The sequence below is a fragment of the Paeniglutamicibacter quisquiliarum genome, assembly GCF_019084045.1.
GTDB lineage: Bacteria > Actinomycetota > Actinomycetes > Actinomycetales > Micrococcaceae > Paeniglutamicibacter > Paeniglutamicibacter quisquiliarum.
Genome location: NZ_JAHRED010000012.1, coordinates 56,312 through 103,979 on the forward strand (window position 1 = coordinate 56,312; position 47,668 = coordinate 103,979).

Genomic DNA, 47,668 nt, shown 5'->3' on the forward strand with positions numbered 1-47,668 from the left:
TGGTCGCACCCGTGGTGGTGGTTGCTGGACTACGCATATGCCGGGAAGCGGCAGGTCCTGTCGTTTATCCGCCGTCGAAGTCCCGAGTCGTACCGACAGGGCGATCCATCACTTCCGGCCATAGTCTTGCTGCCCGGGGTCTATGAGACCTGGTTCTTTCTTGACTCGGCGGCGCAACGGCTCAACAATGCCGGGTACCGCGTCTACACGGTCCCGGGATTGGGTTTGAACAGGCACCCGCTGCCCGAGTCCGCCCAGATCGTGCGGCAGCGCCTGAGTGAGCTTCGCCAGCAGGACGGGGTAAACCAGTGCCTGTTGCTGGCCCACAGCAAGGGCGGGTTGACCGGGAAGCTCGCAATGCTGGATGTGTTGCTGTCGACGGAGCCTGGGACGGAGGCTGATCCCTGCGGGGAGGCGCGAATCCTGGGTCTGGTGGCCATCGCAACGCCATTTGCGGGGTCGGTCTATGCCAAGTACCTGTTCCCACGCACGCTGCGCCACTTTTCACCAACGGACGCCGTCCTTTTGTCCCTGCAGGCGCAGCAGGCCGTCAACGACAGGATTGTTTCCATTTATCCGGAGTTCGACCCGCACATTCCCGCCGGCAGTGCGCTCGCCGGGGCAACGAACGTGAGGCTTCAGGTTGCCGGGCATTTCCGTACGCTGCGCGAACCTGTCGTGCTGGCTGCCGTCGACGAAGCCGTGCTCTTCCTGGCGCCCGATCACTGAGGGAAGGGCCCGCCGCCGAAACGAAAAGAGCCGCAATCTTTCGATTGCGGCTCTTTTCATGTGAGTGCGCCCAAAGGGATTCGAACCCCTGACCTTCTGTTCCGTAGACAGACGCTCTATCCAGCTGAGCTATGGGCGCATATTCTGCATCGATCCTGCCTCACGGCTTGACCTCGAATAACTATACATACCTTTGGCTTGCTGGTCGATTCACGTCATGGAATCGTGCGCGAACTCACGCGTCCGGCGGCACTGCGACTGCCCGTCCGGTGGCGACTTGCCGCCCGGCCGCAGCGGAAGCCCCCGTCGAGGATCGCGCCCGGATCGGAGCCGGGTCGTTTCCCCGATCCGGGGGCTGCGCGGCGCAATGCGTTGTATTGGAATCGGAATGGTCGGCGCAGCGTACGTCTTGGCAGGCGCTGAGCCGCCGTGCCGGTCGAAAGCATTCGCCGAGAGGGGTCGCATCATCGGGCAATGGTTCGATACGGCTTCCCGGGACGGCCCGTACCTCGTGGATGCTGCGCAGCATGCCCCGGGTAGAGCCGCTGAGTTGATCAAGGAGGAAAAACGGACCGGGCAGGCGGCAAGAGGATCCCGAAGAGGGCACCATTCGGATGGTTTCTGCCGCGGAGCATGTGAGGCTGCCCGTCGTTCACCCATGGTGCGGCCGCCTTCGAAGACGGGTCTACGGAGTAAAAAGAAGAGAAGCCACGATTTCTCGTGGCTTCTCTAGTTGGTGCGCCCAAAGGGATTCGAACCCCTGACCTTCTGTTCCGTAGACAGACGCTCTATCCAGCTGAGCTATGGGCGCATATTCTGTTTTTGGTACCAACCTCGCGGTTCGACCTCGAATAACTATACAGACGAATGCCGTTCGCGCAAAATCCCGGGGTCAGTATCGTGAACAGTCGCACCGTTGGCTTTCGTGAAGTATACCGGTCTACGTGACCTTCGTCACCTTAACCGTTTGGGGTGAAATGGGTGAAGCCCGAAATGCCGGGCTTTTCGGTGAAACTAAACCGGGAACGGCACTTTGGGGCGAGATGCGTCACAGGGGGCCGGGCTGGGCGGCCCCATAGCATCGACTTATTGCAAATTCAGCCCAATGGAGGGAATGGACATGAGCGAGAGCTCGGACCAGAAGGTCATCGATGCAGCACCGACAACGCATTCAAAGCTTGCCGCTTGGGTGCAGGAAATCGCGGAACTGACGAAGCCTGACCATGTCTATTGGGTGGATGGCACGCAGGAGGAGAACGATCGCCTGACCGCTGAACTGGTTGCCGGCGGCACGCTGCAGAAGCTCACCGATCCTTCGTTCCCGAATTCCTTCGCTGCCTTCTCGGATCCCAAGGACGTTGCCCGCGTCGAGGAACGCACCTTCATCTGCTCGGAAAACGAGAAGGACGCAGGCTTCACCAACAACTGGGAAAGCCCGGTCAAGATGAAGTCCATGCTCAAGGGGCTTTTCGACGGCGCCATGCGCGGTCGCACCATGTACGTGATCCCGTTCGTCATGGGCCCGCTGGATGCCGAGCAGCCGCAGTACGGCGTGGAGCTTACCGACTCCGCCTACGTGGTTGCCTCCATGCGCATCATGGCCCGCATCGGCAACGACGTGCTGCGCAAGATGGAAGCCGAGGACGCCTTCTTCGTTCCCGCCCTGCACTCGGTCGGCGCCCCGCTGGCCCCCGGCCAGGAGGACGTGGCCTGGCCGTGCAACGAGGACAAGTGGATCGTCCACTTCCCCGAGGAGCGTTCCATCTGGTCCTACGGCTCGGGCTACGGCGGAAACGCCCTGCTGGGCAAGAAGTGCTACGCGCTGCGCATCGCCTCGGTGATGGCCCGCGACGAGGGTTGGCTGGCCGAGCACATGCTCATCCTCAAGCTCACCAACCCGGAAGGCAAGAGCTACAACGTGGCCGCAGCCTTCCCGTCCGCCTGCGGCAAGACCAACCTGGCCCTGCTGGATCCGACCATTGACGGCTGGAAGGCAGAGACCCTGGGCGATGACATCAACTGGATGCGCATCGGCAAGGAAGGCGAGCTTCGCGGCGTCAACCCGGAATACGGCCTGTTCGGCGTCGCGCCGGGCACCGGCTGGTCCACCAACCCCAACGCCATGCGCGCCATCACCAAGGGCAACTCCATCTTCACCAACGTTGCACTGACCGATGAGGGCGGCGTGTGGTGGGAGGGCATGACCGACGAGGCACCGGCGCACCTGACCGACTGGCTGGGCAACGACTGGACCCCGGACTCCGGCCGTCCCGCCGCACACCCGAACTCCCGTTTCTGCACGCCGATCTCGCAGGTCGACATGCTGGCCCAGGAGTACTACAGCCCGGACGGCGTCGAAATCCACGCGATCCTCTTCGGCGGCCGCCGCAAGACCACCATCCCGCTGGTGACCCAGGCCCGCAGCTGGACCAACGGCATCTTCATGGGCTCGACCCTGTCCTCGGAAACCACGGCCGCAGCCGCCGGCGCCGTGGGCGTGGTGCGCCGCGACCCGATGGCCATGCTCCCGTTCATCGGCTACAACGCCGGCGACTACCTGAACCACTGGGACTCCATCGAGTCCAAGGCCAACCCGGAGCGCCTGCCCAAGATCTTCCTGGTCAACTGGTTCCGCCGCAACGCCGAGGGCGGCTTTGCCTGGCCCGGATTCGGGGACAACTCCCGCGTGCTGAAGTGGGCCATCGACCGCATCGAGGGCAAGGCCGACGCCGTCGAGACCCCGATCGGCTTCGTGCCGACCGGCGAGTCGGTCGACCTGACCGGACTGGACATGACCCCGGCCGATGTCGAGGCCGCAGTGGCCGTGGACAAGGGCGAGTGGGCCACCGAGCTGGCCAGCATCGAGGAATGGTACGCCAAGTTCGGCGAGGCCCTTCCGGCCTCGCTGCGCAACGAGCTTGACAGCCTGAAGGTGCGTTTGGAGGCCTAGGCCTCACTTCGCCGACAACGGTTGTGCAGGGCCCCGCTTTCATCGCTGGCCTCCCGATTCCGGGAAGGCCGGACTGGTGAGCGCGGGGCCCTTGCCGTTGGCCGACTCCGAGGTCGGGTCGCTGCCTCATCGCCAGTGGTGGGGCAGGCCTTTGGTCGACGGCATCGGCCAACAAGTGCGTGGCTGCTGGAACAATCCCCTAGGGGATGTGTCAGGATGAAAGCATGATTCTTGCGCGTTTGATCCTCGGGCTCTTGAGTTTGGCGCCCATGACCGGGTATGAACTGAAGAAGCACTTCGACTCGTCCATCAATCATTTCTGGAATGCCGACAAGGCGCAGATCTACCGCACACTGGCCCAACTGGTGAAGGACGGGCACGCCACCGTCACCACGATCGCCCAGCGGAACTATCCCGACCGCCAGGAACACCACATCACCGAACTGGGCCGGCGGGAGCTCGTCGAATGGCTGGGTGGCGACGTCACCGCCCACACCCCGCGCGAACCATTCCTGGCCCGGGTGTTCTTTGCCGCGGAACTCGACCGCGACTCGGTGCTGGAGCTGATCCAGGCCCGGCGCGAAGCAACGCAAGAGGTGTTGGACGACTACCTCTCCCAGCGTGAGGACATTGATATGAGAGCAGCAGCGGACCGTCGCAGCTTCCTGATGGCTGCAACCCTGGACAATGGAATCCGCCATGCGGCAGCCGAACTTGAATGGCTGGATGCAGTGACGGAGCACCTGCCATGAGCCAGCACCAGCACCCCTCCGACGGCGACGCCGGAGCCGACGAGGAATTCGTCGACCGCTCCCTGACGGACGATGCGACCCCGGCAGGCAAGCCGGGCAAGGCCCCCAGGGAAGAACAGCGGGTAGCGCCCGCGCCCCCGAAGCGCGGACCCCGTGACCGCAAGCCACGCCCCGAGCCGCATTCCAAGGCCAATCCTGCCGCGAAGGATGGATCGAAGCCCGACGCGGGAGCCGGAATTGCCCCTGAGGGTGCCGCGGCATCGAAGGCGCCCGCCGAAAAGGACGCCGAAACCACGCCGTCGACGTCTCCCGGCGAAGCACCCCGAACCGCTGCCGCGGAGAAACAGGGTCGTCCGGCCAAGGCGCCGAGACATCCCAAGCCAGCTGTCCCGCACACCCGTGCCGAGCCCAATGGCCCGGTGGCACCGGCCGCCGGGACGAAGCCGGCCCCATCCCTGGCCGCGGCGCCAAGGGATCCGGGAGGCTACCCGGAATTCCACGCGCCCACGCGCCCGCGCAAGGACGGCAAACCGGCCCAGACGATCGTGTTCCTGCACGGGGGAAATGTCGCGAACTGGACGTGGGACCCCCAGGTGCGCTCCTTTGGCGACTACGAGGTGCTCACCCCGCACCTTCCCGGATTCGGGGCCCGCGCCCAGGAGGACTGGGCTGGGCTCGACAGCGCCGCCGACGACGTGGCGGCGGTCATTGCCGACGAGGTCTCCAATGGCGGCGCCCACCTGGTGGGCCTTTCCCTGGGCGGCGTCATTGCGCTGCGCGTCCTGGCCAGGCACCCCGAGCTCGTGGAGTCCCTGATGATCTCCGGCGTCCCGGCCGCAGGCGTCTCGACCTCGATGCGCACCATGAGCCGGATGCAGCTGCGCCTGTTCGGCAGCGAATGGTACTGGCGCTTCCAGGCCGGCGCCTACGGCATGGTCGCCGACGAGAAGGAACTCTTCACCGAACACGGCACGCACCTGCGCGCGGACAACATGCGCGCCATCATGGACGAGGTGGACCCCGGCGGCGTCCCGGCCAAGCTTGGCAACTACAAGGGCCCGGCCCTGGTGATTGCCGGGAGCAAGGAGCCCAAACTGGTGGCCAAGTCCTTCCCTGCACTGGCCAGGGCGTTGCCGCAGGCCCAGTTCCGCACCGCCGTTGGCATGCACCACCAGTGGAACATCGAGGATCCGATCCTCTTCAACGCCACCGTGCGGGCCTGGGTCGAAAAGGGCACCCCACACCCGAGGCTGCAGGAGCCCGGGCAGTAACTCCCGGAAAGGGGTCTTTCGAGACCCGCAACGGGCAGTTCCCTGTCTTCGGACAGGGTTGCGCGAGGCGCCTGCGGCGTTGTTTTCCAGGTCACGCGGTCGGCGCGTTGCGGCGCAGCGAACCGGCGATGATGAACACGACTCCGGCTGCAAAGAGGGCGGCACCCGAAACCACGATGTACGTGTCCGCCGCCGTCATCCCGACGATCCTGCTGAAGGTTTCCCCGTCCAGCACGTGGCCCAGGTCCTCGAACTCCCGGAATCTGGCGAACAGGGAAATGGCCGTGACGACGACGGCGACCACCGAGGTGAGCAGGCAACCGAATCCCAGAACCAGATACAGGCGCTTTTTCTCGTTCATGAATGCCTCCAGGCCCACCACGGGGCGACCCGTGCCGGAATGCCATGTTGTTTCCAAGGCTAGCTGACGACGGGTCCGACAGAAAGAAGCGCGAGGCTCTCCACCGCCGGGCGGTGGAGAGCCTCGCGCCGTTCGCGATCCCGGGTCCTGCCGGTCCGGTTAAGCGGCAAGCCAGAGATCGGGTCCGAAGACCTCGTAGTGGATGTTCGTGGCAGGGATTCCGGCGTCGATGGCCTGTGAGCGGACCGCGCGCATGAAGGGCAGCGGGCCGCACAGGTACAGGCGGGCGTCCTTCGGCAGGTCCAGGCCGGCCAGCGACATGTAGCCCTCGGTCGCCTTGGTGTCCTCGTTCTTGGCGCTGATGTCCTCGAGCCACAGCTTCAGCTCGGCGTTGGGCAGCGCCCCAACCGATTCGCGCATCTGTTCCTTCAGTGCCCAGGCGTCCTCGGTTGCCTCGGCGTGGAGCACCAGGACCTGGCGGTCGGAGCCCGCGGCGGCCAAGGTGGCCAGCGCGGAGGCGCTCGGGGTGCAGCCGATTCCGGCTGTTGCCAGGACGATCGGGGCACCGGTCACGTCGATGACCAGGTCGCCGTAGGGGTTGGAAAGCTCCACGACGTCCCCGACCTTCAGGTGTCCATGCATGAACGGGGAGACCTCGCCGCCGCCGTCGAACTTGGTCGTGATGACGCGTTCGGTGGTGGAAGCTACGGAGTCGCTGAGCGTGTACTGGCGGCACTGGCGCAATCCGTCCAGCAGCGGGACGCGGACCGAGACGAACTGGCCCGCCTTGGCCACGGTCACCGGGGTGTCGTCGGCCGGGATGAAGCGGAAGGTGATGGAATCTGTGCCCGCGGCCGTCTTGGACACAAGCTTCCAGTCGGTCCAGACCTTGTCGTTGGCCTGCTTGGCGTAGAGGCCCTTCTCGATCTTGATCAGCGCATCGGCCATGAGCCAGTAGACCTCGGTCCAGGCCTCGGCGACCTCGGCGGTCACCGCGTCCCCCAGGTCTTCCGCAATGGCGGCGAAGAGGTGTTCGTACACGATCGGGTACTGCTCTTCAATGATGCCCAGCGAGGTGTGCTTGTGGGCAATACGGGAGAGGACGGCCTCGGGCAGGGTGCCCGGGTTGTTGACCAGGTGGGTGGCGAAGGCCGCGATGGAGCCGGCCAGCGCCTGCTGCTGCGCGCCGTTCTTCTGGTTGGCGCGGGAGAAGATCCCGTCGAGCAGTTCCGGGTGGGCGGCAAAGAGCCGGCCGTAGAACTTCGGGGTGATGTGTGAGATGCGCTCGCCAATGATTGGCAGCGTGGCTTCGATGACCGGACGGGACTTCTCGGAAAGCATCGGGTGGCTCCTGACGAAGGGGGAACGTTATCTTGCATGGAATATGCAAGATTGATAATTCAGTTCTACATGGCGTAGAAGTTGGTTGCAAATCCGCCGACCGGGTTCGCGGATGCCGGTGTCCTTGAGAGACGTACGGTCGCGGTCCCCGGCAGGTCGCAGGTGTTACGGAAGAACCGGGAAGGGCAGCGGCGAGCTGCCGGAAGCCGGGGCCAGGTCCTTCACGCTCAAGAGGTCAAGCTCCGCATAGAACGCCTCGCGGGCCCGTCGCAGGGCGCCGCGCAGCCTGCATGCGGCGAGCAACGGGCAGGGTGCCCCGGCCTCGGAGACACAGTCGACCACATCCTCGCGGCCGTCGAGGTCGCGCATCAGGGTGCCCACGCGAAGCCGCAAACCCTGGTCGGTGATTTGCGAACCGCCGTAGCGTCCGCGCGCCACGTCAAGGGCGCCGCGGTTGCGAAGCTCCACAATGGCCTTCGCGACGTGGTTGTAGGGCACGCCAATTTGCTCGGCGATGTCCTTTGTGGTGACCTGTTGGTCGCGACGGGAGCCGAGAAACATCAAGGTGCGCAGGCACACGTCTGCGAAGGCGCTGAGTCTCACGTGTTCCATTCTCGCAGGTCACGGGCAACGGCGCCGCGGACTGTGCCGAGGTGCACAGGGGGAAACGCCGGCCGAACACCAAGGTTCCCTGGCTGCGTGCCCAAAGACCTGTGGCCCGGAACCCGATGTACCGGGTACCGGGCCACGGGCCGGAAGCAATCCGGGGCTAGGCCCAGACCTGGATCTGGCCGCCCTCGGCGCTGGGCTCGGAGAACTCCCAGATCCCGGTTTCCGGGTCCGGCGCGGTGTACGGCTGCACAATGGCGATCGAGGCGCCGTCGCGGTGTTCGGCCAGCACGTGGACGGCATCCATGCCGTCGTCCAGCAGGGTGACATCCGAAACGAAGGCGACGGCGTTGAAGGAGTCGCGCTGGTCGGCCAGCAGCTGGACCAGGTCCTTCATCATGATTTCGGCGTCGATGTCGGCTTCCGGATCGTCCAGGTCCTCTGTGGGCTGGACGGCCAGCAGGCGCAACTCGGGCTCGGCGTTTTCTTCCGTGGCGGGCTCAACGGCGATGGCGAAGGGAAGGAAAACGCCCTGCTCCTCCAGCTGCTCGCGGGCCACGCCCAGGGCGGTGCCCAGGACCTTGTTCAGCTCTGCCTGGGCAGCGTCGTCGAGTTCGGTGATCTTGTTTTCTGGGGTGCTCATGCGTTGCTCCTGACGATCGAGAGGACCTGGTTGCGGATGGATTCCATGGTCGCGGTGTCTTTTGCTTCCCCGTTGTAGCGCAGGAAGGGTTCGGTGTTGGAAGGACGGAGGTTAAACCAGTATGACCCGTCGCGGGCGGTGACGGTGGTGCCGTCCATGTGGCCGACATCCACGGGGGCGTCGGCGAAATCGGCGAGCACGCGGGCCACTGCTCCCGCCTTGTCCTGGACCTCGGAGTTGATCTCCCCGGAGGAGACATACGGCTCGTACTCGGCGGCGAACTCGCTCAGCGGCGTGTCCTGGCGGCCCAGGGCCGCCAGCACGTGCATCGCCGCCAGCATGCCGGTGTCCGCGTTGTAGAAGTCGCGGAAGTAGTAGTGCGCCGAGTGCTCCCCGCCGAAGACCGCGCCCTGCTCGGCCATGACGGCCTTGATGAAGGAGTGCCCCACGCGGGTGACCACCGGGCGGCCGCCGGCCGCGGTGACGGCCTCGGGTACGGCACGGGAGGTGATCAGGTTGTGGATGACCACCGGGGAGTCCTCGCCCGCGGCCTGCGCGCGCGCGATCTCGCGCACCGCCACCAGCGCAGTGATCGCCGAGGGGGAGACCGGCTCGCCCTTTTCGTCGATCACGAAGCAGCGGTCGGCATCGCCGTCGAAGGCCAGCCCGATGTCGGCGCCGTGCTTCACGACGGCGGCCTGCAGGTCACGCAGGTTCTCCGGCTCCAGCGGGTTGGCCGGGTGGTTGGGGAACGTGCCGTCGAGCTCGAAGTACATCTCGATGATTTCCAGTGGCAGCCCGGGCAGCAGGGCATCGCCCAGCACCGCGGGGGTGGTGAGTCCGCCCATGCCGTTGGCGGCATCCACGACGACCTTCAGCGGGCGGATGCCCGTCAGGTCCACCAGCCCGCGCAGGTAGTCGGCATAGTCGGCCAGCACGTCGATCTCACTGACGGTGCCCTCGGGGGCCTCGGTGGACACCGGAAGGCCCTCGTCGAGGTAGCTTTGGGCCAGATCGCGGATGTCAAAGAGGCCGGTGTCCGAAGACACCGGCACCGCACCGGCCTTGGCCATCTTGATGCCGTTGTAGGCGGCGGGATTGTGGCTGGCGGTGAACACCACCCCGGCGCTGTTCAGCGACCCGGCCGCGAAATAGAGCTCGTCGGTGGAAATCAGCCCCAGCAACTTCGGGTTGGCGCCGCGGTAGGCGGCCCCGCGCGCGAAGGCCGCGGCAAACTCGGGGGAGGAGGGGCGCATGTCCCCGCCCACCAGGACGTCCTGGCCGGCCAGGCCCAACACGTCGACGAATGCGGCGCCAATGGCCTCGACCGCCTCGGCGGAAATGGTGGCCCCGACGATGCCGCGCACGTCATAGGCCTTGAAGGACTCAGAAAGATCGATTTCCACACTCACACCCATGAGCTTATCCGGTTGGTGTGGCGGGGCGCGGATTTGGGCCGTCGAAGGTGAGTAGTTGCATAGGGCGCCAACACCGCTGGTGCGGGCAAGTGTCGGTGGACACTGGAATACTGGGGCCATGGACGCCTACACACCCAGCATCGATTCGGACTTGCGCTCCGCTGCCACCTCCATCCTGCGTTCCCTGGTTGGCCGGGACGATGCGCAGTTCCACGATGGCCAGTTCGAGGCCATCGAGGCCCTGGTGGCCGGGGGCCGCCGCGCCCTGGTGGTGCAGCGCACCGGCTGGGGAAAGTCCGCCGTGTACTTCGTGGCCTCGCTGTTGCTGCGTGCCCGCGGCGCCGGACCGACGCTGATCGTCTCCCCGCTGCTGGCACTGATGCGCGACCAGGTTGCCGCCGCCTCGCGTGCCGGGGTGCGCGCCGAGGCCATCAACTCCGCCAACGCCCTGGACTGGCAGACCATTGCCCAGAAGCTCGACAACGACGAGCTGGACGTGCTGCTGGTGTCCCCGGAGCGGCTGAACAACCCCGTCTTTCGCGACACCCAGCTGCCGGCACTGGTGGCCCGGATGGGGCTGTTGGTCATCGACGAGGCGCACTGCATCTCCGACTGGGGCCATGACTTCCGCCCCGACTACCGCCGCATCAAGGACCTCATCCACGCCCTTCCCGGCAGCGTCCCGGTGCTGGCGACCACCGCGACCGCCAACGAGAGGGTTGTCCACGACGTGCAGGAGCAGCTGGCCGTGGGCGGCGCCGAGGTCTTCACGCTGCGCGGTTCCCTGGCCCGCGAGTCGCTGCGCCTGGGCGTGTTGCGGCTGGCCTCGCCGCGCTCGCAATTCGCCTGGCTGCTCACGCACCTGAACGACTTCCACGGTTCGGGCATCATCTATACGCTGACCGTTTCGGCGGCCGAGGACATCACCCGGCTGCTGGCCGAGGCCGGGCACAAGGTGCTGGCCTACTCCGGGCGCACCGACACCGAGGAACGCCACCGCGCCGAAACAGCGCTGAAGAACAACGAGGTCAAGGCGCTGGTGGCCACCAGCGCGCTAGGCATGGGCTTTGACAAGCCGGACCTGGGATTCGTCATCCACGTCGGGGCGCCCAGCTCCCCGGTCGCCTACTACCAACAGGTGGGCCGTGCCGGCCGCGGCAGCATCAACGCCGACGTGCTCCTGCTGCCCGGCCCGGAGGACAGGGAAATCTGGCGCTACTTCGCCACCAGTTCCATGCCCGACGAGCAAAAGGCGCACGCGGTCCTGGAGGAGCTTGGCGCCACCCAGGGGCCCCTCTCGGTGCCCGCGCTCGAGGCCCGCGTGAACATCAAGCGCACCCCGCTGGAGTTGCTGCTCAAGGTGCTGGCCGTCGATGGTGCAGTGGAAAGGGTCTCCGGCGGATGGATCCGTTCGGGCGCCCAGTGGTTCTACGACGCCGAGCGCTACACCCGCGTGGCCGCGGCCCGCGTGGCCGAGCAAAACGCCATGCTTGACTACGAGAACCTGAAGACCTGCCGCATGGAATTCCTCTCCCGGGCACTCGATGACCCGGCGGCCGCGCCGTGCGGTCGGTGCGACAACTGCGCCGGCGTGTGGTTCAGCGACGAAATCCAGGAAACGGCCAAGGACTCGGCGCAAACCGCGTTGGGCCGCGTCGGTGCGCTGGTCGAGGCACGCCGCATGTACCCCGGCGGCATGGAAAAGCTTGGCGTTCCGCTCAAGGGCAAGATCAAGCCCGAGCTCCAGGCCGAGGACGGCCGTGCGCTGGCCCGCTTGACGGACCTGGGCTGGGGAGGTCGGTTGCGTGCACTGCTGGAAAATTCGGACGAGCCGGACGCACCCATTGCACAGGCCATGCTGGATGCCTGCGTCAAGGTCCTCAGCGAGTGGAAATGGTCAACCCGGCCGGTCGCCGTGGTGTCGATGCCCTCGCGGACCCGCCCGCAATTGGTGGGGTCGTTTGCCCACGGCATTTCAACCATCGGACGGCTGCCGTACCTGGGGCAGCTCGAGTACCGGGACCACGGTCCGCGCGGCGGCTCCGGCGGAAACTCGGCCTTCCGGCTCGCGGCGGTCTGGGACCAATTCGTGGTTCCGGCCGAAATGGCCGAGAAATTGGCGGGCGCCCCCGGTCCGGTCCTGCTGCTCGATGACTTGGCCGATAGCCGGTGGTCGATGACCGAAGCGGCCAGGATCCTGCGCGAGGCCGGCACCCCCGGGGTGCTGCCCTTTGTGCTCGGCATGGCGGGCTGATCCGGGCTCCGGGTGGTGGGCCGCATCTGGCCAATGCGTGCGCCTGGAACCGCTGGTGTCCTGCTATTCCTTCGCGGCCGGCCAAGTGCCAAAATGGGGCGAGCGCTGTTCCCATTCTGGCGCTCAACGTCATCCAGGGAAGAAGAAGTCATGGCTGAATTCATGGACGTACACAACCACATGAAGGGTTTGTCTGCGGCCGATCTGCAGGCTGCACACGCGGCCGATCTTGCCATACAGGGCGAGGAAAACGTGGAGTTCAAGAAGGCGTGGGCTGACCCGGAGAGCGGAAAGGTGTTCTGCCTCTCCGAAGGCCCTTCGAAAGAAGCCGTTCAGCGGGTCCACGAGCGCGCCGGCCATCTGGCCGACGAGATCTACGAGGTTCCGCTGGTCGTTTGAGTCCTGTACCCGAGGCAACGGTGGCTCGGGGCATGGGCACGCCAAGGGGGGAAACGGGTCGCCCTGCCGTCGAATTCCGACGGCAGGGCGACCCGTTCGCATCGCTGGGTACACCCAGCGCCTGCCCGGTTCCGCGGATGTCGGGCGTCCGGGGCAGCAGGAATCCCGGAGGGGGCCAACGGATTCCTCGGCCATAATCTGGCCATCGCCAAGTTCCGCCGCGCGCCTGAAGGGGCCGTAGGCTAGAGACATGGAAATTCTGCTTTGGGTCGTCGTCCCGCTGCTCATTCTCGGACTTGCGTGGATCGGGCTAAAGAAGCTGCGCATCAAGAACTCGGCCGAGGTTTCTGCCGCGATCACCCCCGAATCGGCGCAATTGGCCGCCGGGCGACTGACCGCCGAAGGGCACCGTGCCGTCTACAGGTCCCTGGCCACAGGGGATTTCATGGCCGCGGTGCAGAACTACAAGGCGATGACCGGCGACGGATACAAGGCCAGCATCATCGCCGTCCGGAGCCTGGAACGATTCCCCCAGGTCCGCCAGGAGCCCACGACCGGCCCCACCATTTCCCAGCAACTCGAGGCCGAACGCCGTGCGGCCAGGGCCGAGGAACCAGCGGCCCCCGAAGCGCTGGAGCCCGACGGGGCGACCGGAATTCCCGGCCCGCCCGATCCCGTCGCGCGCGCCGGGGAAGACCCGTCGAAGAAGGTGCAGGCCGGCCCCCAAACCCCCGATGACCCCTGGGTGGTGCCCAGCGAGTGGGCGGAGGAATTCGGCAGCGAATCGGAACGGACCTCCACGCAATTCAAGGTCGCCTACCTGGTGGACGGGGAATCCCGTGAATTCGCCAGCGAGGACCTGCCGCCGGCCGAATACGACCAGTTCCTGTCGTTGGTGCGCGACGAGGACCTGCCCGGGGCAGCGGAACTCATTGCCAAGCACTCTGGCCTGGAGCACGCCGAGATCCTTCGCATGCTGCGGGCTTCCCCGCTGGGTGGCGGCAAGACACCAACCGCAAACATTGCCGATTTCAGCTTCGAGGGACAAGGTCCTGACGGTGAGGTGAAATTCAGCGTCAACGATCTCGGGGAGCCCGAACGCACCGAGCTGCTCGAGCACCTGCGCATGGGTGAACTCGACGCGGCAACGACCATTGTAGTCCGCCACACCGGCCTGCCCGACGAAATGGTGCGCACGCTGCTCAACGCGTTCGGAGACGGGGACAAATAGGCGCCTGCGGCACGGAGGCCTGACACGACTCCAGCCGCCCGCATGTCGGTACCCGCCCGGGACCGGCTGCGGGCGGTTTCTCGCTGTTTGCGGCATCGCCCGCCACCCGCGGCCCAAGACGAAAAAACCCCTACCGAAGTAGGGGTTTTTCAGCGGACACGGGGAGATTTGAACTCCCGGTCGAGTTTAACCCCGACACTTCATTAGCAGTGAAGCCCATTCGGCCGCTCTGGCACGTGTCCGTTTCGCTGTTTCCAGCTCCCCTAGACTACCCAAAGCAGGCGCGGCACACAAAACGAGCGTGAACGGCCCGCAACAACCGCGCGGGAAAGGCGGCCCGCTGCCACCAAACAGCCTCGCGGCGCGATAGCGTAGGCCGCATGACAAGGGCTTCCAAACTGGTCACGCTGGCTGACCTTGACTACTCCTCCGCCGACAAAAGCCGTGTTTCGGTGGCTGCCCGGCTCGGCCTGCTTCTGGAAGACGGAAGCAGCGTCCTGCTGCTCGATAACCGCGGGTGGTCCACGAGCCAGCGCTGGTCGGACGCATCGGTGGACGACATCGAGGAAACCGCCTTCGGCGTCGTGGGACCGGATGCCCCGGCGGAGGACCAAGACGATGAAGAGATGGCCACGGAGTATTGGGAATCACTGAGCGAGATCCTGGAGCAACGGGATCTCGACATCGGCCCGGCCGAACTCCGCGAGCTGCCCCACGAAGTCCGGCTGAGCCAGCGCCTGCTCAAACGCATCGATGCCGCCATCCAGGACCTGAATGGCAGAGATCGCGGATTGTGAATCAGCGGGCGACGTGCCGCCAGAGGAACTCGTAGCTGGTTGCGAGCATGGTGGCCGAGGCCTTGTTGTCGCTGGCGCCGGCATGGCCGCCGTCCAGCGACTCGTGGTACCGAACAGAGTCGACGCCCATCTCCATCATCTTCGCTGCCATCTTCCGGGCCTGCACCGGACCGACCCTGTCATCGGACGTCGCGCTCCAGATCAGGGAGGCCGGGTACTGGACGCCCTCGGGCAGCGGATCGTCGAGCCGGTGGTAGGGGGAGAAGGTCCGCACGAATTCCCAGTCCGCGGGTACGTCCGGGTCGCCGTATTCGGCGATCCACGAATGCCCGGCGGCCAGCCGGGTGTACCGGCGCATGTCCAGCAGGGGGACGCCGCAGGAAATCGCCCCAAACAGCTCCGGGTAGCCGGTGATCATGTTGCCCATGAGCAGCCCGCCGTTTGACCGACCCGTGGCGGCCAGGTGTTCGCGCGAGGTCACTCCCCGGGCGATGAGGTCACGGGCAACGGCCGCGAAGTCCTCGTAGGCGCGGTGCCGGTTCTCACGCAAGGCGGCGCGGTGCCACCGCGGCCCGTACTCGCCGCCGCCGCGGATGTTCGCCACCACGTAGCTGCCGCGACGTCCCTCCGCCGTGCGGCGAACCAGCCAGCCGGGACCCAGGGCGCCAAGATAGCCCGGTGTCAGGCTCGTCTGGAATCCGCCATAGCCATTGACCAGCACGGGGTTCCTTCCATCCAGCGCCAGTCCGCGCGGGGACACCTGGAAGTACGGGACCCGGGTGCCGTCATCGGAAACGGCGAAGTGCTGGGAAACCTCGAAGTCAGCGGCGTCAAAGCGGGCAGGGGCACTCTTGACGACCTTGGGGACAGCGGCACCTGCCGGGTCCTTGCCGGCGCCGACAGTGCCGCGGGCCAGGGTGGTGGGCGTGAGGAATCCGGTGAGCGTCAGCCAGAAGTCGTCGCCGCAAGCGGGATCCTCGTCGTCGACCGCGGAGATGCTGAAACTGTGCAGCGGGGATTCGAGATCCAAGGAACGCAGCGCAAAGTCCTTCGCAGGATCGCAAACGAGTATCCGGGAGGAAACGTCCTGCAGGACATTGAGGAGAATGTGGTGGGCGGTGAAGTCGATTGACTGGAGGGATGTGGAAGCCGAGGGAACAAAGATCTCACGCAACACGGCAGTGCCGGCCATGAACTCTTCAAGATCGGCCAGGACGAGGGAGCCCGGAATGTGCGTGGCCCCGTCGCGGGTCCAGGTCGTCTGCGGGGAGAACAACACCCATCCGCGGTGCAGCGAGACGCCCACGTCGGTGGGAACCTCGAGATGCACCCATTGGTCGCCGCATCGCAGGTAGGTCTTGGAGTTGTAGAAGTCGATGACGTCGTGGGCGACATCGCGTTCAAAGCCGGGGGTCGAATCGTGCGAGACATAGGCCAGGACGTGTGATTCGTCGATGGCGAAGACTTCCTCGGCCTCGGCCAGCTCCTGTCCACGGGCCAGCCGGCGCACGGTGCGCGCGTAGGAGGACAGCGTGAGTGATCCCTCGCCGACGTCGGTGGCGACAAACAGCGTGTCCGCATCCGCCCAGGAAACATTCGTCTTGGCCACGGGCAGGTCGAAGCCGCCAGGGACAAACGCGCGGGAGGGCACGTCGAATTCCCGCACCCGCACCTGGTCCCCGCCGTCGGGTGACAACTTGACCAGGGCACGCGCATATTCGGCGCCCGGAGCCGGACGCAGCATCTGCGCCCCGGAGAAGACCCAGTCAATTCCCTCGGCCTCCGCCAGGGCATCCACGTCCAGCAGGATTTCCCAGGCGGGGTCCTCCTGCCGGTAGGACTCCCAGTCGGTGCGCCGCCACAACCCCTTGGGATGCCGCGTATCTCGCCAGAAGTTGTAATAGTGGTCTCCGCGCTTGGTGACCATCGGGATCCTGTCTGCGGCATCCAGGACCTTGAGGATTTCTGATTGGGTCGCGGCAAAATCGTCGTCGAAGAGCTCGGCCTCGGTGCGGGCATTTTGCCCGAGCACCCATTCCATGGCCCGCTGGGAATCGAGCTCCTCCAGCCACAGGAACGGATCCTCGGGAGTCCCGGCGGCCGCGGTGCCCAACGTGTGCATCGGGGCTGAGGCATCCGCAGGGTGACTTTCCGTGACAGCCGCTTCGACGGCGACGGGGGCGTTTAGATCGATCTCACGAGGGTAAATAGAGCTCATGGGCACAGTCTTTCATGCGGTACGAAAAGTGGCGCCGACGTCGAGCAAAGATCCAGCGACCGGGCAGACTAGGCTGAAACCGTGAGTGAGAAGCAGAATCCCGGTCGGGAACCGTACGTCATAGCAGTTGTGGGTGCAGGGCCGAGGGGAACCTCGATTCTTGAACGCCTGGCCTCCGAATTGGCGGGCGCCAGAATCAGCTCGCGCCAGGTTACTGTCGTGGTTTTTGACGTCCATGATCCCGGTGCAGGGCATGTCTGGTCCACGGCACAATCCCGGCATTTCCTCATGAACACCCCGGCCGGTTTCCCGACCGTGGCCCCCGAGCGCACGCATCCGGATGAACCGGGGCTGAGCTTTGACCAATGGCGTGCAGCCGGCGGCGACGGCGCGGTGCTCAGCAGCGTGGAACGGGTGGAACTCGAGCACATGGACCGGGGCTCGTATCCGCCGCGCGCCCTCTACGGTCGCTACCTGCGTCACGTGTTCGACCGGTCGATTGCCGCCTTGCGGTCGCATCCGGCCGTCGCCGAGGTACGTTTCGAGCGTGCCGAGATCACCGGGCTGCACCGCGGGGAGGCCGACTACCTGCTGCAGGGGCACCCGGTCGATGAGGCCCGCCCCCACCCGCGACGGTCCGGCGCGGGCTTTGAATTGCGCGCCGACGCGGTGGTGTTGGCGCTGGGACATGTCCCGGCGCGGCTGAACCCCGTGCAGGAGGCCATGGCCCAGGCCGCGGATGACGCCGGCCTGCTCTACCAAGGCCCCAACGTCCCCGGAGATGTTGCCTGGGACAAGGTCCCGGGAGGGGAGAGCGTCTTGGTGCGCGGACTGGGCCTGAACTTCTTTGACGTGATGATCGCCCTGACCGTGGGACGCGGCGGGCAGTTCAATGAAATCAACGGCGGGCCCGGACGGGCCCTGGAATATTGGCCCACGGGGCGCGAACCGCGGATCGTTGCTGCCTCCCGGCGCGGCACGCCCTACCGCGCGAAATCCTGCATCGAGGAATTCATCCCGGACTCGGTCCACCTGCGTTACCTGGATGGCGAGCTGATCGTGCAGAAAGTCGCCGAGGCGCGGGTCCTGAACCCGGAAGCAGCGGTGCGCTTTGACGCCCATGTGTGGCCGCTGCTTCACCGCGACGTCCTGTTGGCGTACTACCGTGCCGCCGCGCTCCGCCACCCCTCCCGCTTCGAGGTGGACCCGGACGAATTCGTCGGCCTGCTCACCGATGCCCTCGACGCCGAACACCAGGCAGGATCCCAGGTGTGGCTGCAGGACGCCCGCCGGCTCGTCGAGGAACTCGCCCCGGCCTTGGGATTCCTGGATGTTCCGGGGCTGGGCCATCCCTTTGCCGAGAGGGGGTTCTCCTCGCAAAAGGAATACCAGAAGGCCGTCATGGAATATCTGGAATACGACGCAATTTCCTCGGTGGAAGGGGAGAAGGACCCGTTGAAGATGGCCATCGCCACCCTCAACGCCGGGCGCATGATCGTCAAGGACATGATCGCCGAGGGCCTGATCTCCGACGAATCGCGACTGCTGGAGGTGCAGGGCTGGTTCGAACCCCTGGTGGAGGGGCTGGCTTCAGGCCCGCCCCTGCAGCGCATCGAGGAACTTGCGGCCCTGGCGCGGGCCAACGTCGTGGAGTTCATCGGCCCGGACCCGGAATTCGAGATCGATCTGCCCACCGGGATGTTCACCGCGTCCTCGCCGTGGATCGACGCTCCGGCGTACACCACGCGCACGCTGATCGAGGCGATGATGCCGGCCAACCGCGTGCTGCAAACAGATTCCCCGCTGCTGCGGCAAATGCTGGACGACGGGCTGGCGGCGCCGTTCACCATGCACAACGACCAGGGCGAACCGATTCCCGGCCAGGGCCTGGCTGTCGTGGGCGATCCGTACCGCATGGTTGATGCCAAGGGGCTGGCGCACCGCGCCATCTTCGTGCTCGGGCTGCAGCTTTCATCCGCCCAATGGGGGACGGCGATCGCGGCCCAGGCCGGGGCGCCGCTCGACGGAGCGGCGCGGACCATCGGCGACGCCCAGGACATTGCCCGGGAACTGCTTCGCCTCAGCCAGGTCAAGGACCTGGACCAGACGCGCTGAGACCGATTCGCTGAAACGAAGGCGGAGGGAAGGTGCGGGCACGAAGGCCCGCACCTTCCACCGGGCCGCAGCTAGCCGCGCTGCACTCCCACCAGCTTCAGGGATGCCCCGCAGCAGTCGGTGATCGCGGCAACCCGTCCGAATTCCGAATCCTGCGGGTCCTCGGTCACGCTGCCGCCGTTGGCCACGGCCGTGGCGCAGGCCGCGTCCACGTCATCCACGCCCCAATAGGTGATCCAGGACCCGGGGACCTCGGCGGGCAGGAATCCTGAGGCATCCATCAACCCCGCCTTGGCAGCGTCGCCCTGTCCGTAGGTGGTGTACCTGAATTCCGGGGAATCGGACATCACGTGCGTGTCCCAGCCGAAGGCCTTGGCGTAGAACTCCACCGCCGCCTGGTAGTCCTTGGAATGCAGCTCGTGCCACGCAGGCGTTCCATGCTCCGAATCGGCGCCGAATCCCTGGTGCTCCTGCGGCTGCCACACGCCGAATGCGGCGCCTCCGGCGTCAAGGAAAATGCCCATGTGCCCGTATGGCGCCACATGCATCGGCGGCATCAGGACCTGGCCGCCGGCGCCCTGGATGCTGGCCTGGGTGGCCGTGATGTCGTCGCTTTTCAGGTACAGCGACCAGATGTTCGGAATGCCCCCGAACTCCGGCTGGTAGGGGGAGAGTCCCGCGACGAGGCGGCCCTGCCGGGTGGCACTGAGGTACCCGCCGTATTCCTCGGCGACCGGTTCCTCGAACTCCCAGTCGAAGAGTGCTGCGTAGAACTTCTTGCTGGCTTCGATGTCGGTGGTCATGATGTCGGTCCAGACCGGGTTTCCGGCGGGAGTGCTTTCGCGCAGTGGCATGTCGAACGCTTCCAATCTTGGGGTTGCCGTTGGTTCGGGTCCGGGAATCGTGCCAGCCCGGTTGCTAGGAATCCTACGTGCACCACCGGCACCTGGCCATGGCCTGCAGGTTAACGGAAAGGAGGCGGTTCCCGTAGCCACGGGAACCGCCTCCTTGCACTGAGCGGATGGTAAGAGATTTGAACTCTTGGTACGGGGTTACCGCACACTGGTTTTCAAGACCAGCTCCTTAGGCCGCTCGGACAACCATCCAGACCCAAAAAGTATACGCCAGCCGCGGCGTGCCGCCGGACAGCCACGCCCCGGCGGTCACAAACCGGGGTCGGGATTTCCCGGGGGTTAGAGTTGCCCCAACAAGGAAGGCCGCGGGTGCCGAGGCCCTGAAGCACGGGCCTCCGGGCCGAGCCCGCGAGCGAAGCGAACGATGTCGGGAGACGACCATGACGATGATGCGTGCCATTGAATACCGGGGTTCAGGCGGTCCCGAGGTGCTGACCGAGGCCGAACGGCCCATGCCGGTCCCCGGGCCGGGGGAGGTGCTCATCAAGGTGGCGGCCTTCGGGCTGAACCGCGCCGACGTGCAACAGCGCCGGGGTGTCTACCCGCCGCCACCGGGTGCCAGTGACATCCCGGGGCTGGAGGTGTCGGGCACCGTCGAAGCATTGGGCGAGGGCGCCGTCGGCATCACCGTGGGACAGCGGGTCTGCGCCCTGCTGGCCGGCGGCGGGTACGCCCAGTATGTTGCCGTTCCGGCGGGGCTGGTCCTCGAGGTCCCCGAGACCGTGGACCTTCTCGATGCGGCAGGCTTCATGGAAGTCGCCTGCACCGTGGTGTCCAACCTCTTCCTGGAAGCCGGTCTGGCCCGCGGCGACGCCGTGCTGCTGCACGGAGGGGCCGGAGGCATCGGGTCGATGGCCATCCAGTTGGCGGCGGCGGCCGGTGCCAAGGTCCTGGTGACAGCCTCCAGCGAGGAAAAGATCGCCCACTGCCTGGCCCTCGGGGCCGCCGCGGGCATCAACTACCGCGATGAGGACTTTGCCGAGCGCACCCGGGAGCTCACCGACGGCGCCGGGGCCGACGTGATTCTTGACGTCGTGGGCGCCAAATACCTGGAGTCGAATGTGCGCGCGCTGGCCCAGGACGGGACCCTGGTGGTCATCGGCCTGCAGGGAGGCGCCAAGGCCGAGCTGAACCTCGGCGCGTTGATGGCCAAGCGTGCCAGGGTCGTGGGCACCACCCTGCGCGCCCGGCCGCTGGAGCAAAAGGCGGAAATAGTCGCGGCGGTGAAGGAACATGCCCTGCCGATGCTGGCCGACGGCAGGCTTGACCTGTCAATCGACCGGCGTTTTCCCTTCACAGAGGCCCGTTCGGCGCATGAATACTTCGATTCGGGGAATCACACGGGGAAAATCATCGTAAAGATCTGAATCTGTTTTTCCCAAGGGCTACGGTGTATCACAAGGGGCAGTGTCGCGGACCACAAAGGTTCGCGGCACGCGCCCGCAGGATCACTCGCATTGTCCGATCCATCAGTCACTTGAGAGGAAAACATGAGCACGTCCCAACATTCTGCTCCAGGGCTTCCCCCGGCAGGCGTAGACCCGCAAGTTGCGGATGCCGAGGAACGCAAATGGACTCCGGCCAAGATTGCCCTGTGGGTGGCGATTTCGCTGCTTGGCGGGGTGGCTTGGGCCATCCTGGCATTTTCCCGCGGGGAGACCATCAACGCCATCTGGTTCGTCTTCGCGGCGGTGTGCACCTACCTGGTGGCCTACCGCTTCTACTCCAAGTTCATTGAGCGCAAGATCGCCAAGCCCAATGACTTCCGGGCGACCCCGGCCGAGTACAACAACAACGGCAAGGACTACATGCCGACCGACCGCCGGGTGCTCTTCGGGCACCACTTCGCGGCGATCGCCGGCGCCGGCCCGCTGGTGGGCCCGATCCTCGCGGCCCAGATGGGTTACCTTCCGGGCACCATCTGGATCATCATCGGCGTGGTCTTGGCCGGAGCGGTCCAGGACTACCTGGTCATGTTCTTCTCCATGCGCCGCGGGGGACGCTCGCTGGGCCAGATGGCCCGCGAGGAACTGGGCGTCATTGGCGGCACCGCCGCACTGATCGCGACGCTGGCCATCATGGTCATCATCGTCGCCATCCTGGCCCTCGTGGTGGTCAATGCGTTGGGCGAGTCCGCCTGGGGCGTGTACTCGGTGGGCCTGACCATCCCCATCGCCCTGTTCATGGGTGTCTACCTGCGCTTCATCCGCCCGGGCAAGGTCATGGAAATTTCCCTGATCGGCTTCGTGCTGCTGATGTTTGCCATCATTTCCGGCCGCTGGGTTGCCGAGTCCGCGTGGGGCGCCGAGCTCTTCCACCTGGACCGCACCACCCTGGCCTGGTTCATCATCGTCTACGGCTTCATCGCCGCGGTGCTCCCGGTGTGGCTGCTGCTGGCCCCGCGCGACTACCTCTCCACGTTCATGAAGATCGGCGTCATCGGCCTGCTGGCCGTGGCCATCATCGTGGTCCGCCCGGAGATCAGCGTCCCGGCGATTTCCGAGTTCGCGGGCTCCGACAAGGGGCCCGTGGTTGCCGGGCACCTCTTCCCGTTCCTCTTCGTCACCATTGCCTGCGGCGCCCTCTCCGGGTTCCACGCGCTGATCTCCTCGGGAACCACCCCGAAGATGGTGGAGAAGGAAAGGCAGACCCGCTTCCTGGGTTACGGCGGCATGCTCATGGAATCCTTCGTGGCCATCATGGCGCTGGTTGCGGCGATCTCCATCGACCGCGGCATCTACTTCGCGATGAACTCCTCGGCTGCGGCCACCGGCGGCACCGTGGAAGGGGCAGTGGCGTTCGTGAACTCGCTGGGCCTGACCGGGGTGAACCTGACCCCGAGCATGCTCACGGACCTGGCGGCGGGCGTGGGCGAGGAATCCGTGGTCTCCCGCACCGGCGGCGCCCCGACCCTGGCCGTGGGCATTGCGCACATCATGAACCAGTGGTTCGGCGGGCCGGCGATGATGGCCTTCTGGTACCACTTCGCCATCATGTTCGAGGCACTGTTCATCCTCACCGCGGTGGACGCGGGAACGCGTGTGGCCCGCTTCATGCTGCAGGACACCATCGGCAACTTCATCCCGAGGTTCAAGGACACCTCCTGGCGTCCCGGCGCCTGGGTCTGCACGGCCATCATGGTCGCGGCCTGGGGGTACATCCTGATCCTCGGCGTCACCGACCCGCTGGGCGGGATCAACACCTTCTTCCCGCTCTTCGGCATCTCCAACCAGTTGCTGGCTGCCATCGCGCTGGCCGTGGTCATGACCATCGTGGCCAAGCGCGGGAACTTCAAGTACCTGTGGATCGTGGTGCTTCCGCTGGCCTTCGCCACGGTGGTCACCGTGTACGCCTCGTTCCTGAAGATCTTCTCCCCGGTCCCGGCCGTGGGCTACTTCGCCCAGCACAACGCGTTCAAGGGCGCCCTGGAACGCGGGGAAACCACGTTCGGAACCGCGAAGAACGTCGAGGCCATGGAGGCCGTGGTGCGCAACACCGGCGTCCAGGGCTGGCTCTCGGTGATCTTCCTGCTGCTTTCGCTGATCGTGATCGTTGCAGCCATCATCGCCACCATCCGGGCCTACCCGAACGGCGGCGGGGCCGACACGGAGGACCCGGAGATCCCTTCGAGGATCTACGCACCGGCCGGCCTGGTTTCTTCCCCGGCGGAGAAGGAGCTGGAGAAGGCCTGGAAGCAGGTTCCCCCGGAACACCAGATGGCACGCGGGGGACACTGACCATGGACACCGCGGGACGAACCCCGCCGGTCGGAGGCACCTCGGTGATGGCGCGCGGACTGTCCGCAACGGGCAACATCGCCCGGGGAATCGTGCGCTACCTCGAGGGGGTGCTGGGGGCGGACAAATACCGGGTGTACCTGGAACACCAGGCCCGCACCCATCCGGGCGTCGCTCCCATGGGTGAACGGGAGTTCTGGCGCGACTACACCGACTGGCAGGAGAAGAACCCTCAGGGTCGGTGCTGCTGACCATCAGCATTGCGCACGCAAGCGCAGAGGGGGCCGGGGGCCGGTGGACACTGTCCGCCGGCCCCCTGCTGTTGGCGCGGGTCGCCCGAAGTCGCCCGGGAACCGTCTCGCCGGCCGCGGTCCCCGGCCGGCGGGGTACCCACAGGGAAATCTTCCTGCCGGACCGGGGGATCGCATGGCAAGATGGAGCCATGAGCGAGCACAGTGAACAGATCCCCGATCCCAACGCTGCATCGAACATCCCTGCGCCCGATGAATCGGCCTGGCCCTTCCAGGCAACGGCCGGGGCGGGAACGCGTCCGGAAACCCCGTCCACGGGTCCTGTCGATCAGCCCGCCGCACCGGGGGCCTCCCGCGGTGCACCTGACGGGCACGCTCCCGGCAGGGAGGCCGTGCATGTGGGGAGCATCGGCGAGCCTGCCAAGCTCATGCGCATTGGCGGGATGATCAAGCAACTGCTCGAGGAGGTGCGTACCGCACCGTTGGACGAGGAGGCCCGCACCCGGATGGCCGACATCCACGAACGCTCCGTCCATGAGCTGGAGACCGGGCTGTCGCCGGAACTTGCCGAGGAACTCCACCGCATCCGGTTGCCCTTCGCCGACGGCGAGACGCCCTCGGAGGCCGAGCTTCGCGTGGCGCAGGCCCAGCTGGTCGGCTGGCTCGAAGGCGTCTTCCATGGACTGCAGGCGGCGATGGCCGCCCAGCAGCTGGCCAACCAGCAGCTTGCCCAGCGCGTTGCCATGCGCCAGCTTCCACCGGGCACCCAGGTGGCCCCCGGGATCGTCATCAACGAGGCGGGCGAGCCCGAACGCATGACCCAGGGCGGCCCGGGCACGCCTCCGGGTCCCGAGCGACCGACGCAGGGTCCGGGGGCCGACGGCGACGGCGGGTTTGGGCAGTACCTCTAGACTGGAATTGGCAACACGGGTAGCGATTTGTTCCTCGGGCATCTTGATCCACCGGGGGACATCATGGCAATAACAAAGGCAAACACGTAGATGGGGCTGTTCTCCTCCGTTCGCGGCGCACGCCGCGACAACAAGGAACTCGGCGATGGCGTCTGGCGCCGTGCCTATGACAGGTTCGGGCGCTCGCTGGATCGGGTGCACCAGGTCCTCGAGGGCATCGAGGACGACGACCTGCACAATGCCCTGATCCTCATCGCCAACCACCTGGCCGAGCTCCAGGCACGGGTGCGCGTTGTGTGCGTCGCCGCCCAGGCCAAGTCCCCGAGCACCGGCGAGGACGTCCCGCACGATCTTTACGCCGTGCACCGCTTGCTCTCCAAGGCCGCCAACGACCTGGCCACCACCGCCCAGGTCGCCGCCATGGCCCGCCTCGACGGGGAACGCTGGGGCTATGCGTCGGCGGGGCTGGAGAACGTTGCCATGCGTGCGGACCTGGTGGCCGACGGCATCGGCGCGGCCGAGGCCGAGATGGCCAAGCACTAGGGGCCGGGGCCGCGGTGCCTTCCGGTTTCGCCCAGCGCTGATCATTCCCGCCGCCGGCAATTCCAGTCAATGCACGGTGGCAGGATGGGAAACATGACGAATCTTGTATCCCCAGATCTCACTTTCCACGACGGCAACACCATTCCCCAGCTTGGCTACGGGGTCTGGAAGGTCGAAGACGACGTGGCAACCGACGTGGTCCAGCAGGCCTTCGCCGCCGGATACCGCCACATCGACACCGCCCGCATCTACGGCAACGAGGAGGGCGTCGGCCGCGCCATTGCAGCCACCGACGTGCCCCGCGAGGACATGTTCATCACCACCAAGGTCTGGAACGCCGACCAGGGCTTCGACTCGACCCTGGCCGCCTTCGACGCCTCCCTGGAGCGCCTGGGCCTGGATTACCTCGACCTGTACCTGATCCACTGGCTGCAGCCCAAGCAGGGCAAGTACGTGGACACCTGGAAGGCACTCATCGAGCTGCAGAAGACCGGCCGCGTGAAGTCCATCGGCGTCTGCAACTTCACCGTCGAGGCGCTCGCCGAGCTCGAGGATGCCACCGGCGTGCTGCCGGTGATCAACCAGGTCGAGACCCACCCGTACTTCCCGCAGGCCGAACTGCGCGAATTCGAGGCCTCCAAGGGCATCCTGCACCAGTCGTGGTCGCCCCTGGGCCAGGGCAACGAACTGCTCAACGACCCGGCACTGTTGGCCATCGCCGAAAAGCACAACGCGTCCGTCGCCCAGGTCGTCATCGCCTGGCACCTTGCCCTGGGCAACGTGGTCATCCCGAAGTCGGTGACCCCCTCGCGCATCGTGGAGAACCTGGCCGGCCTTGGGGTGTCCCTGGACGCCGAGGACCTGGCCGCCATCAACGCCCTGGACAAGGGCGCGGAAGGCCGCATCGCGGCCGACCCGGCAGTCAGCGACTTCGCCTAGTCAGCCTACGGCTGCCCGGCAACGGATGAGCGCCAAGACAAGTGTGTGTGGGGACCCGGCAGCGGGTCCCCACACGCGCTTAAGGGGTACTCCGGTCCCGGCGGCCCGGGGCGCGGCGCCCCGTGGATTTGGGGTAAAAAATCGCCAAATTCCCAGGAAATTTCTTGTTGCGCGGACGATGGAGTGATGCTAAAAAATTAATACCCGCAGCCACACGGGGCAGCGGGATCGGCAAACGACAAAGCTGTGAAGGAGAGAACAATGTTGATGCGCTCAGATCCGTTTCGTGAACTCGACAAGCTCGCCCAGCAGGTTTTGGGGACAACGGCCAGGCCGGCAGCCATGAGCATGGACGCCTGGCGTGAAGGTGACAAGTTCCGGATCGAGTTTGACCTCCCGGGGGTAAGCCCCGATTCGATCGACCTGGATGTCGAAAACAACGTCGTGACCATCAAGGCCGAACGTGATGCACTGGGCGACGAGGTCGAAATCCTTGCCGCCGAACGCCCCCGGGGAGTGTTCAGCCGCCAGCTGGTGCTGGGGGAGAACCTCGATACGGAGAACATCGACGCCAGCTACGACGCGGGTGTGCTGACCCTGCAGATTCCGGTCGCCGAACAGGCGAAGGCACGCAAGATCGCCATTACCAGCAAGGAGTCCGACCGCCAGTCCATCGGCGCCTGAGGTCCCGGAGATGGGTCACCTGACGGGGACGGCCCGCTCCCGGCATCAGTAAATGCGGGTGTTGGCCACATGGCACACCGCGGCGCCTCCGGCGCATTGTCGGGCCGGGGCTGGCGTCGTCCCCTTCGAAGATGGTCCCGTTCCCCGGCAGGGGACGGGACCATCTTCAGCATCCCCGTTAAGGCCCGCGCCCGACCCCGGCGCGATGATACGAAAGGCATTCCCGTGGAATCCCGCAACCCCTATGCGGTGCTTCGCCTGGATCCGCAGGCCAGCGCCGCGGAGATCTCCCGTGCCTACCGGGCCCAGATGCGGCTGCACCATCCCGACACCAGGCCGGGGCCAGATGGCCCGGAGCAGGAAGCGCTGGAGCGTTCCCGGCTGCAGTCGGTGATGGACGCCTATGCGGTCCTGGGCAACGCCGCCGCCCGGTCCGACTACGATCGCGAACACCCAGCAGCCCGCCGGACCGCGGGGCCTGCGGGGGCCAGGCGGGTTTCCCGCACGACCCGGCCCGAGGTGGTGGCGGGGCCCTTGGTCTGGACCCTGCCCCCGGAAAGGAGGAAGCCGTGAATTCCTGGCATCGCTACGATGCGCCGCTGCTGCCCGAGTTCCTTGAGCGTTTTGAGGCGCGTTGGGGGCAGGGGACGGCACCGTTCCTGGATCCCGAGATCCATGAACTGCCCGTTCCCCGTGCGCAATGGGTCAACGCGGATACGGGGGCCGCCCTGGCCGTGGTGCCGATGTGGACCGTGGACGAGCGGCGCCGCTGTTTCGCCGTGCTCTACCTGCCGCCCGTGAGCGGGATCTGGCTCTTGCGCCCCGGAATCACCGACTACGTCGAGTCCCGGGACGAGGAGGAACTGAGGCTTCGCAACGACGCGTTCAAGAAGGCGGTGGACCACGCCAGGGCGTTCATCCACGGCGCCGGGCCGTAGCCCGCCACGACCGCACCGGGCGGTCCGGACGGAATCGAACGCACGAGGGCCCGCCACCTGACGGTGACGGGCCCTCGTGTCGAAGAAACGAGCCTCCTGCCAGAATCGAACTGGCGACCTTTTCATTACGAGTGAAACGCTCTACCAACTGAGCTAAGGAGGCACCGTGGCGCGCGAGCACCACAAGTGAACACTTTATAGGAACCTGTCCTCGGCGGTCAAAACGACTCGATGGGAACGTGCCTCAGCAGGTCAATCCGTCGGCCGGGACGGTGCCCTCGAGGAAATAGGATTCCACGGCGTCGGCGATGCAGCCGTTGGAGCGCCCGTACGCGGTGTGCCCATGGCCCTCAAAGGTCACCAGCGAGGCCGATGCCAGCTGCTCGGCCAGCGCCTGGCTCCACTCGTACGGGGTGGCGGGGTCGCCGGTGGTGCCGATGACCACGATGGGCGCGGCGCCCTCGGCGGTCAACTTTCCCGGCTTACCCGTGGCGGGGTACTTCCAGTCCTGGCAACCCACGGCTCCATAGGCCAGGTACTTGCCGATGGTCGGGGCGGCCTGGACCAGGTCGCGGGCGCCTGCACGCATTGCGGGGACGTTGGCGTCCATCGGGTAGTCCAGGCAGTTGACGGCGGTGAATGCCGCGGTGCCGTTGCCGGTGTAGCTGCCGTCCGCCTCGCGGCCGGCGGTCAGGTCGGCGAAGTACTGGATGTCGTCCACGTTCCCCGCGGCCACGTTGCGCAGTGCCTCGGTGAGCATGGGCCAGGTGGAATTGTCGTAGAGCGGGACGATGAATCCGTTGACGAAGTCGATGATGGGCACGCTGCGCCCGTCGCTGCCGACCAGGGGCTCGGCCTCCACCTCGGCGAAAATCCCGCGCAGCTGCCCCAGGGCGTCCTCCAGCTCGCCGGTGAACGGGCAGTCGCCCGAGTCCAGGCAGTCCTGCATGTAGGCGCGGATCTCGTTCTCGAACCCGATGGCCTGGCCCATGGTGATCTCTTCGTTTTCCAGCGTGGGGTCAAGGGCCCCGTCCAGCACCATGCGGCCGACGTTGCCGGGGAAGAGCTGGGCGTAGTTGGCTCCCAGCGACGTGCCGTAGGAATAGCCCAGGTAGTTCAGCTTCGCGTCCCCGAGCACCGCGCGCATCACGTCCAGGTCGCGTGCGGCGGACACGGTGTCGACAAAGCCCAGGGCGGCGCCGGTCCGCTCGGCACACAGCGCCGCATACTCGGCGCTCGCCCGGCGCATTTCCTGAAGCCCCGCATCCGTGCCGGGGTCGAACTGCTCGGCGCGGCCGGCGTCCTGTTCGGCCGGATCCTCGCAGGTAACCGGCGTCGAGGAACCGACCCCGCGCGGGTCAAAGCCAACGACGTCAAAGCCGCGCTGCAGTTCCTGGCCGAACATGCTCGGGACCGCTTCGCGGACGGTTTCCAGCCCGGAGGCCCCCGGTCCGCCGGGGTTCACCAGCAGGGAGCCGGCGGCGTCCTTGTCCCCGGGGCGCTTGTTCAGGGCCAGGGCCATGGTGTCCCCGGACGGGTTGGCGTAGTCCATGGGAACGCTCAGCTCGGTGCACAGCAACGCCCCTCCGCAGGAGGTCCAGTCCAGGTCCTGCGTGTAAAACCTTTCCAGGCCCGCAGGGATGGAGGTCCGGGGCGCGGCGGCGTCGGGCGCGGTGGTCGCCGGTGCCGATTCGAGGACCGGGGCCGTGGCAGCGGAGCAGGAACCCAGCAGCAAGGCAACGGCTCCCAGCGTGGCAATCACGGACAGGCGGCGGCGGGATGCTCTCATGCGGACTTCAGGCTCCTGGGGGGACGCAATGCGGCTGACGGTGGAAAAGATCGGGGGAATGCAGGCTATTTGGCCGGGCGCAGCGTGACCATCATGGCCTCGATGGCCAGCAGCGGGGCCACATTGGCGCCGATGCGCGCCCGCGCCTCGGCGATCGCATCGATCTTCGCGATCGTGGCCTCGGGCCGCGAGGCATGGGCGTAGGCATGCAGGGGATCGGACAGGTAGTCGTTGACCAGCTCGGTGGAGGCGTGAAGCTGCAGCATCAGCACATCGCGGAAGAACGTGGTCATGTCGATGAGCGAACGGTCCAGCGCGTCGTGGGTGGCACGCCGGGCACGACGCTTGGCGTTTTCCTCCAGCGCCTTGAACGCGCTGCGCTGCTGCGGCGGCACCGGGGCGTCGGCCTCCAGCCCCAGCGCGGTGCGCAGGGCGGTGGCCTCGGACTCGGCGCGTTCCGTCGAGGACGCGGTGGCCTCCGCGGTGGAAAGCTCCACCAGCTCGGCCGCGGCCATGACCGCGTCCGAGACGCTGCGAATGCGCAGCGGCAGGCGCACCGTGGTGTCGCGGCGGCGGCGCGCGTCCGGGTCCCGGGCCAGGCGCCGGGCGATGCCGATGTGCGACTGGGAGATGCGCGCGGCAAACTCGGCCTGTTCCGCGGAGAGCCCGTCGCGGCGTACCAACAGCGCCGCCACCGACTCGCGGGTGGGAACGGCCAGGGACACCGAGCGGCAGCGCGAGCGGATCGTCACCAGCACGTCGGCCGGCGAGGGGGCGCAGAGGATCCAGATGGTGTGCGGGGGAGGCTCCTCGATGGACTTGAGCAGCACGTTGGTGGTGCGCTCGGTCATCCGGTCCGCGTCCTCCACGATGATCACCCGCCAGGGCGCGGTGGAGGGCCGGTCCTGGGCCTTGGTGATCAGTGTCCGGACGTCCTCGATCTGGTAGTTGACCTTCTCGGTGGCAATCAGCGCGACATCCGGGTGCGTGCCGGCAAGCACCGTCACGCAGGCCTTGCAGCTTCCGCAGCCGCGCACCGCCGCATCGGTCCGTTGGCACTGAAGGGCGGCGGCAAAGGCGCGCGCCGCGTTGGATCGGCCGGAGCCCGGGGGGCCGGTGAACAGCCACGCGTGGGCGGGGTTGCCCTCGGCGACCGCGCGGCGCAACGCGGCGATGGCCTTGTCCTGACCCGGCAGGTCGTCCCAGACATCCACCGCTAGGCCCCCGGCCGCTCGGGCAGCGCGGCGACGGACTCGGCGATGGAGGAAGCCAGCTCCCCGACCCCGGTGGCGGCGTCCAGGACCAGGTAGCGGGCCGGTTCGCGTTCGGCGAAGTGCACGAAGGCGTCGCGGATGCGCGAGTGGAACTCGTCGGGTTCGGACTCGAGGCGGTCCTCGGCCACCGGCCGGCCGTCGGCGCCGACGGTGCGGCGGGAGCGGCGGGAGCGGCCGTCGGCCGGGGTCACGTCCAGCAGCACCGTCAGGTCCGGCCGCAGCCCGCCGGTGGCAAAATCGTTGATGGCACGCACGGCGTCCTCGCCCAGCGCCCGGCCGATGCCCTGGTAGGCCAGCGACGAATCGACGTAGCGGTCACAGACGACCATGGTGCCCGCGGCCAGGGCGGGGCGGATGACCTGTTCGACGTGGGCGGCGCGGGCCGCGGCATACATCAGGGCCTCGGTGCGCGCATCGACGGTGCCCTGCCCGTGGTCAAGGACCAGGGAGCGCAGCTTCTCGCCGATCGGGGTTCCGCCGGGCTCGCGGGTGTGCAGCACGGTGTGCCCGTTTTTGCGCAGGGCCCGGACCAACAGGTCGGCCTGCGTGGACTTTCCTGCCCCGTCACCGCCCTCGAAGACGATGAAGCGGCCTGCGTTGACGGGGTTTGGCTGCGCGTTGCTCACGCCTTCTAGCCTATCCGCACCGGGCCGCCGCAGGCTCATCGGGTGCGCGCCGGCGCGCGTCATCGGCTGGGGCGCGGGCCTGGCCAGGGAGTAACCTAAAAATCATGACCAGCCCAGAATCCGCGCCGTGGGCCCCGGACACCGTTGTGGTGTCCGCCGGACGCCCGCCGCATGCAGTTGACCAGCCCGTGAACCCGCCCATCGTGCTCTCCTCCACCTTCCATTCGCTGGGGGCGCCGGGCGCCGGGGAGAAGGTCTACGGGCGCTTCACCAACCCGACCTGGGACCCGCTGGAAGAAACCATCGCGCAACTCGAGGACTGCGAACTCCCGGCCCTGGCCTACGCCTCGGGCATGGCAGCGGTTGCCGCGGCCCTCTCGCTGCTGCCGGTCGGCGGCACCATCGTGATGCCGTCGCACGCCTACAACGGCTCGCTCTCGCTGGTCGCCGAGCTCGAGGGCACCCTGGGACTCACGGTGCGGCGCGTGGATTTGGCCGACACCGACGCTGCCGTCGCCGCCTTCGCGGGGGCGGACATGGCCTGGCTGGAATCGCCCACCAACCCGATGCTCGAGGTCGCGGACCTGCCGGTGCTGCTGGCCGCCGCCCGCGCGGCCGGGGTGCTCACGGTGGTGGACAACACCTTCTCCACGCCGCTGCGCCAGCGCCCGCTGCAGCAGGGCGCGGACGTGGTGGTGCACTCGGCCACCAAGTACATGGGCGGCCACTCCGACGTGGTCCTCGGGGCCGTGGTCACCCGGGACCCGCAGCTGCATGCCCGCCTGCACTCCATGCGGACGCTGCACGGGGCGATTCCCGGACCGTTCGAGGCCTGGCTGACGCTGCGCGGCATCCGGACCATGGCCCTGCGGCTGGATCGGGCCGAGGCCAACGCCATGGAACTCGCCAGGCGCCTGTCTGAGCACCCGGCGGTCTCCCGCGTGCGCTACCCGGGGCTGCCGACCGATCCCGGGCACCGGCGTGCCGCTGCCCAGCTGGACGGCTTCGGCGCCATCGTTGCCATCGAGGTCGCCGGCGGGGCGGAAGCCGCCGATGCGATGCTCGCTGCCCTGAGGCTGTGGACCCCGGCCACCTCCCTGGGCGGGGTGGAATCCCTGGCCGAGCGGCGCCGGCGCCACCCGGGCGAACCGGGCACGGTGCCGGAGAACCTGGTACGGCTGAGCGTCGGCATCGAAAATGTCGAGGACTTGCACGCCGACCTGGCCGCGGCGCTGGCCCAACGCGGCTAAGCTGAATCACATGGTCTACGCCCACCTCTTTGAGAACTATCTCCTGCTCGCGCTCGGCGTCGTGGCTGCCGTGCTGGCCCTCATGGCGCTCATTGACGCCGTGCGGCACCCGGCCGCCAACTACCTGCGTGAGAACAAGCGCACCAAGACCTTCTGGATGGGCATGACCGCTGCCGCGACCCTGGTCTGCGTGCTCTCGGTGCTCTCCGGGGGCGGCGGCGGAATCTTCCAGCTCATTGGCGCCTGCATTGCGTGCGTGTACCTGGCCGACGTCAAGCCGGCGGTTTCCGGCAAGGGCGGCTACTCCTACTAGGCGGCATCCGGCGCAGGTGTGCCGGCCCCGCTCCCGGATCGCGGTTCCCCGTCCCTACCCTCGCCTGCGAGGGCGGAGCACGGGGGCCGCGATTCCTGTTTGCCGCGGGGGAGCCCCGCCCCGTGCCTAGGCGCGGCGGACCGCGTCGGCAGCCAGCTCGATGACCTCAAGCCGTTCGGCGGGCCCGGCCAGCAGCAGGACGCGCTCGGCCGCGACGCCCTCCAGGATCCCGAGCAGCTGCCCGGGGGAGAGGGGCCCGCCAGGTTCGCCGTGGCGCCGCAGCACCGTGACGACGGCTCCGGTGTGTGCGCGGATCGCCGCGGCTAGCTCGTCGGCATCGGCCCCGGCCACCAGCACCACCTCCCCGGGCCCGCGCCCGGCCGCCGGCAGCGCCGGTTCCGCCGCCGTGCGGGCGTGCCGCCAGAGCGCAAAGTGGTATCCGGCCACCAGCCCGGTGGCCACCAACAGGCCCAACGGCGCGCGGACGCGTTCGAGCAACCCGTCGCCGCCGGCCTCGCCCAGCATGAACTCGAAGACGCGGAAGCCGATGACCAGCAGCGTCACCAGGGCGATGACCGCGCTGGCGCCGAAGACCAGCACCAGGTAGATCCGCCTGCCCTGCGGATCCGCCGGCCGCGTCGGGTGCCAGGTGAACCACCACAGCGGCCCGCCGATGGCCAGCGAGCTCAGGCCGGCCAGCAGCAGCTCGGTGGGGTCGGTGCCGCCCAGCCGGGTGGTGGCCGTGGCCAGGGCCGCGTTGACGACGACGCCCAGGCCGGAGGCCGCGGCGGCCAGCGCAATCCCGGACACGGCGAGCCCGGCGGCCGCGGGCACCGGTTCGGGCCGGGTCCCGGCTACCCGCGCGTGGTACAGCCACGACAGCGTGCCCAGCAGCGCGGCGGCCAGTGCCTCGGGCGCGGGATCCAGCAGCACCGGCACCGGGTCGGTCCGCTCCAGGGCCAGGCGCAGCAGCACGTAGAGCAGGACCCCGGCGCCGCCCAGGGCCACCATCGCGGACCCGGCGACGCCCAGGGCGACCAGGCCCACCGCGGCCAGGCGGGTGCGCAGCTCGCGGGTGCCTTCGCGGACCCAGTGCCACCACCAGACCAAGATCCCGCCGGCGGTCCACACCAGCAAGCCCAGGGCGGCGCGCCACCAGGGGGCGCCAACGGCCGCCAGCTCCCCGTCGGTCCCCGTCGCCTGCTCGAAGAGCACCGCCAGCACCCCGATGGCGGCACCCAGGCCGATCACCAGCCCCACGGCGGTGCCCAGCACGTGCGGAACCTTCGCCAGCGCCACCGGGCCGCGGCCGCGGTGGTGCAGGATCCACCGATGCCACACCCAGACCCCCGTCCACACCAGCCCGTGGCCCAGCGAGGACCGCCAGGAACCGGTGTCCCCGCCCGCCGCGGCGGCCAGTGCCCCGATGCCCAGCGAAACAGCGGTGAGCAGGGAGGCCAGGTACATGGCCGAGACGTATATGCCCCAGGCCGTGGCGCGGCGCTCGGCGGGGTCGGCCAGCAGGCGCCAGGAGGCCAGATACGCCACGGCACCCAGCGGCCCGCCGACCAGGGCCAGGGCCAGGGACAGGGCCAGCGACGAGGTATCGCCGGAGGCGATCGTCCCGGACGCGGCGAACAACCTGCCCAGCAGCCCGCCCACGCCGGAGGCGGCGAGGGCGATGAGGACGAAGAGCAGCAGATAGAGGATGAGGCGGCGCAGCGTGCCCAGGGCCGGGGCAGTGGCGCGGCTTCCGCCGGCGTCCGGGGCGCTCATGGCGCGGTCTCCCCGTCCGGGCAGACGAGCAGGGGCCACGGGGCGCTGGAGATCAGCCACCTGCCCCCGGTGCGGGACAGGTCGAAGGATTCCTCGCTGGCGTACTCGGGACTGCCGAAGGGCCCGCCGACATTGGTGTAGGAAATGGAGACCACGACGTCGGCGGTGGTTTCGCGCTGGGTCGTTGACACCAGCGCAACCCGGATGTTCCGTTCGGGGGCGACCGACTCGAACCCCTTGCACCGGGCGTCCTGTCCGGGATCCAGGAAGGCGGCGGCAGCGGCCTCGTCGCCGCCGATGACGGCGGTGACATAACCCTGGACCACTCCTTCGGGGGTGGATGCATCGAGCGGTTTCGGCGTGCCCCGGGTAAGCACCACGACCAATGACACCAGCACGAGTGCGGCAATGACGACTAGCAGCAGGACCAATGCCCTTGCGGGCCGTCCTTCACCTTTGACCATGGAACAAGTATGGGGCCGAACCCCCCGGTTTTCACCCGGTCCGGCCGCGGAAAATCCCGGGCTGGCTAGTTTAGTTCCGCCGGGGCCAGGGCCCCGCTGCGCGGGGCCACGGCTGCCCACTTCACGGTCATTTCGCCCATGCGCCAGCGCGAGGCGGAATCGCAGATGGGCCAGCCGGATTCGCGCAGCGCCCGGCACATGGCCACGAAGCGCTGCTTGTTGCCGAAGGTGGCCAGCGGGGCGGCGGAAAGCCACGCGGCATCGGCCGCGGCCAGGAACTCGTGGATGCGTTCGCCGGCGATGTTGCGGTGGATCAGGGCCTTGGGCAGGCGTTCGGCGACATCGGAGGGGCGGGTGAAGGCGCCAAAGCGCAGGGAAATGCTCAGGGTCTGCGGGCCGTCCTTGGTCACCGCGACCCAGGAACTGCGCCGGCCGATCTCGTCGCACGTTCCCTCGATCAGCACGCCGTGCTCGGTCAGCCGCCCGGCCATGGTCTTCCAGATGCCCGGCACGTCGGCCTCGTCGTACTGCCGCAACACGTTGAAGGCGCGGATCACGGTGGCCTTCGACGCAATGGGGATCTCGAACCCGCCCAGCAGGAAGTCGAGGCCTTCCAACTGCAGGGCGGTGCCGCGGGCCACGCGTTCGGGTTCGATCTCGATGCCGACGACGCGTGCCAGGGGGGAGATGGAGCGGACGCGGTCAAAGAACTCGACGGCGGTGGCCGGCGATGCCCCGTAGCCCAGGTCCACCGCAATGGGCGGTGCACCGGTGGTTCCGGGGCGCAGGCGCCAGGCCTGGGGCCCGGTCATCCAGCGGTCCACGCGGCGCATGCGGTTGGGATTGGTCGTCCCGCGGGTCGTATTGCCCAGCGGGCGACCGGTCAGCGACCGTCCGCCGAGCCGAGTCGCTTTCTGAACCATTGCTTTAAGACTAAAGTGTCGCACGCCCCGCCCCGCGCGTGTCACGGAATAAAGTAAGGCACTTCACGCGTCCTAGAATGGGATCCATGACTTACACCCTGATCCTGCTGCGCCACGGGCAAAGCGAGTGGAACGAAAAGAACCTGTTCACCGGTTGGTACGACGTCACGCTCACCGAGCAGGGCCGTGCCGAGGCAACCCGCGGCGGCAAGCTGCTCACCGAGGCCAGGCTGGCCCCGGCGGTGCTGCACACCTCGCTGCTCAAGCGCGCCATCATCACCGCCAATCTGGCCCTGGAGGCCGCGGACCTGAGCTGGATCCCGGTCAAGCGAAGCTGGCGCCTGAACGAACGCCACTACGGCGCGCTGCAGGGCAAGGACAAGGCAGCGACCCTGGCCGAATACGGCGAGGAGCAGTTCATGGAGTGGCGCCGGTCCTACGACACCCCGCCGCCGGCCCTGGCCGACGACTCGGAGTTCAGCCAGATCAACGATCCGCGCTACGCCAACCTGGGCGACGACGCACCGCGCACCGAGTGCCTCAAGGACGTCCTGGATCGCATGCTTCCGTACTGGGAAGACGAGATCAAGCCGGACCTGGCCGCGCACAAGACCGTTTTGGTCACCGCACACGGCAACTCGCTGCGTGCCCTGGTCAAGCACCTTGACCACATCAGCGACGAGGACATCGCCGGCCTCAACATCCCCACCGGCATCCCGCTGGTCTACGAGCTGAACGAGGACTTCACCCCGGTCACCCGCGGCGGACAGTACCTGGACGCGGACGCCGCGGCCGACGCCATCAAGGCCGTGGCCAACCAGGGCCGCTAGCCCGCCACGGCGCCCGCATCCCCTCGGCGGGGACAAACGGGGCCGCGTTCCCACGCCCCACCGGGCCCGGGAACGCGGCCCCGTTTTGCGTGGTGCCCACCAATCGCAGCGGCGGATCCGGTGCCGGGTGGACCGGGGATCCCACTGTGTTCCTTGCCATCGAAATGCGGTGGTCAAGAGCGTCCGGAGCATGCGACTGGTCACAAAACGCGCGCGGGGGGCGTAAATGGCGGAATTGGGACTTGCGCACACGGGTTCATGCTGTACTGTGTCGTCTCGACGTACCCCTGAATCACGTAAGGATTGCATTTCGTGGCAACTGATTATGACGAGGTCCGGCCCGACGTAGCCGAGGCCCGTAAGGCCTCCCTTGAAGCGGTCAAGTCCGCAAACGCTCCAGACGCACGCAGCGTGTCCCGGGACTTGGACGAGGAAGACACCTCTGACGGTGTCGAACTGGCAGGTGCCGACCTGTCGAACGAGGAACTGACCGTCACGGTCGTTCCGCAGAAGGAAGACGAGTTCCTTTGCGGCTCCTGCTTCCTGATCCGCCACCGCACGCTGCTGGCGCGCGAGGCCAACGGCGTGGCGTACTGCCGCGACTGCGAAGGCTAGGGCACACCGCGCCCCACCAGCGCCTGAAACGACTGCCGCTGCATCATTGCCCCCAAACCGTGCGCCCGCACGAGGGGGACGGATGTGGCGGTTTGGCGTTTAACCGGGACCGATGCACTTGCAAAAACGCGATGGGCCCGCCGTGTGGCGGGCCCATCGCGCGTGGGGGACACCGGCGGAAAGCCGGTGCCGCATAAGCCGTGCGGACTAGAAGACGCTGATGTCCGGATCCCACTCGCCGGTCACCAGGTAGGAGACCTTGCGGGCCACCGATACCCCGTGGTCGCCAAAGCGCTCCAGGTAGCGGCTGGTCAGCGTGACATCTGCGGTCGTCGGCCCGGAATGTGCCCACTCGGGTGCGGCGACGGCCTTGAAGATGGAGGAATGCAGTTCATCGATCTTGGCGTTGAGCTCGATGATCTCGCGGGCGATGGCCAGGTCGCGGGTGTCCAGCAGCTCGCCGAGCTTGCCGGCGATCGCGATGTCGAGCTCCGCCATGGCCTTGAAGGTGGGGGCGATGGACTCGGGGACCACCTGCTGCGGGAAGCGCAGCCGGGCCAGCTGGGCCACGTGGCGGGCCAGGTCTCCCATGCGCTCCAGCGAGGCGCTCATGCGCAGCGAGCCGACGATCATGCGCAGGTCCGAGGCCACGGGGCCCTGGAGCGCCAGCACGTCGATGGCGCGCTCGTCCAGCTGGTTCTGCAGGAAGTCGATCTTGGCGTCCTCGGCAATGACTTCCTGGGCCAACTCGATATCCGCATTCGCAAACGACTCGTAGGCGCGCTCCATCGCCGTGGCCACCAACCGGGACATCTCGATGAGTTCTTCTCCGATTTGCTGCAGATCGGCCTGGAAAACCTTACGCACGCGGGCGTCCTTTCACTACGATTTGTCACCGTGTCCGGCACGGACGACGGAACTGTTCATGTCCATTGTTACAGCACCAGGTGAATCGGCCGGGGAAACGAGGTGAACGTTTCGTGAATGAGTCGCGTCATTGGCCGGTTTGGCGCGGGCGGGCGGTCGATCCCCGGTTAGGCTAGGAGGCGTGAATGATGTCTTGCTATCCCTCGTTGCGGGCCTCGTCGGGTTGGCCCTTGGCATTGTGGGCATCATGGCGTACCGCGGTTCGATGCGCTCCCGCGGCGGCCTCCCCGTGGTCGGCGAACCGATGCTGCCCGAGGGCTCCGCCGAAGTGCTGTCGGTCATTGGCCGCGCCTTTGTCATCCTTGATGAGGTCGACGGGGTGGTGCGCGCCAATCCCGCCTCCTATGCCTATGGGCTGGTGCGCGGACACACGCTCATCCACGAGGAACTGCGCACGCTGGCCCGCAAGGTCCGCGCCGACGGGGTGATTGCCGAGCGCGAATTCGAGCTCCCGCGCGGCACCATGGGCGCAGCGAGCGTGATCATCCACGTGCGGGTCGCCCCGCTGGGCGAGGAATACATCCTGCTGCTGGCCGATGACCGCACCGAGATCACCCGCACCGCCGCGGTCCGCAACGACTTCGTGGCCAACGTGTCCCACGAGCTGAAGACCCCCGTCGGGGCGATCTCCCTGCTGGCCGAGGCCATTGACGGCGCCGCCGACGACGAAACCGCAGTGCGCCGCTTCACCTCGCGGCTGCACAAGGAATCGGCCCGCCTGGCGGCGCTCGTCCAGGACATCATCGAGCTCTCCCGGCTGCAGGGCACCGACGTGGTGTTGATGGGCGAGAACATCGACCTCAACGAGGTCCTGGCCGAGGCGGTTGACCGCAACAAGCTGCCGGCAGAGGAAAAGCGCATCAAGATCTCCGTGGGCGGCACCGTTGAGCAGCCGGTCTTCGGAGACCGCGACCTGCTGATGACGGCGCTGCGCAACCTCATCGACAATGCCATCCGCTATTCGCCCGAGGACACCACCGTTGGCGTGGGGCTGCGCCAGCGAGACGGGCTGATCCAGATCTCCGTGACCGACCAGGGCCCCGGCATCGCCCCGGAGGAGCAGGAACGGATCTTTGAACGCTTCTACCGCATTGATGCGGCGCGCTCCCGCCACACCGGGGGCACGGGCCTGGGCCTGAGCATCGTCAAGCATGTGGTGGCCAACCACGGCGGCGAGATCACGCTGTGGTCCCAGCCCGGACAGGGCTCGACCTTTACGGTGCGCCTGCCGATGCTCGAAGAATCCAGCGAACAAGACAAGTCGCTTCCCGCGTGGAACGATCCCAAACACAACACGGCCCACGCGCCTGGCGCGCTGCCGGAAGGAGGACGGGGATGACCCGTATTTTGCTGGTTGAGGACGAGGAGTCCCTTTCGGATCCGCTGACGTACCTGCTGGAAAAGGAGGGCTTCGAGGTCCGCGTGGCCGACAACGGGTTGGACGCCGTCACCGAGTTCGAGCGCCACGGCGCCGACCTGGTGCTGCTTGACCTGATGCTTCCGGGCCAGCCCGGCACCGAGGTGTTCCGCCAGATCCGCACGGTGTCCCAGGTGCCGGTGATCATGCTGACGGCCAAGGACTCGGAAATCGACAAGGTCGTCGGACTGGAACTGGGGGCAGACGACTACGTCACCAAGCCCTACTCCTCCAGGGAACTGGTCGCCCGCATCCGTGCGGTGCTGCGCCGCCAGGGCGAGGGCGACGAGCTGGTGTCCAACATCGTTGCGGCAGGCCCGGTGCGCATGGATGTGGAACGCCATGTGGTCTCGGTGCGCAGCTCGGAGGTGCCGATGCCGCTGAAGGAATTCGAGCTGCTGGAAATGCTCCTGCGCAACGCCGGCCGGGTACTGACCCGTGGGCAGCTGATCGACAGGGTCTGGGGCTCGGACTACGTAGGGGACACCAAGACCCTTGACGTGCACGTCAAGCGCCTGCGTTCGAAGATCGAACCGGAGCCGGCGACCCCGGTGCACCTGGTCACGGTGCGGGGGCTGGGCTACAAGTTCGAGGCATAGCGGCGGCCGCCCGAGGGCAACACCGCCACGGGCCCGCGGGGCGTCAGCAATGACTCTCCGCGGGCCCGTTTTCCGTTGGCTGCCGCGACCCGGTTTTCCAGAAGGCGGGTGCGGATGGCTCGCAGGCGAACTCGCGGGTTGGGAGGCCGATGGTGAAACAGCAAGGGCGATGGGGCCGGAGAATTCTCCAGGTCCATCGCCCTTGCTCTTTGGGTTCTAATTCGTCGACGCCTCGGCGCCGATGCCGCCTTAGTGTGCCGCCGGCTTCTCCGCGGGGGCCAGGTGCTCAAGGCTCTTCTCGTCAAAGCCGCCCGGGACGAACTCGCGGTATTCCTTGAGGGTTCCGTCAACGACCGGGATGCGGACTTGCTGGGAGCCGGAGCCAACGGCCAGGGTGGCCTCGGCCTGGGCGCCGGGCAGCACGCCGGCGGAGGGAACGGTCTTCTCATTCTCGGACTTTTCAAGGTTCACGACGCTCTTGGCCGGAATCTTGATGCTGACCGAACCGCTCGAAAGGGTCAGGTCCAGGGTCTGGGCTTCCTTGGTGCTGTTGACCAGGGAACCGAGCAGTCGGGCCTCGTCGGTTGCGCTCTTGGTGACGAGCATCAGGTTGCGGACTTCGAGGTCGCCGACGTTCAGGACGATTCCGTCGGAAGCGGCGTACTGGAAGGTCGTCGCCTGTTCGTTGATGGCGCCACAGCTGGTGACGCCAAGGGACAACATGGCCAGGGCTGCTGCGGCAACGACGCGGCGTCCACGGTACTTATGTGCGGTCATCACGGCACAAACTCCTCAATCAGGTTCGAGTTCGGGTGAGCTCGTGGGCACACGGGATGCACCCGAGGGAGCCACTCTCGCCCCCTAGCCTAATGGGTTTTGCCCCGAATGTATGATTCGGCCACCGGCGTAAGTGTCATCAATGCGCTGATCACAGCCCTGAAACAACCCGAAATGACTGCTTTGCATAGCAGGAGATCGGCTGCTTGGGAAGACCCAAAACCCCGCCATTACAAGGGAGTAGGGGAGCCCCTCGAATCAATTTGCCAAACAATCGTGGTAAACTGGGTAGTGGGAAAGGGGTTTATCCACATGGTTTTTGAGGTTGGCGAGACAGTTGTCTACCCGCACCACGGTGCAGCAATGATCGAAGAGATCAAAATGCGCACCATCAAGGGCGAAGAGAAGATGTATCTCAAGCTTAAGGTTGCCCAAGGTGATCTGACCATCGAGGTTCCGGCAGAAAATGTCGATCTCGTTGGTGTGCGCGATGTAGTTGGTCAGGAGGGCCTGGACCACGTCTTCGACGTGTTGCGGGCCGAGTTTACAGAAGAGCCTACCAACTGGTCGCGCCGTTACAAGGCAAACCTGGAAAAGCTTGCTTCCGGCGACGTCATCAAGGTTGCAGAGGTCGTTCGCGACCTGTGGCGCCGCGATAACGACCGTGGCCTTTCCGCAGGCGAAAAGCGCATGCTTGCAAAGGCCCGGCAGATCCTGATCAGCGAATTGGCACTGGCCAAGAAACTGGACGAGGAAAAGGCCGAGAGCGTGCTCGACGAGGTCTTGGCCTCGTAGCAGCCACGAGTTCTAGTTGGTTTGAACCCCGGTGGGGGTCTGAGGTGCCGCAAGGCGTTTCGGACCCCCACCGGCACTTAACCCACCGGTTCGCCGACTCCGGCGAGTCGGCGGACCGGTGCGGATCACCGCTAGGCTGGAGGGCGTGAGTGCCCCAACTTCGTTTAGCGAGCAAGAGATCCAACAGACGGCCATCATCGTGGTTGCCGCAGGGTCCGGGACCCGGCTGGGTTACGGCATCCCCAAGGCGCTGGTGCCGCTGGGCGGCAGATCCTTGCTGGAGCGCGCGCTGGACCAAATCCAGCTGGCAGGGTGCGCCGCACAGGTCATCGCCGTGCTGCCGGACGGCACCGGGGAGCTGGTCTCCCGGGCGCAGAACCATCCGCTGCGCCCGCGCTGCGTGAGCGGGGGAGCGACCCGCAACGACTCGGTGCGCGCCGGGCTCGCGGCCTTGGAGCCGGGGACCGAACGCGTGCTGATCCACGACGCCGCCCGCACCCTGACCCCTCCGGCAGTCTTCCGCCAGGTGGCGGCCACACTTCTTGCCGGCGCGCGAGCGGTTATTCCGGTGGTGCCGGTGGTGGACACCATCAAGCAGGTCGCCACGGATCCGGGCCGCGACCAACCGCACGTCACGGGCACCCCGGCCCGTGAACTGTTGCGCGCCGTGCAAACCCCGCAGGGCTTCCACGCCCCCACCTTGTTGGCTGCCCACCAACGTGCCGCCGGATGGGACCGGGCCGAAGCCGAGGCCATCACCGACGACGCGATGCTGATGGAAATGGTGGGCGAGCGCGTTGACACGGTCCCCGGCGCCGCCGCTGCCCTGAAAATCACCACCAAACCCGACCTGGCCTTGGCCGAAACCATGCTGCCGGCAGACCCCGTAAAGGAAACCCCCGTGCCCAGTCCAACTGGCGAACATCCTGGCCCGCTGATTCCGCGCACCGGCATCGGCATCGACGTGCATGCCGTTGCAGATCCTTCCGAGCCGCGCCCCATGTGGCTTGCCGGGCTGCACTTCCCCGAGGACCAGGGCCTGTCGGGCCACTCGGACGGGGACGCGGTTGCCCATGCAGCCTGCGACGCGCTCTTCTCCGCGGCCGGCATCGGGGACCTGGGCACGCACTTCGGCACCGACCGCCCCGAATACGCCGGGGCCTCGGGCACCACCCTGCTGGCCGAGGCCGCACGCCTGGTACGTGCCGCGGGATTCGAGATCGGCAATGTCGCAGTCCAGTTCGTCGGCCGGCGTCCCAAGTTTGCCGCCCGCCGGGCGGAGGCCGACGCGGTGCTGAGCAAGGCGGCAGGCGCCCCGGTCAGCGTTACCGCCACCACCTCCGACGGACTGGGCTACGAGGGCGCGGGCGCGGGAGTCACCGCCTACGCGAGCGCATTGGTGTATTCGGTTCGCTGAAAACGCCGATCGAAGCACGCCGGGTGTTTGACCGCCTCGGATAACCTGTACTGGTGAGCATCCGTTTTTACGACACCAAGCAGGCAGCGACCCGGGACTTCGTTCCCCTGACCGAGGGCAAGGTCGGGCTGTACTACTGCGGCGCGACCGTCCAGGGAATGCCGCACGTGGGCCACGTGCGCAGTGCCATCGCCTTCGACATCCTCACCCGCTGGCTGGAAAACCGCGGCTTCGAGGTCACCGTGGTCCGCAACGTGACTGACATCGACGACAAGATCCTGGAGAAGTCGGCCGCATCCTTCGCCGAGGACTTCGAGGAAAACGAAGACTACTTTGCGCGCGAAGCCTGGTTCGCCCTGGCCTACCGCTTCGAGCAGGAATTCAACTCGGCCTACGACACCCTCGGAGTGCGACGCCCGACCTACGAACCCCGGGCCACCGGTCATATCCCGGAGATGCACCAGCTTATTGCCCGGCTCATCGAGGCAGGCCACGCCTACCCGGCGCTGGATGGCTCGGGCGATGTCTACTTCGACGTCCGCTCCTTCCCCGCCTACGGCACCCTGACGCACCAAAACGTCGATGACATGCAGGCCGCCCCGGATGCCGACCCGCGCGGCAAAAAGGATCCCCGCGACTTCGCGCTGTGGAAGGGCCAGAAAGCCACCGACCCGGACACCGCCACGTGGCCCAGCCCCTGGGGCACCGGCCGCCCGGGCTGGCACCTGGAATGCTCGGCCATGGTCACCAAGTACCTGGGCACCGCCTTTGACATCCACGGCGGTGGCCTGGACCTGCGCTTCCCACACCACGAAAACGAGATGGCGCAGTCCATGGCCGCGGGCCACGACTTCGCCAACTTCTGGCTGCACAACGGCATGGTCACCTACGAGGGCGAAAAGATGTCCAAGTCCGTTGGCAACACCATCTCCCCGGCCGAGATGCTGGAAATGGCAAGCCCCCGCGCCGTGCGCTACTTCCTGGGCCAGGCGCACTACCGCTCCCAACTGGACTACCGTCCCGAATCCCTCGCCGAGGCGACCTCCGCGATCGAGCGGATCGACACCTTCGTGGCCAACGCACTGGACCGCATCCACGGGGTGGGTCCCACCGAGGACTTCTCGATCGACATGCACCACTTCGAGGTGACCGAGGCCTTCGCCGATGCCATGAACGACGACCTCAACGTGCCCCAGGCGCTGGCATCGTTGCATGAGACGGTGCGCCGCGGCAACACCGCGCTGGCCGCCGGCGACCTCGAGGTGGCCGACGAAGCCATGCAACAGGTCATGGCCATGACCTACACGCTGGGCCTGGACGACACCGTCGAGACCGGCGGTTCTGCCGATGCCGCGCAGTCCGCCGCACTTTCGGTGCTGGTTGACGCCCAATTGGCCGACCGGGCAGCCGCCCGCGAGGCCAAGGACTGGGCGCGTTCGGACGCCATTCGCGACACCCTGGCCAAGGCCGGAATCGTGGTTGAGGACTCGGCGGACGGCGCCCGTTGGAGCCTGAAAGCGTAAGTTGCCACACAAAGGGCGAGGAATATGCGTTCCTTGTCGCTAAAATGGGCGGGGCGGTGAGTGAAATCGCCGTGCCGTCCGCCCCGATCCAAGGAATACACCATCATGTCTGCTGCACAGAAGCGTTCCGGCGCCATACGCAAGAGCAAGAAGGGCCCCTCCGTCGGAACCGGCGGATATGGCCGCAAGGCCCTTGAAGGCAAGGGCCCCACGCCCAAGGCCGAGGACCGCCCGTACCACAAGGCCTTCAAGAACAAGGAGCTTGCCGAGCGCTCCGCCGCCAAGCGCGGGACCTCCAAGGGCGGCCCCGCAACCCGCGGCCGCAGCACCGGTGGACGCTCGAAGAGCAGCGAAGAGCTGGTCACCGGACGCAACTCCGTCGTCGAGGCGCTGCGCGCCGGCATTCCCGCCAAGGCGCTGCACGTGGCCATCCGGATCGACATGGATGAGCGCGTTCGTGAATCCCTGAAGATCGCCGCCGAACGCGGCATCCCCGTAATGGAAACCGGCAAGCCGGAACTGGACCGGATGACCGACGAAGCAATCCACCAGGGCCTGGTCCTGCAGATCCCGCCGTACGACTACGCCGATGCGCTGGAAACCGTCAAGGCCACCATCTCTAAGCACAAGAAGGGCTACGTCAAGAACGCCCCGCTCTTCATTGCCTTGGACGGCATCACCGACCCGCGCAACCTCGGTGCGATCATCCGTTCGGCCTCGGCCTTCAACGCCCACGCCGTCATCGTTCCCGAGCGTCGCTCGGTGGGCATGACCGCTTCGGCCTGGAAGACCAGTGCCGGTGCCGCCGTGCGCGTTCCCGTCACCCGCGCCCCCAACCTGACCTCCACGCTCAAGGGCATGAAGGAAGCCGGAGTATTCGTCATCGGCCTGGACGGCGACGGCGACGTCTCCTTGCCGGATCTAGGCCTGGCCACCGATCCGCTGTGCATCGTGGTGGGGTCCGAGGGCAAGGGCCTGTCCCGCCTGGTGCGCGAGAACTGCGACATGATCGTCTCGATCCCGATCAACTCCTCCATGGAGTCGCTGAATGCATCGATGGCCGTGGGCATCACGCTTTACGAGGTTTCGCGCAAGCGCAGCGCCTAAGGCACCGTGCATCGGGCCCTGCCCGGATGGCACTAGAATTTCATGAAAGTGGTTCGACGTTTCTGGCAAGGATTCGTCGGACCACTTTCTTCGTTAACGAGCCTTGCCCTACTTCACCGGCCTCTGCAGGGGCGGCTATTCCCAAGCCCACCGATTCTCGATAGCGTGAGGTGAATCGGAACCCCAGGTGCCGACCAGCAAGATGGGGCACCCCGGAACGATGCAACGAGGGGGATGGAGAAACGCCATGGGTCCAACGCAGCTCGACGCCGACGACTATTCGCCGCACCGGCTTGAGGAATCATTGGGAGCGCCGTTGCACGTAAGACCCGAGGTCCTCGAAGCCGTTGAACGGGGAGAAGACAAGTCCCCGCACGCGGTCCTTGGGCCCCACCTGAACCTGTTGGGGCATGTGTGCGTCCGGACTCTGCAGCGCGATGTCCTGGCCATCAACATCCTGACCGCGACGGCCACGGTCCCCATGCTTCGCGAGCACGGAGACCTCTGGGTGGGGTTGATCGAGTCCAAGGACATTGGCAGGGTTCCCGACTACCGGATCCAACGCATTGAGCTCGGGGGAGTCCGCGTGATCGATGATCCATATCGGCATACACCCCGCTTGGGTGAGCTGGAGCTCCATCGCCTGCGTACCGGAGGGACGCAGGCGATGGAACTCTTGCTCGGTGCACATCCACAGCACTACTCCTCACCCATGGGGGACGTGGAAGGCACCGGTTTCGTGGTCAGGCAGGACGAGGCCGTTGCCGTGCGAGTTTGCGGCGATTTCAATATTTGGAACGGTTCCGCACACGCCATGCGCCAGCTTGGCCATAGCGGGATCTGGGAAATCTTCATTCCTGGCGTTTCGGTTGGCTCCAAGTACCGTTTCGAATACTTGGAGCCCACCGGCACATGGGTCGAGTATGCAGATCCGGTTGGCCACTATTCGACCGAGGATCCGGACACCATATGTGTGGTCCAACCCGAGGGGTTTGAAGCCTAGACCTTAGGTCAGGGACGGGGGTCGGTGAATCCCAGACATTAAGCGGTAATCTTTATGGGCCAGCTCACAAAAAGCATTTTGGCTTGTTTTAGTGATTCCTTGGTGTCAAGCGATGGAAATTCCCCGTCCTTGCGGGGTTTGCGGACCCCTGGTGGTGCGGGTGCCTGCCGTTTGGACATTCGGGCGGGATGGGCGTAGAGTTATTTCTCGCACCGAGCACCGCAGCGTAGCCCGAAAA

General features: G+C 66.8%; 44 protein-coding genes and 5 tRNA genes (1 of these 49 only partly in view). 29 read left to right on the top strand and 20 right to left on the bottom strand.

The features are described from left to right. A protein-coding gene (locus tag KRR55_RS17860; protein WP_217390673.1) for an esterase/lipase family protein crosses the window boundary here: on the top strand, positions 1–729 show its 3' portion. Its footprint begins 9 nt before the window's first position; the window shows 729 of its 738 coding nt (coding positions 10–738); the start codon falls outside the window, past its left edge; the stop codon is at positions 727–729. A 65-nt stretch (positions 730–794) separates the two neighbouring features. On the opposite strand, the gene KRR55_RS17865 is transcribed toward KRR55_RS17860, so the two are convergent. Then, positions 795–868, bottom strand: a tRNA-Arg gene (locus KRR55_RS17865). Positions 869–1,463: 595 nt separating this feature from the next. Beyond that, positions 1,464–1,540 (bottom strand) — tRNA-Arg (locus KRR55_RS17870). 309 nt (positions 1,541–1,849) lie between these two features. On the opposite strand from KRR55_RS17870, the gene KRR55_RS17875 reads away from it, so the two are divergent. The 3 genes from KRR55_RS17875 (at position 1,850) to KRR55_RS17885 (ending at position 5,702) form a co-directional block, all read left to right on the top strand. Continuing rightward, positions 1,850–3,679, top strand: coding sequence for a phosphoenolpyruvate carboxykinase (GTP) (locus KRR55_RS17875; RefSeq protein WP_217390674.1), 1,830 nt, complete (start codon positions 1,850–1,852; stop codon positions 3,677–3,679). Positions 3,680–3,903: 224 nt separating this feature from the next. Then, positions 3,904–4,431, top strand: a complete 528-nt coding sequence (locus tag KRR55_RS17880) for a PadR family transcriptional regulator (RefSeq protein WP_217390675.1) — start codon at positions 3,904–3,906, stop codon at positions 4,429–4,431. Continuing rightward, positions 4,428–5,702, top strand: a complete 1,275-nt coding sequence (locus KRR55_RS17885; protein WP_217390676.1) for an alpha/beta fold hydrolase — start codon at positions 4,428–4,430, stop codon at positions 5,700–5,702. Before KRR55_RS17880 ends, KRR55_RS17885 begins: the two co-directional genes overlap by 4 nt. 91 nt (positions 5,703–5,793) lie before the next feature. Here the strand turns inward: KRR55_RS17885 and KRR55_RS17890 are convergent, their stop codons facing one another. From KRR55_RS17890 to KRR55_RS17910, 5 genes are all read right to left on the bottom strand, one after another. Next, a complete protein-coding gene (locus KRR55_RS17890) occupies positions 5,794–6,063 on the bottom strand; it encodes a hypothetical protein (RefSeq protein ID WP_217390677.1) in 270 nt (89 codons plus the stop codon). Positions 6,064–6,222: 159 nt separating this feature from the next. Further along, positions 6,223–7,404 carry a globin domain-containing protein gene (locus KRR55_RS17895; RefSeq protein ID WP_217390678.1) on the bottom strand — a complete coding sequence of 394 codons (1,182 nt, stop codon included), beginning with the start codon at positions 7,402–7,404 and terminating at the stop codon, positions 6,223–6,225. 165 nt (positions 7,405–7,569) lie between these two features. Beyond that, positions 7,570–8,016, bottom strand: coding sequence for an RrF2 family transcriptional regulator (locus KRR55_RS17900; RefSeq protein WP_254456374.1), 447 nt, complete (start codon positions 8,014–8,016; stop codon positions 7,570–7,572). 157 nt (positions 8,017–8,173) lie between these two features. Then, positions 8,174–8,656, bottom strand: a complete 483-nt coding sequence (locus tag KRR55_RS17905) for a hypothetical protein (RefSeq protein WP_217390680.1) — start codon at positions 8,654–8,656, stop codon at positions 8,174–8,176. Beyond that, a complete protein-coding gene (locus tag KRR55_RS17910; protein ID WP_217390681.1) occupies positions 8,653–10,074 on the bottom strand; it encodes a phosphomannomutase/phosphoglucomutase in 1,422 nt (473 codons plus the stop codon). The genes KRR55_RS17905 and KRR55_RS17910 overlap by 4 nt, the downstream gene beginning before the upstream one ends. A 118-nt stretch (positions 10,075–10,192) precedes the next feature. Between KRR55_RS17910 and KRR55_RS17915 the strand changes: the two genes are divergently transcribed. From KRR55_RS17915 to KRR55_RS17925, 3 genes are all read left to right on the top strand, one after another. Next, complete coding sequence (locus tag KRR55_RS17915) at positions 10,193–12,328, top strand: RecQ family ATP-dependent DNA helicase (RefSeq protein WP_217390682.1); 2,136 nt, start codon at positions 10,193–10,195, stop codon at positions 12,326–12,328. Positions 12,329–12,478: 150 nt separating this feature from the next. Continuing rightward, complete coding sequence (locus KRR55_RS17920; RefSeq protein ID WP_217390683.1) at positions 12,479–12,727, top strand: SCO4226 family nickel-binding protein; 249 nt, start codon at positions 12,479–12,481, stop codon at positions 12,725–12,727. Between the two features lie 250 nt (positions 12,728–12,977). Further along, positions 12,978–13,958: a hypothetical protein gene (locus tag KRR55_RS17925; protein WP_217390684.1), complete on the top strand. Its 981-nt coding sequence runs from the start codon at positions 12,978–12,980 to the stop codon at positions 13,956–13,958. 153 nt (positions 13,959–14,111) lie between these two features. On the opposite strand, the gene KRR55_RS17930 is transcribed toward KRR55_RS17925, so the two are convergent. Beyond that, positions 14,112–14,200 (bottom strand) — tRNA-Ser (locus KRR55_RS17930). 138 nt (positions 14,201–14,338) lie between these two features. Here KRR55_RS17930 and KRR55_RS17935 point away from each other — a divergent pair. Continuing rightward, positions 14,339–14,755: a hypothetical protein gene (locus KRR55_RS17935; protein WP_217390685.1), complete on the top strand. Its 417-nt coding sequence runs from the start codon at positions 14,339–14,341 to the stop codon at positions 14,753–14,755. A 1-nt stretch (position 14,756) separates the two neighbouring features. Here KRR55_RS17935 and KRR55_RS17940 read toward each other — a convergent pair whose 3' ends face one another. After that, complete coding sequence (locus KRR55_RS17940; RefSeq protein ID WP_217390712.1) at positions 14,757–16,877, bottom strand: prolyl oligopeptidase family serine peptidase; 2,121 nt, start codon at positions 16,875–16,877, stop codon at positions 14,757–14,759. Between the two features lie 177 nt (positions 16,878–17,054). On the opposite strand from KRR55_RS17940, the gene KRR55_RS17945 reads away from it, so the two are divergent. After that, on the top strand, positions 17,055–19,088 hold the full coding sequence (locus KRR55_RS17945) for an FAD/NAD(P)-binding protein (RefSeq protein WP_217390686.1): 2,034 nt from the start codon (positions 17,055–17,057) through the stop codon (positions 19,086–19,088). A 71-nt stretch (positions 19,089–19,159) separates the two neighbouring features. On the opposite strand, the gene KRR55_RS17950 is transcribed toward KRR55_RS17945, so the two are convergent. Further along, positions 19,160–19,942 carry a VOC family protein gene (locus KRR55_RS17950; protein WP_217390687.1) on the bottom strand — a complete coding sequence of 261 codons (783 nt, stop codon included), beginning with the start codon at positions 19,940–19,942 and terminating at the stop codon, positions 19,160–19,162. Positions 19,943–20,106: 164 nt separating this feature from the next. Continuing rightward, positions 20,107–20,194, bottom strand: a tRNA-Ser gene (locus tag KRR55_RS17955). A 197-nt stretch (positions 20,195–20,391) separates the two neighbouring features. On the opposite strand from KRR55_RS17955, the gene KRR55_RS17960 reads away from it, so the two are divergent. The 9 genes from KRR55_RS17960 (at position 20,392) to KRR55_RS18000 (ending at position 28,005) form a co-directional block, all read left to right on the top strand. After that, positions 20,392–21,369, top strand: a complete 978-nt coding sequence (locus KRR55_RS17960) for an NAD(P)H-quinone oxidoreductase (RefSeq protein ID WP_217390713.1) — start codon at positions 20,392–20,394, stop codon at positions 21,367–21,369. Between the two features lie 123 nt (positions 21,370–21,492). Next, positions 21,493–23,739 carry a carbon starvation CstA family protein gene (locus KRR55_RS17965; RefSeq protein ID WP_217390688.1) on the top strand — a complete coding sequence of 749 codons (2,247 nt, stop codon included), beginning with the start codon at positions 21,493–21,495 and terminating at the stop codon, positions 23,737–23,739. A 2-nt stretch (positions 23,740–23,741) separates the two neighbouring features. Continuing rightward, a complete protein-coding gene (locus KRR55_RS17970; protein ID WP_336245164.1) occupies positions 23,742–23,990 on the top strand; it encodes a YbdD/YjiX family protein in 249 nt (82 codons plus the stop codon). Positions 23,991–24,181: 191 nt separating this feature from the next. After that, positions 24,182–24,901, top strand: a complete 720-nt coding sequence (locus KRR55_RS17975; RefSeq protein WP_217390689.1) for a proteasome activator — start codon at positions 24,182–24,184, stop codon at positions 24,899–24,901. Positions 24,902–24,991: 90 nt separating this feature from the next. After that, positions 24,992–25,444, top strand: a complete 453-nt coding sequence (locus tag KRR55_RS17980) for a hypothetical protein (RefSeq protein ID WP_217390690.1) — start codon at positions 24,992–24,994, stop codon at positions 25,442–25,444. Between the two features lie 93 nt (positions 25,445–25,537). Continuing rightward, entirely contained in the window at positions 25,538–26,383 is an 846-nt protein-coding gene (locus tag KRR55_RS17985; protein ID WP_217390691.1) for an aldo/keto reductase, read from the top strand. Between the two features lie 261 nt (positions 26,384–26,644). Next, positions 26,645–27,067, top strand: coding sequence for an Hsp20/alpha crystallin family protein (locus KRR55_RS17990; protein WP_217390692.1), 423 nt, complete (start codon positions 26,645–26,647; stop codon positions 27,065–27,067). Between the two features lie 225 nt (positions 27,068–27,292). Further along, the gene (locus tag KRR55_RS20555) at positions 27,293–27,640 is read left to right on the top strand and encodes a J domain-containing protein (protein ID WP_217390693.1); all 348 of its coding nucleotides are present in this window, start codon (positions 27,293–27,295) and stop codon (positions 27,638–27,640) included. Further along, on the top strand, positions 27,637–28,005 hold the full coding sequence (locus tag KRR55_RS18000; protein ID WP_217390694.1) for a hypothetical protein: 369 nt from the start codon (positions 27,637–27,639) through the stop codon (positions 28,003–28,005). The genes KRR55_RS20555 and KRR55_RS18000 overlap by 4 nt, the downstream gene beginning before the upstream one ends. Positions 28,006–28,095: 90 nt before the next feature. Here the strand turns inward: KRR55_RS18000 and KRR55_RS18005 are convergent. The 4 genes from KRR55_RS18005 to tmk all read right to left on the bottom strand — a co-directional run bounded on the left by KRR55_RS18005 (position 28,096) and on the right by tmk (position 31,733). Next, positions 28,096–28,168, bottom strand: a tRNA-Thr gene (locus KRR55_RS18005). An 81-nt stretch (positions 28,169–28,249) separates the two neighbouring features. Beyond that, complete coding sequence (locus tag KRR55_RS18010) at positions 28,250–29,794, bottom strand: alpha/beta hydrolase (RefSeq protein WP_217390695.1); 1,545 nt, start codon at positions 29,792–29,794, stop codon at positions 28,250–28,252. A 65-nt stretch (positions 29,795–29,859) separates the two neighbouring features. Beyond that, complete coding sequence (locus KRR55_RS18015) at positions 29,860–31,008, bottom strand: DNA polymerase III subunit delta' (protein WP_217390696.1); 1,149 nt, start codon at positions 31,006–31,008, stop codon at positions 29,860–29,862. 2 nt (positions 31,009–31,010) lie between these two features. Then, positions 31,011–31,733 (bottom strand): dTMP kinase, encoded by a 723-nt coding sequence (gene tmk, locus KRR55_RS18020; protein WP_217390715.1) that lies wholly within the window; start codon positions 31,731–31,733, stop codon positions 31,011–31,013. A 65-nt stretch (positions 31,734–31,798) separates the two neighbouring features. Here tmk and KRR55_RS18025 point away from each other — a divergent pair, with 65 nt between their 5' ends. Beyond that, complete coding sequence (locus tag KRR55_RS18025) at positions 31,799–32,944, top strand: trans-sulfuration enzyme family protein (RefSeq protein ID WP_217390697.1); 1,146 nt, start codon at positions 31,799–31,801, stop codon at positions 32,942–32,944. A 10-nt stretch (positions 32,945–32,954) separates the two neighbouring features. Then, positions 32,955–33,257, top strand: a complete 303-nt coding sequence (locus KRR55_RS18030; protein ID WP_217390698.1) for a DUF2516 family protein — start codon at positions 32,955–32,957, stop codon at positions 33,255–33,257. Between the two features lie 126 nt (positions 33,258–33,383). Here KRR55_RS18030 and KRR55_RS18035 read toward each other — a convergent pair whose 3' ends face one another. The 3 genes from KRR55_RS18035 to KRR55_RS18045 form a co-directional block, all read right to left on the bottom strand. Next, entirely contained in the window at positions 33,384–35,033 is a 1,650-nt protein-coding gene (locus KRR55_RS18035; RefSeq protein ID WP_217390699.1) for a DUF5671 domain-containing protein, read from the bottom strand. After that, a complete protein-coding gene (locus KRR55_RS18040) occupies positions 35,030–35,497 on the bottom strand; it encodes an LpqB family beta-propeller domain-containing protein (RefSeq protein ID WP_217390700.1) in 468 nt (155 codons plus the stop codon). Before KRR55_RS18040 ends, KRR55_RS18035 begins: the two co-directional genes overlap by 4 nt. 65 nt (positions 35,498–35,562) lie before the next feature. After that, entirely contained in the window at positions 35,563–36,420 is an 858-nt protein-coding gene (locus tag KRR55_RS18045; RefSeq protein WP_217390701.1) for a class I SAM-dependent methyltransferase, read from the bottom strand. 86 nt (positions 36,421–36,506) lie between these two features. Between KRR55_RS18045 and KRR55_RS18050 the strand changes: the two genes are divergently transcribed. Together KRR55_RS18050 and KRR55_RS18055 are read left to right on the top strand one after the other, a co-directional pair. After that, positions 36,507–37,250, top strand: coding sequence for a phosphoglyceromutase (locus tag KRR55_RS18050; RefSeq protein WP_217390702.1), 744 nt, complete (start codon positions 36,507–36,509; stop codon positions 37,248–37,250). 312 nt (positions 37,251–37,562) lie between these two features. Further along, positions 37,563–37,865, top strand: a complete 303-nt coding sequence (locus KRR55_RS18055) for a DUF4193 domain-containing protein (RefSeq protein WP_071214863.1) — start codon at positions 37,563–37,565, stop codon at positions 37,863–37,865. A 207-nt stretch (positions 37,866–38,072) separates the two neighbouring features. Here the strand turns inward: KRR55_RS18055 and phoU are convergent, their stop codons facing one another. Continuing rightward, positions 38,073–38,732: a phosphate signaling complex protein PhoU gene (phoU, locus tag KRR55_RS18060; protein WP_217390703.1), complete on the bottom strand. Its 660-nt coding sequence runs from the start codon at positions 38,730–38,732 to the stop codon at positions 38,073–38,075. Positions 38,733–38,913: 181 nt separating this feature from the next. On the opposite strand from phoU, the gene KRR55_RS18065 reads away from it, so the two are divergent. Beyond that, complete coding sequence (locus tag KRR55_RS18065; protein ID WP_336245165.1) at positions 38,914–40,131, top strand: sensor histidine kinase; 1,218 nt, start codon at positions 38,914–38,916, stop codon at positions 40,129–40,131. Next, positions 40,128–40,808 carry a response regulator transcription factor gene (locus KRR55_RS18070; protein ID WP_217390704.1) on the top strand — a complete coding sequence of 227 codons (681 nt, stop codon included), beginning with the start codon at positions 40,128–40,130 and terminating at the stop codon, positions 40,806–40,808. The genes KRR55_RS18065 and KRR55_RS18070 overlap by 4 nt, the downstream gene beginning before the upstream one ends. 249 nt (positions 40,809–41,057) lie before the next feature. Here the strand turns inward: KRR55_RS18070 and KRR55_RS18075 are convergent, their stop codons facing one another. After that, positions 41,058–41,585 (bottom strand): hypothetical protein, encoded by a 528-nt coding sequence (locus tag KRR55_RS18075; RefSeq protein WP_217390705.1) that lies wholly within the window; start codon positions 41,583–41,585, stop codon positions 41,058–41,060. A 312-nt stretch (positions 41,586–41,897) separates the two neighbouring features. Between KRR55_RS18075 and KRR55_RS18080 the strand changes: the two genes are divergently transcribed. The 5 genes from KRR55_RS18080 (at position 41,898) to KRR55_RS18100 (ending at position 47,430) form a co-directional block, all read left to right on the top strand. Then, a complete protein-coding gene (locus KRR55_RS18080; RefSeq protein ID WP_105551679.1) occupies positions 41,898–42,380 on the top strand; it encodes a CarD family transcriptional regulator in 483 nt (160 codons plus the stop codon). Positions 42,381–42,525: 145 nt separating this feature from the next. Then, positions 42,526–43,797 (top strand): 2-C-methyl-D-erythritol 4-phosphate cytidylyltransferase, encoded by a 1,272-nt coding sequence (ispD, locus tag KRR55_RS18085; protein WP_217390706.1) that lies wholly within the window; start codon positions 42,526–42,528, stop codon positions 43,795–43,797. Between the two features lie 53 nt (positions 43,798–43,850). After that, positions 43,851–45,320: a cysteine--tRNA ligase gene (gene cysS, locus KRR55_RS18090; RefSeq protein WP_217390707.1), complete on the top strand. Its 1,470-nt coding sequence runs from the start codon at positions 43,851–43,853 to the stop codon at positions 45,318–45,320. A gap of 105 nt (positions 45,321–45,425) precedes the next feature. After that, positions 45,426–46,427: a 23S rRNA (guanosine(2251)-2'-O)-methyltransferase RlmB gene (gene rlmB, locus KRR55_RS18095; protein WP_217390708.1), complete on the top strand. Its 1,002-nt coding sequence runs from the start codon at positions 45,426–45,428 to the stop codon at positions 46,425–46,427. A 247-nt stretch (positions 46,428–46,674) separates the two neighbouring features. Then, on the top strand, positions 46,675–47,430 hold the full coding sequence (locus KRR55_RS18100; protein WP_217390709.1) for a GlgB N-terminal domain-containing protein: 756 nt from the start codon (positions 46,675–46,677) through the stop codon (positions 47,428–47,430). The last annotated feature ends 238 nt before the right edge of the window (positions 47,431–47,668 follow it).

What these genes read in the sequence shown, in the direction of transcription:
- KRR55_RS18080 (WP_105551679.1), top strand. Translation starts at nt 41,898, where the DNA reads ATGGTTTTTGAGGTTGGCGAGACAGTTGTCTACCCGCACCACGGTGCA.
- KRR55_RS17985 (WP_217390691.1), top strand. Translation starts at nt 25,538, where the DNA reads ATGACGAATCTTGTATCCCCAGATCTCACTTTCCACGACGGCAACACC.
- KRR55_RS17965 (WP_217390688.1), top strand. Translation starts at nt 21,493, where the DNA reads ATGAGCACGTCCCAACATTCTGCTCCAGGGCTTCCCCCGGCAGGCGTA.
- tmk (WP_217390715.1), bottom strand. Translation starts at nt 31,733, where the DNA reads ATGAGCCTGCGGCGGCCCGGTGCGGATAGGCTAGAAGGCGTGAGCAAC.
- KRR55_RS18050 (WP_217390702.1), top strand. Translation starts at nt 36,507, where the DNA reads ATGACTTACACCCTGATCCTGCTGCGCCACGGGCAAAGCGAGTGGAAC.
- KRR55_RS18100 (WP_217390709.1), top strand. Translation starts at nt 46,675, where the DNA reads ATGGGTCCAACGCAGCTCGACGCCGACGACTATTCGCCGCACCGGCTT.
- KRR55_RS17900 (WP_254456374.1), bottom strand. Translation starts at nt 8,016, where the DNA reads ATGGAACACGTGAGACTCAGCGCCTTCGCAGACGTGTGCCTGCGCACC.
- KRR55_RS18025 (WP_217390697.1), top strand. Translation starts at nt 31,799, where the DNA reads ATGACCAGCCCAGAATCCGCGCCGTGGGCCCCGGACACCGTTGTGGTG.
- KRR55_RS18045 (WP_217390701.1), bottom strand. Translation starts at nt 36,420, where the DNA reads ATGGTTCAGAAAGCGACTCGGCTCGGCGGACGGTCGCTGACCGGTCGC.
- KRR55_RS17925 (WP_217390684.1), top strand. Translation starts at nt 12,978, where the DNA reads ATGGAAATTCTGCTTTGGGTCGTCGTCCCGCTGCTCATTCTCGGACTT.
- KRR55_RS18035 (WP_217390699.1), bottom strand. Translation starts at nt 35,033, where the DNA reads ATGAGCGCCCCGGACGCCGGCGGAAGCCGCGCCACTGCCCCGGCCCTG.
- KRR55_RS18030 (WP_217390698.1), top strand. Translation starts at nt 32,955, where the DNA reads ATGGTCTACGCCCACCTCTTTGAGAACTATCTCCTGCTCGCGCTCGGC.
- KRR55_RS17970 (WP_336245164.1), top strand. Translation starts at nt 23,742, where the DNA reads ATGGACACCGCGGGACGAACCCCGCCGGTCGGAGGCACCTCGGTGATG.
- KRR55_RS18075 (WP_217390705.1), bottom strand. Translation starts at nt 41,585, where the DNA reads ATGACCGCACATAAGTACCGTGGACGCCGCGTCGTTGCCGCAGCAGCC.
- KRR55_RS18010 (WP_217390695.1), bottom strand. Translation starts at nt 29,794, where the DNA reads ATGAGAGCATCCCGCCGCCGCCTGTCCGTGATTGCCACGCTGGGAGCC.
- KRR55_RS17885 (WP_217390676.1), top strand. Translation starts at nt 4,428, where the DNA reads ATGAGCCAGCACCAGCACCCCTCCGACGGCGACGCCGGAGCCGACGAG.
- KRR55_RS18070 (WP_217390704.1), top strand. Translation starts at nt 40,128, where the DNA reads ATGACCCGTATTTTGCTGGTTGAGGACGAGGAGTCCCTTTCGGATCCG.
- KRR55_RS17895 (WP_217390678.1), bottom strand. Translation starts at nt 7,404, where the DNA reads ATGCTTTCCGAGAAGTCCCGTCCGGTCATCGAAGCCACGCTGCCAATC.
- KRR55_RS17920 (WP_217390683.1), top strand. Translation starts at nt 12,479, where the DNA reads ATGGCTGAATTCATGGACGTACACAACCACATGAAGGGTTTGTCTGCG.
- KRR55_RS17950 (WP_217390687.1), bottom strand. Translation starts at nt 19,942, where the DNA reads ATGCCACTGCGCGAAAGCACTCCCGCCGGAAACCCGGTCTGGACCGAC.
- KRR55_RS17890 (WP_217390677.1), bottom strand. Translation starts at nt 6,063, where the DNA reads ATGAACGAGAAAAAGCGCCTGTATCTGGTTCTGGGATTCGGTTGCCTG.
- KRR55_RS17990 (WP_217390692.1), top strand. Translation starts at nt 26,645, where the DNA reads ATGTTGATGCGCTCAGATCCGTTTCGTGAACTCGACAAGCTCGCCCAG.
- KRR55_RS17875 (WP_217390674.1), top strand. Translation starts at nt 1,850, where the DNA reads ATGAGCGAGAGCTCGGACCAGAAGGTCATCGATGCAGCACCGACAACG.
- KRR55_RS17910 (WP_217390681.1), bottom strand. Translation starts at nt 10,074, where the DNA reads ATGGGTGTGAGTGTGGAAATCGATCTTTCTGAGTCCTTCAAGGCCTAT.
- KRR55_RS18040 (WP_217390700.1), bottom strand. Translation starts at nt 35,497, where the DNA reads ATGGTCAAAGGTGAAGGACGGCCCGCAAGGGCATTGGTCCTGCTGCTA.
- KRR55_RS17960 (WP_217390713.1), top strand. Translation starts at nt 20,392, where the DNA reads ATGCGTGCCATTGAATACCGGGGTTCAGGCGGTCCCGAGGTGCTGACC.
- KRR55_RS17980 (WP_217390690.1), top strand. Translation starts at nt 24,992, where the DNA reads ATGGGGCTGTTCTCCTCCGTTCGCGGCGCACGCCGCGACAACAAGGAA.
- KRR55_RS17880 (WP_217390675.1), top strand. Translation starts at nt 3,904, where the DNA reads ATGATTCTTGCGCGTTTGATCCTCGGGCTCTTGAGTTTGGCGCCCATG.
- KRR55_RS17905 (WP_217390680.1), bottom strand. Translation starts at nt 8,656, where the DNA reads ATGAGCACCCCAGAAAACAAGATCACCGAACTCGACGACGCTGCCCAG.
- KRR55_RS17915 (WP_217390682.1), top strand. Translation starts at nt 10,193, where the DNA reads ATGGACGCCTACACACCCAGCATCGATTCGGACTTGCGCTCCGCTGCC.
- KRR55_RS17975 (WP_217390689.1), top strand. Translation starts at nt 24,182, where the DNA reads ATGAGCGAGCACAGTGAACAGATCCCCGATCCCAACGCTGCATCGAAC.
- KRR55_RS17940 (WP_217390712.1), bottom strand. Translation starts at nt 16,877, where the DNA reads ATGCACACGTTGGGCACCGCGGCCGCCGGGACTCCCGAGGATCCGTTC.
- KRR55_RS17935 (WP_217390685.1), top strand. Translation starts at nt 14,339, where the DNA reads ATGACAAGGGCTTCCAAACTGGTCACGCTGGCTGACCTTGACTACTCC.
- rlmB (WP_217390708.1), top strand. Translation starts at nt 45,426, where the DNA reads ATGTCTGCTGCACAGAAGCGTTCCGGCGCCATACGCAAGAGCAAGAAG.